Source organism: Flavobacterium sp., from assembly GCF_034111225.1.
Classification (GTDB): Bacteria; Bacteroidota; Bacteroidia; order Flavobacteriales; family Flavobacteriaceae; genus Flavobacterium.
Genome location: NZ_JAWUXR010000008.1, coordinates 1 through 57671, shown reverse-complemented (window position 1 = coordinate 57671; position 57671 = coordinate 1). Strand labels below are relative to the sequence as shown.

Annotated in this window: 46 protein-coding genes and 3 tRNA genes (1 of these 49 running past the window's edge); 24 read left to right on the top strand and 25 right to left on the bottom strand. The window is 29.8% G+C overall.

All coding sequences use genetic code 11. The features are described from left to right. From UXY25_RS04100 to UXY25_RS04060, 9 genes are all read right to left on the bottom strand, one after another. A protein-coding gene (locus tag UXY25_RS04100; RefSeq protein ID WP_320814730.1) for a glycoside hydrolase family 3 N-terminal domain-containing protein crosses the window boundary here: on the bottom strand, nucleotides 1-2777 show its 5' portion. It extends 106 nt beyond the left edge of the window; the window shows 2777 of its 2883 coding nt (coding positions 1-2777); it begins with the start codon at nucleotides 2775-2777; its stop codon lies off the left edge, out of view. A 116-nt stretch (nucleotides 2778-2893) separates the two neighbouring features. Beyond that, complete coding sequence (locus UXY25_RS04095; protein WP_320814729.1) at nucleotides 2894-3496, bottom strand: hypothetical protein; 603 nt, start codon at nucleotides 3494-3496, stop codon at nucleotides 2894-2896. Nucleotides 3497-3641: 145 nt separating this feature from the next. Continuing rightward, complete coding sequence (locus UXY25_RS04090) at nucleotides 3642-4124, bottom strand: ABC transporter ATPase (protein WP_320814728.1); 483 nt, start codon at nucleotides 4122-4124, stop codon at nucleotides 3642-3644. A 2-nt stretch (nucleotides 4125-4126) separates the two neighbouring features. Continuing rightward, nucleotides 4127-4732, bottom strand: a complete 606-nt coding sequence (locus UXY25_RS04085) for a hypothetical protein (protein WP_320814727.1) — start codon at nucleotides 4730-4732, stop codon at nucleotides 4127-4129. Nucleotides 4733-4821: 89 nt separating this feature from the next. Further along, nucleotides 4822-5613, bottom strand: coding sequence for a (Fe-S)-binding protein (locus UXY25_RS04080; protein WP_320814726.1), 792 nt, complete (start codon nucleotides 5611-5613; stop codon nucleotides 4822-4824). Nucleotides 5614-5639: 26 nt separating this feature from the next. Next, nucleotides 5640-6086 carry a phosphoheptose isomerase gene (locus tag UXY25_RS04075; protein ID WP_320814725.1) on the bottom strand — a complete coding sequence of 149 codons (447 nt, stop codon included), beginning with the start codon at nucleotides 6084-6086 and terminating at the stop codon, nucleotides 5640-5642. 33 nt (nucleotides 6087-6119) lie between these two features. Then, nucleotides 6120-7451 carry a (Fe-S)-binding protein gene (locus UXY25_RS04070; protein ID WP_320814724.1) on the bottom strand — a complete coding sequence of 444 codons (1332 nt, stop codon included), beginning with the start codon at nucleotides 7449-7451 and terminating at the stop codon, nucleotides 6120-6122. Nucleotides 7452-7461: 10 nt separating this feature from the next. Beyond that, nucleotides 7462-8412, bottom strand: coding sequence for an MlaD family protein (locus UXY25_RS04065; RefSeq protein ID WP_320814723.1), 951 nt, complete (start codon nucleotides 8410-8412; stop codon nucleotides 7462-7464). 34 nt (nucleotides 8413-8446) lie between these two features. Beyond that, on the bottom strand, nucleotides 8447-9562 hold the full coding sequence (locus UXY25_RS04060; RefSeq protein ID WP_320814722.1) for an N-acetylmuramoyl-L-alanine amidase: 1116 nt from the start codon (nucleotides 9560-9562) through the stop codon (nucleotides 8447-8449). Between the two features lie 79 nt (nucleotides 9563-9641). On the opposite strand from UXY25_RS04060, the gene UXY25_RS04055 reads away from it, so the two are divergent. The 3 genes from UXY25_RS04055 (at nucleotide 9642) to UXY25_RS04045 (ending at nucleotide 13165) form a co-directional block, all read left to right on the top strand. After that, nucleotides 9642-12332, top strand: a complete 2691-nt coding sequence (locus UXY25_RS04055) for a putative LPS assembly protein LptD (protein ID WP_320814721.1) — start codon at nucleotides 9642-9644, stop codon at nucleotides 12330-12332. Between the two features lie 29 nt (nucleotides 12333-12361). Further along, nucleotides 12362-12742 (top strand): RidA family protein, encoded by a 381-nt coding sequence (locus UXY25_RS04050; protein WP_320814720.1) that lies wholly within the window; start codon nucleotides 12362-12364, stop codon nucleotides 12740-12742. Between the two features lie 69 nt (nucleotides 12743-12811). Continuing rightward, a complete protein-coding gene (locus tag UXY25_RS04045; protein ID WP_320814719.1) occupies nucleotides 12812-13165 on the top strand; it encodes a lipocalin family protein in 354 nt (117 codons plus the stop codon). A gap of 143 nt (nucleotides 13166-13308) precedes the next feature. Here the strand turns inward: UXY25_RS04045 and UXY25_RS04040 are convergent, their stop codons facing one another. The 5 genes from UXY25_RS04040 to UXY25_RS04020 all read right to left on the bottom strand — a co-directional run bounded on the left by UXY25_RS04040 (nucleotide 13309) and on the right by UXY25_RS04020 (nucleotide 21067). Next, nucleotides 13309-13692, bottom strand: coding sequence for a methylglyoxal synthase (locus UXY25_RS04040; RefSeq protein ID WP_320814718.1), 384 nt, complete (start codon nucleotides 13690-13692; stop codon nucleotides 13309-13311). 3 nt (nucleotides 13693-13695) lie between these two features. Beyond that, a complete protein-coding gene (locus tag UXY25_RS04035; RefSeq protein ID WP_320814717.1) occupies nucleotides 13696-14547 on the bottom strand; it encodes a BadF/BadG/BcrA/BcrD ATPase family protein in 852 nt (283 codons plus the stop codon). Continuing rightward, the gene (gap, locus tag UXY25_RS04030) at nucleotides 14548-15552 is read right to left on the bottom strand and encodes a type I glyceraldehyde-3-phosphate dehydrogenase (protein ID WP_320814716.1); all 1005 of its coding nucleotides are present in this window, start codon (nucleotides 15550-15552) and stop codon (nucleotides 14548-14550) included. It abuts the gene before it with no gap. A 67-nt stretch (nucleotides 15553-15619) separates the two neighbouring features. Then, nucleotides 15620-16606 carry a 6-phosphofructokinase gene (gene pfkA, locus UXY25_RS04025; RefSeq protein WP_320814715.1) on the bottom strand — a complete coding sequence of 329 codons (987 nt, stop codon included), beginning with the start codon at nucleotides 16604-16606 and terminating at the stop codon, nucleotides 15620-15622. 45 nt (nucleotides 16607-16651) lie between these two features. Then, nucleotides 16652-21067 (bottom strand): translocation/assembly module TamB domain-containing protein, encoded by a 4416-nt coding sequence (locus UXY25_RS04020; RefSeq protein ID WP_320814714.1) that lies wholly within the window; start codon nucleotides 21065-21067, stop codon nucleotides 16652-16654. A gap of 176 nt (nucleotides 21068-21243) precedes the next feature. Between UXY25_RS04020 and tsaD the strand changes: the two genes are divergently transcribed. The 8 genes from tsaD (at nucleotide 21244) to UXY25_RS03980 (ending at nucleotide 28217) form a co-directional block, all read left to right on the top strand. Then, a complete protein-coding gene (tsaD, locus tag UXY25_RS04015) occupies nucleotides 21244-22266 on the top strand; it encodes a tRNA (adenosine(37)-N6)-threonylcarbamoyltransferase complex transferase subunit TsaD (RefSeq protein ID WP_320814713.1) in 1023 nt (340 codons plus the stop codon). Nucleotides 22267-22271: 5 nt separating this feature from the next. Beyond that, complete coding sequence (locus UXY25_RS04010) at nucleotides 22272-22979, top strand: 16S rRNA (uracil(1498)-N(3))-methyltransferase (protein ID WP_320814712.1); 708 nt, start codon at nucleotides 22272-22274, stop codon at nucleotides 22977-22979. Continuing rightward, a complete protein-coding gene (locus UXY25_RS04005) occupies nucleotides 22969-23616 on the top strand; it encodes a DUF4159 domain-containing protein (RefSeq protein ID WP_320814711.1) in 648 nt (215 codons plus the stop codon). Before UXY25_RS04010 ends, UXY25_RS04005 begins: the two co-directional genes overlap by 11 nt. A gap of 147 nt (nucleotides 23617-23763) precedes the next feature. Next, nucleotides 23764-24717 carry a zinc metalloprotease gene (locus UXY25_RS04000; protein WP_320814710.1) on the top strand — a complete coding sequence of 318 codons (954 nt, stop codon included), beginning with the start codon at nucleotides 23764-23766 and terminating at the stop codon, nucleotides 24715-24717. Nucleotides 24718-24818: 101 nt separating this feature from the next. Then, nucleotides 24819-25325: a TrmH family RNA methyltransferase gene (locus UXY25_RS03995; protein WP_320814709.1), complete on the top strand. Its 507-nt coding sequence runs from the start codon at nucleotides 24819-24821 to the stop codon at nucleotides 25323-25325. A 20-nt stretch (nucleotides 25326-25345) separates the two neighbouring features. Further along, nucleotides 25346-26434: an AI-2E family transporter gene (locus UXY25_RS03990; protein ID WP_320814708.1), complete on the top strand. Its 1089-nt coding sequence runs from the start codon at nucleotides 25346-25348 to the stop codon at nucleotides 26432-26434. Nucleotide 26435: 1 nt separating this feature from the next. Beyond that, on the top strand, nucleotides 26436-27614 hold the full coding sequence (locus tag UXY25_RS03985; RefSeq protein WP_320814707.1) for a THUMP-like domain-containing protein: 1179 nt from the start codon (nucleotides 26436-26438) through the stop codon (nucleotides 27612-27614). Nucleotides 27615-27650: 36 nt separating this feature from the next. Next, the gene (locus UXY25_RS03980) at nucleotides 27651-28217 is read left to right on the top strand and encodes a hypothetical protein (RefSeq protein ID WP_320814706.1); all 567 of its coding nucleotides are present in this window, start codon (nucleotides 27651-27653) and stop codon (nucleotides 28215-28217) included. Nucleotides 28218-28269: 52 nt separating this feature from the next. Here the strand turns inward: UXY25_RS03980 and UXY25_RS03975 are convergent. From UXY25_RS03975 to UXY25_RS03965, 3 genes are all read right to left on the bottom strand, one after another. Then, a tRNA-Arg gene (locus UXY25_RS03975) sits at nucleotides 28270-28343 on the bottom strand. Between the two features lie 14 nt (nucleotides 28344-28357). Then, nucleotides 28358-28432 (bottom strand) — tRNA-Pro (locus UXY25_RS03970). A 12-nt stretch (nucleotides 28433-28444) separates the two neighbouring features. Further along, nucleotides 28445-28528, bottom strand: a tRNA-Ser gene (locus UXY25_RS03965). A gap of 256 nt (nucleotides 28529-28784) precedes the next feature. Here UXY25_RS03965 and UXY25_RS03960 point away from each other — a divergent pair. After that, complete coding sequence (locus UXY25_RS03960; RefSeq protein ID WP_320814705.1) at nucleotides 28785-29963, top strand: acetyl-CoA C-acyltransferase; 1179 nt, start codon at nucleotides 28785-28787, stop codon at nucleotides 29961-29963. A gap of 66 nt (nucleotides 29964-30029) precedes the next feature. Then, complete coding sequence (locus UXY25_RS03955; RefSeq protein WP_320814704.1) at nucleotides 30030-30791, top strand: C40 family peptidase; 762 nt, start codon at nucleotides 30030-30032, stop codon at nucleotides 30789-30791. Between the two features lie 42 nt (nucleotides 30792-30833). Here the strand turns inward: UXY25_RS03955 and UXY25_RS03950 are convergent, their stop codons facing one another. Both UXY25_RS03950 and gyrA read right to left on the bottom strand, forming a co-directional pair. Continuing rightward, nucleotides 30834-31940, bottom strand: a complete 1107-nt coding sequence (locus UXY25_RS03950; RefSeq protein ID WP_320814703.1) for a hypothetical protein — start codon at nucleotides 31938-31940, stop codon at nucleotides 30834-30836. Nucleotides 31941-32001: 61 nt separating this feature from the next. Beyond that, nucleotides 32002-34575: a DNA gyrase subunit A gene (gyrA, locus tag UXY25_RS03945; protein ID WP_320814702.1), complete on the bottom strand. Its 2574-nt coding sequence runs from the start codon at nucleotides 34573-34575 to the stop codon at nucleotides 32002-32004. A 259-nt stretch (nucleotides 34576-34834) separates the two neighbouring features. On the opposite strand from gyrA, the gene UXY25_RS03940 reads away from it, so the two are divergent. Genes UXY25_RS03940 through UXY25_RS03930 form a run of 3 tightly spaced genes read left to right on the top strand, consistent with a single transcriptional unit; the run spans nucleotide 34835 to nucleotide 38440 of the window. Continuing rightward, nucleotides 34835-37384 (top strand): ATP-dependent Clp protease ATP-binding subunit, encoded by a 2550-nt coding sequence (locus UXY25_RS03940; protein WP_320814701.1) that lies wholly within the window; start codon nucleotides 34835-34837, stop codon nucleotides 37382-37384. 25 nt (nucleotides 37385-37409) lie between these two features. Continuing rightward, complete coding sequence (locus UXY25_RS03935; RefSeq protein ID WP_320814700.1) at nucleotides 37410-37844, top strand: ATP-dependent zinc protease; 435 nt, start codon at nucleotides 37410-37412, stop codon at nucleotides 37842-37844. Nucleotides 37845-37867: 23 nt separating this feature from the next. After that, nucleotides 37868-38440 carry a HutD family protein gene (locus UXY25_RS03930; protein WP_320814699.1) on the top strand — a complete coding sequence of 191 codons (573 nt, stop codon included), beginning with the start codon at nucleotides 37868-37870 and terminating at the stop codon, nucleotides 38438-38440. 38 nt (nucleotides 38441-38478) lie between these two features. Here UXY25_RS03930 and rho read toward each other — a convergent pair whose 3' ends face one another. Beyond that, nucleotides 38479-40167 carry a transcription termination factor Rho gene (gene rho, locus UXY25_RS03925; RefSeq protein ID WP_320814698.1) on the bottom strand — a complete coding sequence of 563 codons (1689 nt, stop codon included), beginning with the start codon at nucleotides 40165-40167 and terminating at the stop codon, nucleotides 38479-38481. Nucleotides 40168-40349: 182 nt separating this feature from the next. Between rho and UXY25_RS03920 the strand changes: the two genes are divergently transcribed. Continuing rightward, nucleotides 40350-40760: a DUF4293 domain-containing protein gene (locus UXY25_RS03920; RefSeq protein ID WP_320814697.1), complete on the top strand. Its 411-nt coding sequence runs from the start codon at nucleotides 40350-40352 to the stop codon at nucleotides 40758-40760. A gap of 85 nt (nucleotides 40761-40845) precedes the next feature. On the opposite strand, the gene UXY25_RS03915 is transcribed toward UXY25_RS03920, so the two are convergent. Next, nucleotides 40846-41310 carry a hypothetical protein gene (locus UXY25_RS03915; protein WP_320814696.1) on the bottom strand — a complete coding sequence of 155 codons (465 nt, stop codon included), beginning with the start codon at nucleotides 41308-41310 and terminating at the stop codon, nucleotides 40846-40848. Between the two features lie 102 nt (nucleotides 41311-41412). Continuing rightward, nucleotides 41413-41907, bottom strand: coding sequence for a metallophosphoesterase family protein (locus UXY25_RS03910; protein ID WP_320814695.1), 495 nt, complete (start codon nucleotides 41905-41907; stop codon nucleotides 41413-41415). Nucleotides 41908-42001: 94 nt separating this feature from the next. On the opposite strand from UXY25_RS03910, the gene truA reads away from it, so the two are divergent. The 4 genes from truA (at nucleotide 42002) to UXY25_RS03890 (ending at nucleotide 47170) form a co-directional block, all read left to right on the top strand. Then, entirely contained in the window at nucleotides 42002-42739 is a 738-nt protein-coding gene (gene truA, locus UXY25_RS03905) for a tRNA pseudouridine(38-40) synthase TruA (protein ID WP_320814694.1), read from the top strand. A gap of 26 nt (nucleotides 42740-42765) precedes the next feature. Continuing rightward, nucleotides 42766-44514 (top strand): ABC transporter ATP-binding protein, encoded by a 1749-nt coding sequence (locus UXY25_RS03900; protein ID WP_320814693.1) that lies wholly within the window; start codon nucleotides 42766-42768, stop codon nucleotides 44512-44514. 77 nt (nucleotides 44515-44591) lie between these two features. Then, nucleotides 44592-45980: a dihydrolipoyl dehydrogenase gene (gene lpdA / locus UXY25_RS03895; RefSeq protein WP_320814692.1), complete on the top strand. Its 1389-nt coding sequence runs from the start codon at nucleotides 44592-44594 to the stop codon at nucleotides 45978-45980. Nucleotides 45981-46054: 74 nt separating this feature from the next. Further along, a complete protein-coding gene (locus tag UXY25_RS03890) occupies nucleotides 46055-47170 on the top strand; it encodes a hypothetical protein (RefSeq protein ID WP_320814691.1) in 1116 nt (371 codons plus the stop codon). Nucleotides 47171-47294: 124 nt separating this feature from the next. On the opposite strand, the gene UXY25_RS03885 is transcribed toward UXY25_RS03890, so the two are convergent. Genes UXY25_RS03885 through UXY25_RS03875 form a run of 3 tightly spaced genes read right to left on the bottom strand, consistent with a single transcriptional unit; the run spans nucleotide 47295 to nucleotide 50786 of the window. Continuing rightward, complete coding sequence (locus UXY25_RS03885) at nucleotides 47295-48185, bottom strand: exopolyphosphatase (RefSeq protein ID WP_320814690.1); 891 nt, start codon at nucleotides 48183-48185, stop codon at nucleotides 47295-47297. 29 nt (nucleotides 48186-48214) lie between these two features. Then, nucleotides 48215-50302, bottom strand: coding sequence for a polyphosphate kinase 1 (gene ppk1, locus UXY25_RS03880; RefSeq protein WP_320814689.1), 2088 nt, complete (start codon nucleotides 50300-50302; stop codon nucleotides 48215-48217). Next, on the bottom strand, nucleotides 50271-50786 hold the full coding sequence (locus UXY25_RS03875) for a phosphoglycerate mutase family protein (RefSeq protein ID WP_320814688.1): 516 nt from the start codon (nucleotides 50784-50786) through the stop codon (nucleotides 50271-50273). The genes ppk1 and UXY25_RS03875 overlap by 32 nt, the downstream gene beginning before the upstream one ends. 368 nt (nucleotides 50787-51154) lie before the next feature. Here UXY25_RS03875 and UXY25_RS03870 point away from each other — a divergent pair, with 368 nt between their 5' ends. Genes UXY25_RS03870 through UXY25_RS03860 form a run of 3 tightly spaced genes read left to right on the top strand, consistent with a single transcriptional unit; the run spans nucleotide 51155 to nucleotide 57661 of the window. Continuing rightward, nucleotides 51155-54793, top strand: coding sequence for a gliding motility-associated C-terminal domain-containing protein (locus UXY25_RS03870; RefSeq protein WP_320814687.1), 3639 nt, complete (start codon nucleotides 51155-51157; stop codon nucleotides 54791-54793). 40 nt (nucleotides 54794-54833) lie between these two features. Next, complete coding sequence (locus UXY25_RS03865; protein WP_320814686.1) at nucleotides 54834-55742, top strand: type IX secretion system membrane protein PorP/SprF; 909 nt, start codon at nucleotides 54834-54836, stop codon at nucleotides 55740-55742. Between the two features lie 11 nt (nucleotides 55743-55753). Further along, entirely contained in the window at nucleotides 55754-57661 is a 1908-nt protein-coding gene (locus tag UXY25_RS03860) for an OmpA family protein (RefSeq protein WP_320814685.1), read from the top strand. Nucleotides 57662-57671: the final 10 nt, after the last annotated feature.

Here is a 57671-nt window from a genome sequence, read left to right as displayed (position 1 = left end):
ATATAAACAATTTCTTTTTCTGGATCTGTCCAGGCCATAGTACCTGTAAAACCGGTATGACCAAAACTTGTTAATGAAACACAACCACATGTAGGACCAGCTTCTCCTAACTGAGGTTTGTCAAAGCCAAGCCCTCTTCTATTTCCTTCTTTACAGAAATAACATCTATTAAATACATCCATAGTCTCTTCAGAGAAAAACTCATGTCCGCCATAAGTTCCTTTTTGTAAAAACATTTGCATCATTTTAGCAACGTCTAACGCATTTGAAAACAAACCAGCATGACCAGAAACACCACCTTGCATAGCTGCACCCATATCGTGAACATATCCTTGAACTTTTGTATATCTATAGTAATTATCAATTTCTGTTGGAGCAATATAACGCATATCAAATTTTCTCAACGGATTATATGTCATTGATCTTGTTCCTAAAAAAGAATAAAAATTATCATCAGCAAGTTCGTCAAGTGTTTTTGAAGTAATACGTTCTAGATATTCTTTCATTAATATAAATGAAAAGTCACTGTATTTGTATTCTTTTTTAGGCAATAACTCACTATCTGCAATTACTTTCATGATAGTGTCGTTATAATCTTTTCTTAAAAATAAATTTTCAGAAACTTGTATTGAAAACTCATCAGTATACGTTTTTCTATAATATTTTTCAGCCGGAAATCCAGCACTATTTAATGTAGCTTTATAAAAAGGCTCCCAAGGTTTAAGTCTTGCTTGATGCGTAAGTAAATCTAAAAATGTAATATTTGCTTTATTAGTTTTCTTAAAAATGGGCAACATTGTACTTAGTTTAGTGTCTAACTTAATTTTTCCTTTTTCATATTGAACCATTAAATTAGGTAATGTTGACAAAATTTTAGTTAATGATGCCACATCGTATAAATTAGTGTTTTCAACTTTATCTTTATTCTCATATGTCATGTACCCAAAAGACTTTTGATAAACTACTACTCCTTTTCTAGCTACAATAATTTGTGCACCTGGAGTCATTTTATTTAAAATTGCATAATTTGCAATACTATCAATTTTAGCAAGAGTTTTAGAGCTCATCCCTACGTTTTCTGGCACACCAAAAGCCAATCTATTTAAATTTTGAGTAACTATTCCATCGTTTACTTCAAAATTATCATTTATAGAAACCGGTAATTTCCCTTTTGCACTTTTAGAGCCAAAAATAATGTCAGCAGCTGTTATTTGAGCAATGTCATTATTCTGGTAAGCCAAAACAACACTTTCAATTGCTGAAAAATTCTTGATATTTAATAACGAGTAAGGTTTTGTGAAAAATGTTACAATAGTCTTTTTTTGCTTAGCGATACGATCTATCCAAAGCAATTCTTTAAAGCTTAAATCATGATTTTTCCATGCTCCATCAGCTTTATGATAACCTACAATAACTTTAGTGTAATTTTCTAAAAGAACTAATAGTTCATCTAAATCATCTGATTTAATTTCGGTTACTTCTGTGTATTTATTAAGAGATTTTACAAAAGTATCTGAATAATCGTTTCCAATACTTACATAAGCAATCTTCTCCTTTTCAATTTTCTTTATAGGAACTATTTTATCTTTATTCGTAAGAATTGTTATTGCATTTTCATATAAATCAAAATTTAAAGCGTCAAATTCAGGTTTATTTAAATCTTCAACAAGATTATTAATATCTATAGACTTATAATTGTTTAATCCTGTTTTATATTTATAATTTAATATCTTTTTTACTGAAAACGCTATTCTCTCTTCAGACAACTTACCCTCTTTAAAAGCTAATTTAAATTTTTCAACCGCTAACGGAACATTTTCTGCAAAAAGTAAAATATCATTACCTGCTAAGAAAGCCTCTAAATCAATATCTCCAGGTTGTTTAAAATTACTAGCTCCTTTCATATTTAAGGCATCTGTAAATATTAAACCTTTAAACCCTAAATCATTTTGTAAAATATCAGTTACAACATTATACGAAATTGAAGTTGGATACCCTTTTCGAGGTTCTAAACTTGGAATATCTAAATGGGCTACCATTATACTTGATAAACCATTCTTTATAAGTTCTTTATAAGGATACAGTTCTACATCATTTATTCTTTTCTTATCAAATTTTACGACAGGTAAAGTATGATGGGAATCTGAAGAAGTATCACCATGACCAGGAAAGTGCTTTGCAGTTGCAAATAAACCTTCGCTTTGAAACCCTTTCATTAATGCTACTGCTCTTTCTGCAACATTGAATTTATCTTCACCAAATGATCGATTACCAATAATAGGGTTATTTGGATTAGTATTAATATCAACAACAGGTGCAAAATTAAAATGTATTCCCATACGTTTTGATTGTTGTCCCATTTGTTGTCCCATTTTCTCAATAAGACTTAAATCTTGAACTGCTCCAAGAGTCATATTCCAAGGGTAACGATAAGTAGAATCTAATCGCATACTTAAACCCCATTCTGCATCAATTCCTACAAATAAAGGCACTTTTGATTGTGATTGATATCTATTGGTTAATTTCGCCTGACGAACTGGTCCACCTTGAAAAAAGATTAATCCACCAATTTTATATTTAGAGATTAATTCATCAATAGATTTGTTATGTGCTTCGTTTTTATTTGAATAAGCGGCAACCATAAATAATTGACCTACTTTTTCTTCAAAGGAAAACTGATTGTAAACACTGTCTACCCATTTTTCTTGAATTAAAGTTGATTTATTTTGAGCTGAAATGAACTGTGATAATAATAGAAACGTGAGTATATGTCGCATAGAATATTTCATTAAAAAAAATCATCATTAGTAATCCTAATGATGATTTCAAAGATATAAATTTTTAAAGAATATTGTTGCTAAATATGGTTTTGAGCGCATATCTTATAATAAATTTAACTTCTTACATTTATAATTAACCATTTTTTTGTTACTCCATCGTAAACCAATTCTACTGTACCAATACCATTGGTTTGTGTTCCAGAACCTAAATCATCTATAGAATTGATTGGGTTTGAAGACATTAAATGGTCTACTTTCATATTTGCAGTACTCGTATTGTAAATAATAATATGTCTGCCATCTGTCCCTCCTTTTATTCCTCTTATGGTAAAATTCATAGCCGAACCAGTATTTAACCTAAAAATAACTTTATCTAGATTGACACCACCTACGTTTAACTCTAAATTATCAAAAACTTGATTAACAACAATTACTGGTAATGGAATATCAACAATTCCATAGTTTCCAGAATTAGCACTTAAAACGTTACTCTTTAATGTTAAGTTTTCACCAACTAAAATATCTGAAACCGTGCCTTGAGCACAAGTTCCAGCTAGTTTAGTTGTAATAGTTGTATTATTTGTATTTGTAACTCTTAATGTTCCTTCTATATGAAGTGTTTCTTGAGGAGATGTAGTATTTATACCAACCTGAGAAACTACGAATTGTGTATTACTTATAAATAATATTACACATAAATAGTAGATTTTTTTCATAATGTTAGTTTTAAAATTATTTTTAAATTTAACACTATAAAACACGAGCATCCTAATTAAAGCTTAATTTTTCGACAAATACAGCAAAAAAATCGATTAAATGATGAAAATTAATCAATATTTTAACATTTAACCTGCTGAATTACTAAAAGAATCTACTATGCCAACTTTCACTGGCAGGTACTTCCCAAAAATCTTCCCACTCTTCAATAGTGTTAACTAAATTATTAAAAACTATGGTTGATGGAGATACTGATTTAGCTTTAGCCATCTTTTTAAAATCAATTAACGACTTATAGGCAATATATTCGCCCGTTTTAAAAGTCACATTCATTCTATCCATTAAGTCTACACTGAATCTTTGTTCCAATGATTGAATAAACTGAACTGAAGCATCTATTGAACAGCCTGTAACAGCTTGAACATCTTGATTAACAGCTATGATTATGAATCTTTCATATTTTAATAAATAAGAAGCCTCTAAACCTTGTCCATGAGCTGACCAAGATTCAATAAAAGTATTTAAACTTTCTTCAATTTCGGTTATTTCTGATTCAGAAAATTTTCTGTCAGATTGATAAACCCAAATTCGAGATTCTATAGGTAATGTTGAAAACTCTACAAACATTATTATTTTTTTATGATATCTGAAACTATTTTATAAGTCACAAATTTTTTGATTTTAGCATCGAACATTTCTAACTCGTAATAATATACATCTACTACATCATTGGATTTTAGAATGTTTTCTGTAAGTAAAAATGAATTGTCAAAATTGTTTAATAAAATAAATTCTACCGTTTTACCAGAAGTTTCCTTAATTGAAAAAGTAATAAACTGTTCTGACTTTACTTGAAAAAAATTTCCTGTGATTAATGGTTCTTCTTCAATAATTTCTTCGTCTGCTTCTTCATCATCAATATTGTCCATTACTAATTTCAAAAAAGCTGGACATTCAGTAGCCATTTTCATACCAACATCTCTTCCTAGTGCTTCCATTTTTGTGTTATCACCAATAACGTTTTTACCATAATACTTTTCAATATCCTTTTCATATTTATTAAAATCCTCTAGCATACATAGTCCTAAAGTTAATTCTAGATTTTCTTTAGTGATTTCTTTTTTTGTTATGCACTCACAGGTCCCATTTGAAATTTTAGAAATCAACTGTTCTTTAGTAAGTTTTTGAGCAAATAATGATTGAGTAATAAATAATAAAACAATAATTTTTTTCATCTGTAATAGTTTTTTTTTTAAAGGTCGTATGGTATGCAATTATATTAGTGTTTACTTACGAAAACTCATTAATAATAGCGATTTTATAATTATAAATCCTGTGCGTTAGCAATTAATTCGGCTATGTCTAATACTTTGACATTAGCTTCTTTTTCTTTAAATTTAACACCGTCTGTCATCATTGTATTACAGAATGGGCAACCTGTAGCAATAATCTCAGAAGTTGTCTCCATTGCATCTTCTGTGCGTTCAATATTTATTTCTTTGTCTCCAGGTTCTGCATCTTTAAACATTTGAGCACCCCCAGCTCCACAACATAATCCATTTGCGCGAGAACGTTTCATTTCAACCAACTCAGCATCTAATTTTTGAATTAAATCCCTTGGAGCTTCATATACATTATTAGCTCTACCTAAATAACAAGGATCATGAAAAGTGATTCTTTTACCTTTAAACTGCCCTCCTTCAATAGTCAATCTACCGTCATCTAAAAGAGATTTTAGAAATTGTGTGTGATGTACAACTTCATATTGACCGCCTAACTCAGGGTATTCGTTTTTTAAAGTATTAAAACAATGAGGACAAGCTGTAACAATTTTTGTAACTTCATAAGCGTTCATGACTTCAATATTGGTCATTGCTTGCATTTGAAATAAAAATTCATTTCCTGCTCTTTTTGCTGGATCACCAGTACAAGACTCTTCAGTTCCTAAAACTGCGAAAGGAACATTTGCACGGTTTAAAATTCTAACAAATGCTTTTGTAATTCTCTTTGCTCTATCATCAAAACTTCCAGCACAACCAACCCAAAACAAAACTTCCGGTTTCTTGCCTTCCGCCATCATTTCCGCCATTGTTGGCACAATTAAATTTTCAGCCATTTTATTCTTTTTTATATTATAAAAAACTAAATTTTATTCTCGTCATCAAAAACTTGAATTGTAACTTCTTTTTCTATTAAATCTGTAAATTTTCCATTAAAACGAGTTGCCTTAACTAAATGATTATCAATCCAATGATAATTTCCTCCTCGTGGTTTTCCCATAACCATTCCATGAAATTTAAATCCATGTTTATTTAACCAATTTTCTGTAACAACTCTATGTTCTTCTGTTCTTGAAGTAAAAAAACATATAACATGTCCTTCATTGTACCATTTATTTAATGTAGCTAAAGCATCTGGGTAAACATTTGCAGTAGCCATTCTTTCTGGTTCTTCATTTGGAATATCGTCACAAATTGTTCCGTCAATATCAATTAGATAATTTTTAATTCCTTCTGGTAAAACAGGACTTAAATGCTCTCCATTTTCAGATATTGCTTGCAATTTACTGTCAATTTCTTCTTTTTTCATTCTGTATTGTTGTAGTTGTTTTGTAGTTATTTTTTAATCTTCTGATTTCCAATTTAAACGATCCATTTGGTTGTATTGCCATGGAGCTCCGTTATTTTCTATATTAGTCATCATACCATTCAATTCCATTGGAGCTGCACTTTGTTCCATTACTAAATAACGACGCATATCCATAATAATAGATAATGGGCTAATATTTACCGGACATTCTTCTACACAAGCATTACATGATGTACAAGCCCATAGTTCTTCTGGAGTTATAAAATCATTTAGTAATGATCTACCGTCTTCTATAAAAGTTCCTTTATTTGCATCAATATTTTTACCTACTTCTTCTAATCTATCACGAGTATCCATCATGATTTTTCGAGGAGATAATTTTTTCCCTGTTTGACTTGCTGGACAAGATGAAGTACAACGACCACACTCTGTACAAGTATAAGCATTCAATAACTGAACCCAGTTTAAATCTTGAACATCTGAAGCTCCAAATTTTGCAGGAACAGCGTCTGGGTTTGCCGGTGCTGCAAATGGATCAGCAGTAGGATCCATCATCATCTTTACTTCATTTGTAACACTTTCTAAATTATCCAATTTCCCTTTTGCATTTAAATCCGCAAAGTAAGTATTTGGGAAAGCTAATAATATGTGTAAATGTTTAGAGAAATATAAATAATTTAAGAATACTAAGATACCTGATATATGCAACCACCATGCTCCTCTTTCAATTAAAAAAACAAGATTATTACTCATTCCATTAAACATTGGAGCAATAAATTGAGAAATTGGAAAACTCCCTGCTTGATGATAATGTCCAAAACCACCATCTACAAATTGTAAATGTAAATCGGCCGCGTTCATTATTAAGAATAATGACATTAATACCACCTCAAAATAAAGAATAATATTACCATCTTTTTTGGGAAACCCTTCCATTTCTGGGTTCATGAAACGTTTTAATTTTATTATATTTCTTCTTATCCAGAAAACAATAACTGCAACTAAAACTAAAAAGGCAAGAACTTCAAATGAACCAATTAAAACATCATAAGCAATCCCTAAGAATGAAAATACTCTATGAGTTCCAAATAAACCATCTATAATGATTTCAAGAACTTCAATATTTATAACAACAAATCCAACGTATACAATAATATGTAAAATACCAGCAACGGGTCTTTTTATCATTTTAGATTGCCCAAGTGCAATCATAGCCATATTCTTCCAACGTTCAGAAGAATTATCTTTTCTGTTTACATCTTGACCAAGTTTGATATTTCTAATTAGTTTTTTTACATTACTTGCAAAATAACCAGCTCCAATTATTAAAATTACAGCAAATAAAATATTATCTAAATAACTCATAAAGTATAAATTAATTTTTAGCTTTTTCTTTTGGTTCTACATAAGGCTTATTCTTTTTGCCAAATACAGAAACATTGATATATCGTGTAGGGTTTAATCTTAAATCTTGTAAAAGCAGCTCTAATTCACTTGAAGCTTTGGTGAAATTGGTATACATGGCTTCATCTTTCATTAATTTACCCATAGTTCCATTTCCTTTCTCCATATCAGCTAAAAGTTTATCGACATTAGCTAATGTTTTTTCTAGATTTCTAACGGTTTGCCCAAAATTAGCTGAAGACAATGAATCTGAAATTTTAGCAAAATTTGCAACTGTTTTATCTAAATTAGTAAAAGTACCATCTAGCTTAGATTTATTTTTTGACAATAATTCATTAAGGCTTTTTGATGCACCACTAAACTCGGTAATTGTTTTATTCAATTCAGAAATCGAATTTTTTAGATTTAATTTTGCTTTTTCATCAAGAACATCATTTACGCCTGCAAATAAAGTATTAGCATTATCTAATAATTTTTCAATCTTATCTTTTAAAGGCACTATTTGTTCTGCCAATGCATCTGTTAGTCCTAATTTAGTTGAAGATTTTAAATAATCGCCAGATTGAAGGAGTTGAGCATCTGAATCATTAGGTATAATAATAATTTCTTTCCCTCCAAGTGGAGATGAACCTGATAATTCTGCTATGCTTGATTTTGAAATTGGGTAATTTGAAGTAATAGATATCTCTACTAATACTTTTTTATTTTCAAGAAAATCATATGAATTGACTCTTCCAACAGTAACACCTTTAAGCTTTACAGAAGACGAAGGTTCTAGACCTTCAACTGAATCATATACAACGTATATTTTTTTACTTGTATCAAATAAATTTTTACCCTTTAAAAAATTATATCCCCAATAGAACAATAAAATGGAACATATAACTAATACTGCGGTTTTAATTTCTCTTGTTAATTTCAAAACTTTCTATTTTTAACAAAAATAAAACTTTATTTTATTTAATTGCCTCAGAAATGCTTATTTTTAATCCATCTTTATAAGCAACTAAAAAAGCGGAGTTATATCCTTTTTCTTTTGCATCAGCTAATCTTAGTTTAGCTTGATCATAACTATTCTCATTTCCATAAAAATACTTGTATAATTTACCAGATTGCTCAATAGAAACATCGTTCAAGCCTTTAAAATTAGATGCTGAAGTATCTAATTTTGTTCCACTTGCAGAAATTTGAACTTTAAAAACAATACCTTTTGTCGAAACTGTCTTTACAACTGGTTTGTTTTCGTTTATCGGTTTTACTTCATCATTCTTTACTTCGATATTTACGTTTGGAGTTGAACTTGGATTAAAATATTCCTTCTTATAAGCTAAAATAGCATCTGCAATTGCTTTTGCAACTTTATCTTGTCCCTCATCTGAATTTAAAAAATTTCCTTCATCTACATTTGAGATAAATCCTATTTCAATAAGTACACTTGGCATATAAGAAGCATCTAAAACCCATAATGGCGCTTGTTTAACACCTCTATCTTTTCTATTTAAAGTATTTGTGAAATTTTCTTGCACTTTAGCAGCTAAATCTATACTTTGATTTAAATATTCTTCTTGTAAAATTTTAAGGCCAATAAGAGTTTCTGGCTTGTTAGGATCAAAACCATTGTATTTTTCCTTATAATCTTTTTCTAATAGGATTACCGAGTTTTCATTTTTTGCCACATCTAAATTGGTTGTACTACGAGTTAAACCCATAACAAAAGTTTCTGTTCCGTAAGGACCAAAACTTTTTACACCATTACAATGTATAGAAACAAATAAATCAGCATCGGCTTTATTCGCATTATTTGCTCTATCTTTTAATTCTACAAAAACATCAGTCTTTCTAGAATAAACAATTTCTATTTCAGTGTCTTTATCTAGCAAATCCCCTACTTTTAAAGTTGTAGACAAAGCAATTTTCTTTTCAATATTGCCATGATAAACCGTTCCATAATCCTTACCACCATGGCCTGCATCTAAAACAATTTTAAACTTAGATTTAGATTGCGCATTAATTTGGTTCGAAAAAACGAATGAAATACTTAGAAGAAATACTTTAAAAAAGCAGTTTTTCAAAAATTTCGTATTATTAGTTTTTAGTAGCATAGTTATAATTTTATTAAAATCTTATTTTTGCAAAAAAATATATGTAAGTTTGACACTTCAAAAAGTGAGCCAAATTTTTACAAAAATACTATTATTAGCATTGCATACAAAGTTATTTCATATCGTTTTATTAGCAATTTTTCTAACAATTAGAATTTCACCTATTTATTCTCAAGAAATTCCTAAAAATGAATCAGTTAGCATTACTGAATTAGGTGTTGAAGAAACAAAAGTTTCAATTGATAAAGACTCAATAAAAAAGAAAAAGAATATTTTAGAAGATATTGTTAAAAGAAAAGCTGTTGATTATGAAAAAATGGATCAAGTTAAAAAACAGCTTACTTTATACAACCAAGCAGAACTTTACTACACAGATATCGAACTAAAAGCGGGTATTATTGTTTTAGATTATGAAAAAAGTGAAGTTTATGCAGGAAGAATTAAAGATAGTGCAGGAAATTATACTCAATATCCTATTTTTAAACAAGGAAGTAATATAATTGAACCCGATTCTATTCGTTTTAATTTTAAAACCAAAAAAGCTTTAGTTTGGAATTCTAGAACCAAACAAGGTGAAATGAATATTAAAGCTGAAATTTCTAAAAGAGAAAATGATTCTGTTTATTTTATGAAAAATGCACGAATCACTACTTCTAAAAATATTGAAGACCCTGAATATTATTTTTTAGTTAGAAAAGTAAAATTTGTACCTAAGAAAAAAGTAGTTGCTGGTTTAACGAATTTAGTAATTGCGGATGTCCCTACTCCTATAGGATTACCATTTGCTTATTTTCCAATGACAGAAGAAAATACTTCAGGTTTTATTTTACCTACACCAGGTCAATCAAATAGACAAGGTTATTTTTTACAAAATGGAGGATATTATTTTGCGCTAAGCGATTATTATGATTTAGCTGTTTTAGGAGATTATTACACTAACGGAAGTTATGGACTACGTTTTGAAAGTAGTTACGCAAAACGTTATAAGTTTAATGGTAGAGCAAATTTTAGATTTGAAAATAATATACAAGGTGAAAAAGGATTCCCAGACTATGTTAAATCTAAACAATACAATCTTCAATGGTCACATAGTCAAGACACTAAAGCATCTGCAAATTCAAGATTTTCTGCTTCAGTTAACTTAGGAAGTAGTCAGTATTTTAGACAATCAGTTAATTTAGCCAACATTGGGTCAGGACTAAACAATAACTTAAGTTCTTCGGTTGCTTATCAAAAAACATTTCAAACAGTACCTCAGGTAAACTTATCATTATCAGCGACACATAATCAAAATACAAATACTGGAATTATTAATATGACGCTTCCAACACTTCAGGCGAGTGTTGACAGGATATTCCCTTTTGCTCCAAAAGATGGGATTAAAAAAGGTTTTATTAAAAATATTAACTTTCAGTATAATTTAAGAGGAGAAAACAGAATATCGACGCAAGATTCTTTATTCTTTAAACCACAAATGTTTAGAGACGCTAAGTCTGGCTTTCAACATTCAATTCCATTAAGTACCAATTTTAAAATATTTAAATATTTTAGTGTTACTACTGGTGCTAGTTATAATGAAGTTTGGGCTTTTAACACAATAGATAAATATTTTAGTTCTACTGAAAACAAAGTTATAACTGAAGATTTAAAAGGTTTTGATAGTTTTAGAACCTATAATTTTAATGCAAGCGTAGGTACAACAGTTTACGGAACTTTTAAATTTGGAGAAGATAAAAAAATTCAAGCCATTAGACATGTAATGCGTCCAGGTGTTTCTTATGGTTATACTCCTAGTTTTGAAAGATATTATGACACTTATGCAATTGATGCTACTGGAAACACTTATCAAGATTTTACAAGGTTTGAAGGTGGTATATTTGGCTCACCTGGTTTAACAAACTCTAATAATTTAGGTTTTTCATTAAGTAATACATTTGAAGCAAAAGTAACTGATAAGGAAAGTAAAGACGGAACTCCTAAAAAAGTAATGTTATTGAACAACTTAAATTTTTCTGCTAGTTATAATATTGCAGCTGATTCTTTACCATGGTCTCCAATGCGAGTAAGCGGTGGAACTCAGTTTTTTAAAAATAAAATGAATGTTAATTTTGCAACTACACTAGACCCTTATGCAATTGATAATTCAGGAAAAAGAATAGAAACTTTCAATATAGATAATGGAGGTAGTTTATTTAGAATGACAAGCACAAACATGACCTTGAATTATAATTTTTCTAGTAACGATACTAAAAAAACAAAAAAATCTGAACAAACATTGCAAAACGGAGGAAGAGAAGATGATTTATTTGGTACTGGTGTAGATTTAAGTAATAGCAATCAAAGTCTTTTTAACAAAGATGAAGATGAAAAAAGTGATTCTAAAGGAGATGAATGGTACAATACTAAGCTACCTTGGGATTTACGTTTAGCTTATTCTGTAACTTATAATAATAGTAATCGACAAGATGAAATTGTTTCAAATTCATTAATGATGTCGGGAAATATTGAATTGGCACCAAGATGGAAAGTTGGTTTTTCATCTGGTTATGATTTACAACAACAAGGTGTTACTTTTACCCAATTGCGATTTGAAAGAGATTTAGAAAGCTGGAGAATGAGCTTTAATTGGGTTCCTTATGGTACAAATACGTATTGGGGATTCTTTATTGGAATTAGTTCTTCTGTCTTGAGCGATATTAAGTGGGAAAAACGTCAATTACCAGATAGAGTTTTCCAATAAAATTCAGCAACTACTTATTTATACATATCATGAAAAAAATAATCTTTACAGAAAATGCTCCTGCTCCTATTGGACCATATAACCAAGCTGTATTAGTAAACAATACTTTATATACTTCAGGACAAATTGCAATTCATCCTCAAACAAACGAATTGGTTTTAGACACTATCGAAAATGAAACCAAACAAGTTATGGAAAACATGAAAGCAGTTTTAGAAGCTGCTGAAATGAATTTTAGTGATGTTTTTAAGGCTACAATATTTATAAGTGATATGAATAATTTTGCAAGAATAAATGCTGTTTATGGTGCTTATTTTGATGAAAAAACAGCTCCAGCGAGAGAAACGGTTGAAGTGGCTTGTTTACCTAAAAATGTGAATGTTGAAATTTCTATGATTGCTTGTAAGTAATTTTATAATTCATATATATAAGTTAGCAGAAATTGTAAAAACAGCATATAATATCAAAATTTGTAATAAATGAAAACAATCATTTTAGTATCGCTTTTTTTTCTCCAATTTCAAACTTCCGATTTAGTTGGAAAATGGAGTTTTTCTAAATTTGAACCTAGTAAAAATTTGGATAATGAATCGAAAGCTATAGCTAGTAATGCATTTTCAAAATTCTCTTTTGAATTTAGAAACGATGCCACATACGATATGAATAAAAGCCGTAAAAAAGAAAGTGGAACATGGAAAACAGAAGCAGGTTTTATAGTAACAACAAATTCTGATGGATTTACTGATAAAATTAAATTTATCCAAAAACATAAAGATACATTAAGACTTGAAATTGAAGCAGGTGATTTTATAGTGTTCAATAGAGCTCAGTAAAATACTTCTGCTAACAGTAGTTAAAAGTAAAAGCTAAGATAAACCGCATACTTCCGAATTTTTTCCAAAAATTTAAAAGTTGACGCTAAATTTTTTTAATGAGATTCTTCCATCTTCAGAATGACAAAACAAGCTCAAAAAAACTAATCTAATTGTAAAGCATTTAAAAGCATTTGAGCACTCGCTTCATTTGTAGCCAAAGGAACATTGTGTACATCACAAATACGAATTAACATCGAAATATCGGGTTCGTGTGCATGACTCGAATTTGGGTCTTTAAAGAATAAAACCATTTTCGTTTTACCTTCTGCTACTCTAGCTGCAATTTGTGCATCGCCTCCTTGTGGTCCTGAAAGCATTTTTTTTACTTTAATTCCAACAGACTCAACTTTGCTTCCAGTTGTTCCTGTAGCAATTAGCTTAATGTTTTCTTCAATAAGAATATGCTTGTTTTTATTCAAAAACTGAACCATATCTGCTTTTTTTCCATCGTGCGCAATTACTGCAATCTCAAATTTTTTAATCATTACTTATGCGGTTAAAACATGATAATTTATTAAACCTTCTGTAGGTTTTTTGTACACATTGCCTATTTGTAATCCTTGTGACTGTAATGCTCTAGTCAATTCATCTTTTAAATAAAAAGCAATAGAACCAATAAAATGTACTGGAACTTCTTTAGCATTCTCAAATTGTAAAATATAGTGTTGGATGAATAATTGAATTTCTTCATCGATGTATTTTTTACAAAAAGGATTGTTTTTATGTGTTATTAAAAACTTTGCAAAAGAAGCTAAATACGCATTTGGATTCGCTTCTTTATACAGTTTGTTTTTTATAAAATCGGGATCTAAGTTATACTCTTCCTCTAGTTTTTTTCTTAAATCTAATGGCATTTCATTAAAATAGTATCCACGAATAATGTGTCTACCAAAACGATTTCCGCTGCAATCGTCCATAGCAATATAACCTAATGATTGTACTTTTTGATGTAATTTTTCTCCATCAAAATAACTGCAATTAGAACCTGTCCCAAGAATACAAACTATAGCTTTTTCGCCTTTAGGTGTTGTTCCATAAACTGCTGCATAAGTATCTTCATATACTTGTATTTCAGCATTTTGAAAATAATTTTGCAACAATTCTTTTAAGAATAATTTCATTCTATCGGTTCCGCAACCTGCACCATAAAAGAACACACTTGAAACTTTGTTTTTATTAGTTGAAATTGATTCAGCAGCATTTAAACGCTCAATAATTTCATTTTCCGTTAAAACTTCTGGATTTAAACCTAATGTTGCAGCTGTAAAAAGCACTGAACCATTATTATCTACTGCAATCCAATCGGCTTTTGTAGAGCCGCTATCAACTAATAATTTCATTTATTTTAAATTAGAAATATGAATAGATAAATCTACTAATTTACTTGAATAACCGTATTCATTATCGTACCAAGCAACAATTTTGAAAAAAGTACTGTTTAAACCAATTCCTGCTTTTGCATCTACAATTGAAGTTCTTGGGTCAGAATTAAAGTCAGTTGAAACAACATCTTCTTCAGTATAACCAAGAATTCCTTTCATTGAAGTTTCAGACGTTTTCTTTAAAACCGCCATAATTTCTTCGTAAGTCGTTTCTTTAGCAACTTTTACTGTTAAATCTACTACCGAAACATCAGCTGTTGGAACACGCATTGCCATTCCTGTTAACTTTCCATTTAATTCTGGAATAACTTTTCCTACTGCTTTTGCAGCACCAGTTGAAGCTGGAATAATATTTAATAACGCTGAACGACCGCCTCTGAAATCTTTTTTAGAAGGTCCGTCAACTGTTAACTGTGTAGCTGTTGTTGCATGAATAGTTGTCATTAAAGCTTCAACAATTCCGAAATTATCATTGATAACTTTTGCTAAAGGCGCTAAACAATTTGTTGTACAAGAAGCGTTTGAAACAATCATATCAGTTGCTTTTACACTTTCATGATTTACACCCATTACAAACATTGGAGCATCTGCAGAAGGAGCTGAAATGACTACTTTTTTAGCACCACCATTAATATGGTATTGTGCTTTTTCTAAAGTGGTGAAAATTCCAGTACATTCGGCAACGATATCAGTCTCTACTTCATCCCATTTTAAGTTGTTTGGGTCTTTTTCAGCAGTTACTCTTATGTGTTTGTTATTTACATATAATTGGCCGTCTTTAACTTCTACATCGCCTGCGAATCTACCATGAACAGAATCAAACTTTAATAAATAAGCTAAATGATCTACATCTAATAAATCGTTGATAGCAACTACTTCAATATTATCTCTGTTTAAAGTTTCTCTAAAAACAATTCTTCCTATTCTTCCGAATCCGTTTATTCCTAATTTAATTTTTGACATTTTATTTTTTTTAATTGTTAATTTGCTTGATTAGTTGTGTGTTTATCGTAGCAATTTTACAATGAAATTATGTAGACATTATGTCTGACACTCTAATTAATTCGTTATCTATTTCGTAATGGCCTTTAATTGCTTGTTCTAAAGGGGTTAAAACAATTTTATCATTTAATATTCCTGCCATGAAGTTTGATTTACCTTCTAACAAAGCTTCTACTGCTTTAACTCCAAGTCTTGAAGCCAAAACTCTGTCAAAACATGAAGGTGCGCCACCACGTTGCATATGTCCTAGTACAGAAACCCTTACATCATATTCTGGCATATGCTCTTCTACATAATCTTTTAGTTCGAAAACATTTTTACCTGTTTTGTCTCCTTCAGAAACTACAACAATGCTTGAGGACTTACCTGATTCTTTACTTCGTTTCAATGATTCTAAAAGTCGTTCTAAACCTAGATCTTCTTCAGGAATTAAAATTTCCTCTGCTCCTGCACCAATTCCTGTATTTAAAGCAATATGTCCAGCATCTCTTCCCATAACTTCTACAAAGAAAAGTCGATTATGTGAACTGGCTGTATCTCTAATTTTATCAATTACTTCAACTACTGTGTTTAAAGCAGTATCATAACCAAGAGTATGACTTGTTCCAAAAATATCATTATCAATAGTTCCAGGAATTCCCATAACAGGAAAGTTGAATTCCTTGTTGAAAATTTCTGCGCCTGTAAAAGAACCATCTCCACCAATAACTACCAATGCATCAACATTTGCAGCTTTTAAATGATTGTAGGCTTTTTTTCGACCTTCAACAGTCATAAATTCTTTTGAACGTGCTGATTTTAAAATAGTACCTCCTTTATTAATTATGTTATTAACAGAACGAGGGCCCATTTCTTTAAAATCGCCTTCAATCATTCCTTCATAACCTCTATAAATTCCTAAACAATTGATATTATGATAAGCGCAAGTTCTTACGACTGCACGAATTGCAGCATTCATTCCTGGAGAGTCTCCGCCAGAAGTTAACACTGCTATTTTATTAATATTTGCTGACATAGTCTTTTTATATATTGTAAATTTAAAAAAGGAAATGAAAAGTAACTAGTCTATTTCAGGAACTTTTTCTGATTCTTTTTCAGCTTCTGGAGTAGGTTTCTTTTTATTTTCTTGAGTCCAATTCATATAATCTGGAGATAATTCAGAATCTTGTGATTGATTAGAAGAGTTAGAATCAGAATTTGTTTGCTTTTTCTTCCTCTTAAATATTTTTTTCAACATTTCACCAAATGTGTCAAAATCTATATTATATGTTAAGCCAATTCCTTGAGTGTAACCAATATTACCCCCAATATTATAATTTAAATCGTTTTCTCTGTTAAAAACATGTGCTTGTAAAGTTCCGTCTTCGTTTAATTCCATTCGAATTTCAAGATTTCCAACCAATACAGATTGTGAAACACCTCCTACAGGAACTCCTACTTTTCCATTTATTGAAATTTTATCATTCAATTGCGTATTTAAAGTAACTCCTAATCTATCTGAAATTTGATTAACTCTATCGCCTTGACTATAATCTAATCCGAATTTAAGCATACTGTCTTCATCTGCAAAAATATCACTTAAAATAGCACTAACACGTTCAAATAATGGACCATAAGCAACATTACCTGCGTTTTCAGCTGTCATAAATGAACCTGTTGAAAGTAATGCCATTGCTTGGGTTTGTCTTGTATCTTTATTTTGCAAACGATAATCAATTTCACTCTTTAAAACCGAACTTACATTTGGGAAATCAATATTAAAATCGGGTTGTGGATTACTTATCGTTCCGTTTAATAAGATAGAAACATTTGTAGCTACTTTTTTATTAAATGTTGCGCTTTCTAACAATAAAGCAGGATTTGCCTCAGTATTATAAATTGCTTCTAGATTAAGATTTGCTCCTAAAGGTTCCCCTTCCCAACGGATTGTACCTCCTTTTTTTACATTAAATTTTTTATCAATTAAACCTCCATATTTAAAATTGTATTCCCCTTCTTCAATGATAAAGTCTCCAAACATTAGAAATTTACCTAAAGTATTAATTTCAATATGCATAGAACCATAACCACTACCATTCATTGAATGACCAGAATCTCTATCTAAAATAATTTCAATATTAGCATTGGTATCAACATCAAAATCTAATTCTAACTCTAATCCTTGATATTTATTTTTCTCTATTGCTTTTTCTCCTTTTACACTGTACTTATCTTTTGCAGTAACAAAGTTTAAAAAGGAATTATCTCCCATAGATTCTGAATCACTGACAGGTATTTTAATTTCTGTACCCTTTTCTGAAGCACCATTTACTTTAATTACTAGTGCATTAGTTGGTCCTTTTACAGTAGCAAAACCATTCATAAATGCTGTGCCAAAATAATAAGCTCCCTCACTATCTTTGGTATCTAAGGCTAATAAATTATTTGATTTTACTTCTAAGTCTATTTCCCAATCTGCAAAAACATCATGCCTTACATTTCCATGTAAAACTCCTTTTGTTTTATATTTCCTATCGGTAATTTCAATATTTCTAAAAATAAATTGATGCTCTGTAACATCAACGATTGCATTTTTTTCAAAATCATAATTAACGTTTAAATAAGGAACTTTTACTCCTGATTCATTTAAATACAAACGCCCATCTATTTCTGGATCAGTTAATGAACCGCCAATAGTAGCTTTTCCTGATGCATTTCCTCTTACATCAGACAAAATATTACTCAACAAAGGTCCAAACGAACTTATATCAAATTTATTAAATCCTGCTTCTAAATCTAATTCGGTTTCGTTTTCATTGTAATTTAAATCCCCTAATAATGTAAAACTCTCATTATCATCTTGTTTTAACTTTGAGTCAATAAAAAATTTATTGAAATTTTTATTTCCTTTGATATTAAAATCTAAATTACCAAGAAGTATATTATTGATTTTTAAATTATCAATTGTAAGTTGAGATTCTGGCTTATAAATAGAATTTTTTTGTTCATATTTAATCATCCCATTTAAATTTCCATCAAACTTCAAACTATCAATCGAAGGTGTAATTTTATTTACGTCAATATCTTTAAATGTAAAATTAAAATCTTTATAAGTAGAGTCTTTTAACTTACCATAAAAATTCATTTTTTGATTATTATGAGATAAGGTAAAGTCTTGAAAATCAAAATTTGATAATTTCTTATCAAAAACAATTTTGTTGTCTTTTTCTTCATTTTCATTTATAAACCAAATATAATCTTTGAAATTAAGTTCCGATTTTTTAAATCCTACTACTGAATTTTTGTTTTCGTCAATTGTGTGATAAATATTTAAATCAAACTTATCTTCACTTTTCTTCCCGCCTTTAAACTCTGTTCTTATGAACAATGTATCATTCATTGTTACATTAATCAAACTGAAATCGGCAATTTTATAGTTTTTATTTTTAATAGAATCCATTTCTATATAAGCATTATATAACGGATTTTTATTATCAATATCTATTTTTATATTATTAAAATAATTTTCAAATGCTATAACTTCTGGAGCAGTAAAATCAAATTCGAATTTTCCTTCATCTGCATTAATCTTTCCTTTAAATTTTGTGTTTTCTGAAATTGTAACATCTGGTATAAATATGTCAATAATTTTATTGTAAACTGAGAATTCAAAATCTAAATATTGACCAGGCTGCAACTTGTTAGGAGAATAGTTTGCATATAAACTTCCTACTGCATTTTCAACTATCTTTTTAACTTCATCAATTCTATATTTACCTACTACTTTACCTGTAATTATATCTGGTGAATTAACAGTAATTGTTCTAACTCTATTGTCATCAAAGTTAGAGGTTAATTGAAATTCATCGAAAACATAATGGCCTTTAGTATTTAAATAAGAGGCTCCATTTACATTTAAAACACCTTCTAAATCGTCTAAAGTATTTCCTTTAGCTTCTATAGTTACACTTCCTTTAAAAATAGAAATTGAATCAATTGTAGAAAAATTCAGCGCAACTAAATCTATATAATCAATTTGAGTTTTAAAGTTGTAATTTTTTACTTTAGAACTTAAGTCGACTAATCCATTAAAATCTAAACGTAAATTTGGATCATTACTATTTAAATACCCTTCAAAATAAGGCATTTTCATAGTTCCATCAATATCAATATTAGAATAGTTGTACTTATTATAAAATAACTTATCTATTTTCCCTTTAATCTTAGTATTCAAATATTTTGTATTGAATCCTTTCCCATCAACTTCTACTTGCAACGTTACTGCACCAAGATCATTTTGATTTAAAAAATTCCCAATATTGAAATTTTCTAATGCAATATATCCTTGATAAGAAGCATTGTCAATATTATCTATGTTTTGCAAAGACAAATCACCATCAATAGCACCTAGGAATGAAGTTAAATATATTTTTGAATTAATAAACGTATTTGTAAGTTCAACATCTCCATTCAAATTAATGTCACCTAGTTTTTTTAAATTAGAAGGTAAATTACCCCCTAAAAGTCTAGGTAAAATATGATTAAGCTTATCATAACTTGAAGATAAATTATCTAAACTCCCTTTAATATAAAATGACCTTGTTTTATCAAAAAGATATTTAAAATTAACATTGCCCGTAATTTCTGAATGGTATTTATCTGTTAGTTTTAAATTGTGAGTCGTAAAATTATTCAATGTTCCTAAAAGATGTGTATCTACAAAGAATTTATTATCCTTACCAAATTCATTATAAAAGTAATTTAAATCGTTTGAGGCAATAATAGCTTTATCAAATTCTGCATCAAAAATAACTTTATTATTAAAATCTGAAAAATCTTCTCTTTTATATCTCAATTCAACCCTACCAACCATTTCAGATTCTTGTGTAGTTGCAATTAAATTTTCTAATAAAATATTAGACCTTGTGTAAGTAAATTTAGATTTTAAATTTTTTACAAAAAGACCTCTAGAGTCTTTAAATGAAAGTTTATTTATGTTGGTATAAACATTAGGTCCTTTAATAACAAAATCTTCTATTAAACCATTTAATTGGCTAAAGTCAATAATTTTAGAAGTTTTTAAATTGTAATCTGTATATCTAAATCTACTTCTAAATATTGTCATTGAACTAGCCTTCATTCTAAATTTACCTGAAGAAGGTGAGCCATCATCAAAAGCATCAACAAAACGGTCTAGATTAGTTCCTACTTCGCCTTTATACTGAGTTAATTTACAATCTAAACCATCTAAAACTACATCTCCTAAATATGGATGTCCACTATCATAAAGGTTTTTGAAATCTAAAATAGAAGTATTCAACCTGTCTATATAGAAAAGTGTATCCTTGTGATGATCTCTCACTAGAATATTTCCTAGTTTAACAGATAAAAATGGAGTAATGGTTAATTTTCCAATCGTAATATCAGTACCAAACTCTTTATTCAACTCATTTGTAGCATATTTACCAAAATAAGTCTGTACAAATGGCAATGACAAAAGAATACTTAAAAGAAGTAATAAAATTAAAATTCCGACAATAATTCGGATGAATATTTTTTTAAATTTTTTGATACTCTATTTTGTTTTAAATTTGCATATTGGTTATTGAACAAAAATAAGGTTTTTTGTAAGACAACTATATAACTTTTAAGTCAAATTTCGTGCCTTTTTATATGAATAACGATAAAATTTACACTTTAGCCATAGAAAGTTCGTGCGATGATACATCTGCGGCGGTATTATTAAACGACAAAGTGCTCTCAAATGTTGTTGCAGGACAACCAATTCATCAAGAATATGGTGGTGTAGTTCCAGAACTTGCTTCAAGAGCTCACCAGCAAAACATTGTTCCTGTTGTTGAAGTTGCTTTAAAAAAGGCTGGAATAACAAAAGAACAATTAAGTTGTATCGCTTTTACACAAGGTCCGGGATTAATGGGTTCGTTATTAGTTGGAGGTTCGTTTGCAAAATCGATGAGTATGGCGTTAGATATTCCGCTTATTGCAGTCAATCACATGAAAGCACATATTTTAGCACATTTTATAGACGAAGATGGTTACGATAAACCCGAATTTCCTTTTCTTGCATTAACAATTAGTGGTGGGCATACTCAAATTGTTCAGGTGAATAGTTTTTTTGACATGAAAATTATTGGAGAAACTACTGATGATGCAGTAGGAGAAGCTTTTGACAAAAGCGCAAAAATACTTGGACTACCCTATCCTGGTGGTCCTTTAATCGATAAACTTGCAAACGAAGGGAACCCTAAATCTTTTCCTTTTACTAAACCAAAAGTTGACGGATTGAATTTTAGTTTTAGCGGATTGAAAACTCAAATTTTATACTTTATCCAAAAACAAGTTAAAGAAAACCCCAATTTCATTGAAGAAAACAGGACTGATATTTGTGCTTCAATTCAATACACAATCATTAACATTTTAATGGATAAATTAAAAAAAGCTGTTGAAGAAACTGGAATTAAAAGGATTGCAATTGGAGGTGGAGTTTCTGCTAATTCAGGCATACGAAAAACATTAAAAGAGGCTGAAAACAAATACGGTTGGGTCAGCCATATTCCAAAATTTGAATACACAACAGATAATGCAGCAATGATTGGAATTGTAGGATATTATAACTACATTGAACAAAATTTTAGTGAAGCTGATGTGGTTTCAAAAGCACGAATTGAATTTTAATATTTATGCAACTATTTTATAATCTCAAAATACAACAACACGATGTAACTTTCATTTTTGATAAAGAAGAAAGCAAACATATAGTTAAGGTCTTAAGAAAAAAAGAAGGAGATTTCATTCACATAACTAATGGTTTAGGGTATTTATTTATTTCTGAAGTTTCTATTGCTTCAGAACGAAAATGTGAAGTGCAAATAAAAGAAGTAAGATTTTTTGAAGCAGATAAATACAATCTACATATTGCAGTTGCTCCTACAAAAAATAACGATAGAATTGAATGGTTTTTAGAAAAAGCAACTGAAATTGGCATCAACGAAATCACTCCAATTATTTGCGATCATTCAGAGCGTAAAGTATATAAAAAAGAGCGTGCAGAAAAAATAATTCAAGCTGCAATGAAACAATCTTTGCACTTTTATCTTCCAATTATTAACGACCCTATTCCCTATTCAGAATTCATTAAAAAAGAGTTCGCTGCTCATAAATTCATTGCTCATTGCGAAGAAACAGAAAGAAAATCGTTCAAAAATGAAATTGAACCAAAACAAGATATTGTCATTTTAATTGGACCCGAAGGGGATTTTTCAACAAAGGAGATTAATTTAGCTATCCAAAACAATTACAAACCTGTAACTTTAGGAAACACAAGATTGCGAACAGAAACCGCTGCATTAGTTGCATGTCATACAACGGCCTTAATAAATGAAGAATAACTTTTATATCATAATCATGATGTTTTTTGCAAACACTTTTTTGTTTGCACAGGATATTGCTGTTGTAAAATATTCTGGCGGCGGCGATTGGTACGCTAATCCTACTTCCTTACCTAACTTGGTTCAATTTTGTAATCAAAATATTAATACTAAAATTAATACTAAAGTAGGAACTGTAGAAGTGGGAAGCGCTGATATTTTCTCGTATCCATTTGTTCACATGACCGGGCATGGAAATGTTGTTTTTAGCCCAAATGATGTTCAAAACTTAAAAAATTACTTAAATTCTGGTGGTTTTTTACATATTGATGATAATTATGGAATGGATGAATACATTCGAAAAGAGATAAAAAAAGTATTTCCTAATGAAGAATTAAAAGAAATTCCAATATCACATCAAATTTTTCAGAAACCGTATAATTTTCCAAATGGATTGCCAAAAATTCATGAACACGATAATCAACGTCCCCAAGCTTTTGGAATATTTATTAACAATCGATTAGTACTTCTTTATACTTATCAATGTGATTTAGGTGATGGCTGGGAAGATTCAGAAATTCACAATGACCCAATTGAAATTAGAGAAAAAGCTTTAAAAATGGGCGCAAATATAATAAATTACGTTTTTAATAACTAAATCGTTTATTTTTAAATAAATTATAATTATTTAACAAAAATTATAATTAAAATGTAAAATTAACATTGTTAACTTATTTATTTTTGAATTGCATTATTACCTAAATAATAACGTAACTAAACAAATAACTAACTAATTTTACATTTTATGAAAAAAACTCTTTTATCAGTTTTTACATTATTACTTTGCATTTCATGTAGTAATGAGGAGTCTTCAACTGAAAACTCATCAGTTGTAAAACATGACCATAGAGGTTGTGCGTCTCATAGTGTTCTTGAGGAACAACTAAAAAATGATCCAAATTTAGCAAACAGGATGCAGCAAATTGAAGAATTAACCGCGAATGCTATTTCTCATGGCCGATTAGTTAATGGGAGAATTGAAATTCCAGTAGTCGTTAATGTTTTATACAAAACTACAGCTGAAAATATTTCAACAACTCAAATTCAATCACAAATTGATGTTTTAAACAAAGATTTTAATGCAACAAATTCTGATTTCAATCAAGTTCCATCAACTTTTTCAGGAGTAAAAGCAAATGTTGGAATTACATTTGTTTTAGATGCAGTTTACAGAAAATCTACTTCTAAAACATCATGGGGAACTAGAGATACAATGAAAAACACTAAAAGAGGTGGTTTAGATCCTACTTCGCCAAGCACAAAACTTAACCTTTGGGTTTGTACTATAGGTGGTGGAATTTTAGGTTACGCACAGTTTCCAGGAGGCTCATCTGCAACTGACGGAGTGGTTATTGATTCGCGTTATCTTGGAACAACTGGAACAGCAACAGCTCCATTTGATAAAGGAAGAACTGCTACCCATGAAGTAGGACACTGGATGAATTTAAGACACATTTGGGGAGATACTACTTGCGGAACAGACTATGTTAACGACACACCAAATCACAATACTGCAAATTATGGTATTCCATCATTTCCTCATTATTCAACATGTCCAGGAACCCCAATTGAAATGACAATGAACTATATGGACTACACTGATGATGCAGGTATGTACATGTTTTCAAATGACCAGAAAAGTAGAATGCTTGCCGTTTTTACTGCAGGTGGGCCTAGAAACACATTTTCGCAACCATAATAATTACAAAATATAAATAAAAAAAACTCGCTAGTACTAGCGAGTTTTTTTTATATTTTAGCCTAATCTTTTAAAAAACTTTAAAAAAAACATAGAACAACTTGGAACAACTAAACCATTACAACATAGAATTTCAAGAACATAACTTCCCTATTACGGTAATTTGTGACGAAGTCTATTTTCAACAAAACATAGGAAGTATTTTTAGAATTTGTGATGCTTTTGGTGTTGAAAAAATAATTTTTACTGGCGAAAATTTCATTATTTCTGAAAGAAAAGTTAACAAAACTTCACGAAATACTCATAAAACAGTTCCTTTTGAAGTCATAAAAGACAAAAACGAAGTTATCCGCAAACTACAAGAAATAAACTATCAAATTATTGCTCTTGAAATAACCGATTTAAGCACGTCAATAGATAAAATTAAATTAACAAATCAACCTATTCTTTTAATAGTTGGAAGTGAAGTTTACGGTGTTTCAAAGGAACTATTAGATTCTGCAAACATTATAGCTCATATCCCTATGTTTGGAAAAAACAGCAGTATGAATGTTGCTAATTCATTGTCTATTTCTCTTTATGAGATTACAAAACAACTTTCTTTATAATATTTTTTCTATTTTTGAATATGAATTCAAACGAACTTTCTAAAGGAATTTTAAAAGCTGTTGCTATTTTATTTGGTATAGCATTAACTTTCTTTTTAATTTATAAAATTTCAACTGTTTTAATTTACATTATTGTATCAATTGTTTTTACTCTTATTGCAAATCCAATTGTTATATTTTTAAAAAATAAATTAAAGTTCAAAAATACGATTGCAGTAATTACTACATTGTTTTTATTTTTAGCTCTAACAGTAGGTTTTTTCTTAATGTTTGTTCCGTTAATTATTGATCAAGGAGAAAATCTATCGCTATTAAGCATTAATTCATTAGAAAAAAACTATGAAGATGTTATAAACAACTTGTCTATTTATTTAGCCAATTATAATATTGATGTACTTCAAATTATTAATTCTGCTAATATTAAATCATCTATTAATTTTAAAATAATTCCTGAATTTTTCAATAGCTTAATTAATACTCTTGGAAATTTTGGAATGGGAGTTGCTTCAGTATTTTTTATTTCTTTTTTCTTATTAAAAGATAGAGCTAATTTTTTTGTAACTTTTAAATCTATACTTCCTAAAAGTCAAAAGAATAAAGTACTTATTTCAATAGATAAGATTACAAATTTATTATCAAGATATTTCATTGGATTATTACTTCAACTTTTGATTATTTTTATTTTAAACGGACTTGTATTTTTAATATTTGGAGTTTCAAACGCATTTACTATCGCACTTTTATGTGCGATTTTAAATATTATCCCATACGTTGGACCAATAATAGGAATGTTTGCTACGGCTGTTTTAATACTTATTAGTGGTATAAGCGGTGATTTTATTAATGATGCAATACCTACAACTATATATGTTCTTATAGGCATGTTTACTGTTCAATTAATTGATAATAATATCAATCAGCCAATTATTTTTTCTAAAAGCACAAAATCACACCCTTTAGAAATATTTTTAGTAATCCTTATTTCAGGAGTTTTATTTGGAATTATTGGAATGATTGTAGCAATACCTTCTTATACAGTTTTAAAAGTAATTGGGAAGAGTTTCTTTCCTGAAATTTTAATAATCAAAGCATTAACAAAAAATATCTAAATTGGATTTTAAACAATTAATTACTGTAGAGGTTCAAGAATTTATTAATTCCAACTTAAATGCTGATGTTGCTCAGCTAGCATTGTCTAAAAACCCCTTTTCAGAAATTGAATTTACTTCAATTATCAATCAAATTAAAGCTAAACAGAAATCAAAAGAAAAGTTACCGTTGTGGTACAACACTTCAAAAATTATATTTCCTACAAAAATTTCAATAGAACAAACATCTTCAGAAAAAACAGCACAGTATAAATCAGAAATTGTTTCAGGCGAATCATTAATTGACCTTAGTGGAGGTTTTGGAATTGATGATTATTATTTCTCTAAGAAAATTAATTACGTTACACATTGCGAAATTAATACTAAACTATCCAATATAGTAGCTTATAATTACAAATTATTAAATGCAAACAACATTACATGTATCAATAAAAATAGTACAGATTATTTAAAAGAAAGTAATGAAAAATTTGATTGGATTTATATCGATCCGTCAAGAAGAAATGAAACAAAAAGGAAGGTTTTTATGTTTAAAGATTGTGAACCAAATGTTCCCGATTTACTTTCGTTATACTTTTCTAAGTCAAATAATATTCTAATAAAGACTGCCCCTCTACTCGATTTACAAGCGGGTATTGTAGAACTTAAATATGTAAAAAAGATCCATATCGTTGCAATTCAAAATGAAGTTAAAGAATTGCTTTGGGAAATTGAACAAGGTTATCAAGGTTCAATTTCTATTATTTCCGTAAATATTGATAAAGACAAGCGAACTTTAGTAGAAACTGTTCATCAAAAAGAATACGAAGTTGAGTTCTCTTTACCTCAAAAGTTTTTGTACGAACCTAACGCAGCTTTATTAAAATCCGGAAATTTTGATGCCATTTCGCAAATTTACAATTGCAAAAAACTACATAGGCACTCTCATTTATATACTTCAGATTTTATAATTGAATTTCCTGGAAGGAGCTTTCGAGTTGAAAACATTATTACTTTACAAAAAAGTGAAGTAAAAGAGCATCTTTTAGGTAAAAAAATGAATGCCTCAACAAGAAACTTTCCTTTTAAAGTGGAAGATTTAAAAAAGAAATACAAAATAAAAGATGGTGGTACGACTTTTGTATTTTTCACTACAAATATTGAAAACAAAAAAATAGCTTTAATTTGCACAAAAATTTAAATCTAAAATTGCCATTAAAAAAACAAATACCTACTTATGAAGTACTTATTATTTATTCTATTATCTATTACCCTTTCTTTTGCTCAAGATAAAAATTGCATATATGATTACGAAGAAGAAACGGATTCAATATTTGTAAAGGTTTTACCTGAAAAATTAATCTATGAAAGAGTTTATGGTAACATTAAAGAGATGATTCATTTTGTGTTAATCAACAATAATGGAGTTCCAACTCTAAATTTACAGTACATTCAAACCAGCAAAGACTTTATAACTGCAAGTTGTTTAGATAAGACATCAAGAATTGTTTTTCAATTAGCAAATGGAAAAATTGTAACTCTAATTAGTAATAATGAAGAAGTATGTAATAATTTAATTTATAATAAAGAAGACAAAAATAATATTAGAATTCTAGATGGTTATTTTTTATTTACCAAAAACAATTATGAAGAATTAAAAAAATCACCAGTACATTTAATGAGAATTCAATTTACAAATGGAGCAAAAGATTTTGTCATAAAAAAAGAAATACAATCAGAACTACTTAATACAACCTACTACCCAGAAAAAATATTTATTGACTTTTTAAATTGTTTAGAATAAAACAAGAAACTATATAAAATAAAAAAAGCCTTGCAAATGCAAGGCTTTTTTGTGATCGCGCCAGGATTCGAACCTGGGACCTACTCATTAGAAGTGAGTTGCTCTATCCAACTGAGCTACGCAACCATTATTTATTTTCGTCGGGGTGGCAGGATTCGAACCTGCGGCCTCCTGCTCCCAAAGCAGGCGCGATAACCGGGCTACGCTACACCCCGAAAATAAAAAAGCGGAGAGTAAGGGATTCGAACCCATGCGACAGTTACCCGTCGACAGTTTAGCAAACTGCTCCATTACCACTCTGGCAACTCTCCAATAATAATAGAAAGAACTTATCTTTTTTGCGATTGCAAATGTACACTTTCACTTCTTATATCACAACATTTTCTTAGCTTTTTTTATTATTTATTTTAAAATTTTATTGAAACACTTATGATTCAATTACATACATTCAAAAAAAAAAATCAACTTAAACTATAGTTTTTAGCAAAAACTCTTAATCAATGAAAAAATTATAGGATTAGAAATAAAAATAGTAAATTCGCAGAACATTTAAAATTAACAGAAAACATGAGTAAGAAAGTTGTAATTGTATCTGCTGTTAGAACTCCTATAGGAAGTTTTATGGGAGCTTTATCTACTGTACCTGCTACTAAACTAGGTGCAGCAGCAATTAAAGGTGCTTTAAATAGAATTAATTTAGATCCAAATAAAGTTGACGAAGTTATAATGGGTAATGTTGTTCAAGCTGGAAATGGTCAAGCTCCAGCAAGGCAAGCAGCTATTTACGCAGGATTACCTAATACTGTTCCTTGTACAACAATTAATAAAGTTTGTGCAAGCGGAATGAAAGCTGTTATGCAAGGAGCACAAGCAATTATGTGTGGAGACGCAGAAATTGTTATTGCAGGTGGTATGGAAAACATGAGTCTTATCCCACACTATGTACACATGAGAAATGGCGTAAAATTTGGACCAACTTCTCTTGTTGATGGGATGCAAAGAGATGGCTTAGTTGATGCTTATGATAATAATGCAATGGGAGTTGCTGCTGATTTATGCGCAACAGAACATAAAATTTCAAGAGAAGAGCAAGACAATTATGCTATTCAATCATATAAAAGATCAGCTAACGCATGGGACGCTGGTAAGTTTGATTCAGAAATTGTACCTGTAGAAGTACCTCAGAGACGCGGTGAAGCAATTATTGTATCTAAAGATGAGGAATATACTAATGTTAAATTAGATAAAATACCAGCTCTTTCTGCTGTTTTTACAAAAGACGGTACTGTTACTGCTGCAAATGCTTCAACTATTAATGACGGTGCTGCTGCATTAGTCTTGATGAGTGAAGAAAAAGCAAACGAATTAGGATTAAAACCATTAGCCTATATTAAATCTTATGCTGACGCTGCTCATGAACCAGTTTGGTTTACTACAGCTCCTTCAAAAGCATTGCCTATTGCCTTAAAGAAAGCCAATTTATCAATTTCAGATGTTGACTTTTTTGAATTTAACGAAGCTTTTTCTGTTGTAGGATTAGCTAACGCTAAAATCTTAGGGTTAGATAATGATAAAGTTAACGTAAACGGTGGTGCAGTTTCATTAGGACATCCACTTGGATGTTCAGGAGCAAGAATTATTGTAACTTTAATTAATGTTTTAGAACAAAATAATGCAAAAATTGGTGCTGCTGCTATATGCAACGGTGGTGGTGGTGCATCTGCAATTGTTATAGAAAAAGCTTAATTTTATAGATTATGAGTTGTAGCTTTTTTTCTACAACTCATAATTATTAACTCATAATTATTTTTAATGTTCGGAATTTGCAATCTTTCCATAGTTCCTATACGATTTGAACCTTCAGATAGAAGCGAGCAAGTATCTCAACTTTTATTTGGTGAGCATTTTACTATTTTAGAACAAGATAAAAAATGGACTAAAATAGAAGTTGCATTTGATAATTATATTGGCTGGATTGACAACAAACAATATTTAATTATAAATGAAGAGCAATTTAATTTTTTGAATAACTCACCTATAATTTTAAATAGTGATTTAATTGAATACATTTCTACACCAAATAATATATTAACACCTATTCCACTAGGTGCTTCTTTATCATTTTTAGAAAACGAGCAAATAAATACATTAAACTATACATTTGATGGAATTAAAGTTTGTGGACAAAAAGATAAAGCGAATCTAATTAAAACTGCTTTTATGTATTTAAACACTCCTTATTTATGGGGAGGAAAAACACCTTTTGGAATTGACTGTTCAGGATTTACCCAAATGGTATATAAAATAAATGGATACAATCTTTTAAGAGATGCTTCAGAACAAGCTATGCAAGGGGAAGCATTGAGCTTTATTGAAGAAAGTGAACCAGGAGATTTAGCTTTCTTTGATAATGAAGAAGGAAATATTACTCATGTAGGAATTATGATGAATGATAATTATATAATTCATGCTTCTGGAAAAGTACGAATTGACAGATTAGATCATCTAGGAATTTACAATGTAGATACTGGAAGGCACACACACAAGTTAAGAGTTATTAAAAAAATAATATAAAAAAATCCCGCTAAAAGCAGGATTTTTTATTTATTTATTTATTTATTTAATTGTTGCTGCTTTATCTTTCATTCCTAAAGAATCATAACACGTTTTAAGTAATATTTTAGTGTTTTCATCATTAGAATTAATTTCATAGGCTTTTTCAAAACTTGGCAATGCTCTTCTAAACATAGCAGCTCTTTTAGCCATTAATTCATCATATTTAGTTTTATTATCAACACTTGCATTTATTTCAGTAACTAATTTGTCGTCTTCTTTTAAATACTCATATCCTTCATTAAAATAAAGGTTAAATTCTCTAGTTAACAATTCTTTATCAGCAGGATTTAGCTTAATTGCTTCAGCAAGAAGCGGCTTAGCTTTTTCAATGTTACCATTTTGAAGAGTCAAGATAGCTAACATTTTAACAATTTCATTTTTACTATCAGAAACTTTCTCGTCTCTAGGCTTTTCATGCGTTTTTAATGAAATAAAACTCATTCTATCTTCTCTAGTATTAAAAAATTCTTCTGCATCAGCAGCTTTATTAAATGCAAAATATTTCACACCATTTTTAAAGTAATCACTTGTCAAATATTCTGCATATAATTTTTCAGCAGTTTTATAATCTTCAGCCTGAACAGATAAAATAGCAGCATTTTCTAAAGCTTTTCCTTCGTTCATTTTGTCAAATAAGTATAGATTATAAAACATTAACGAAGCTTCCTTAAATTTAGATTCTTGATTTAAAGCATTAGAAAATTGTCTTAATGTAGCTGAAAATTGTTTTTTTTCTTCAACTAAATCATTTGTATATATTTTTTTTCCTGACTTTTTTTCATATGCTAATGTATTATTAATAACAACTCCATATTCTTCAATAAATTTAGGATTATATAAATTCATTTGATCCTGCATTGTAGCTTTATCTCCTTTTGAAGCTAAAACTACTGTTGGATACATCGTTTTATAAAAGGTATAATACACACTATCATCTTCATTTAGTTGCATATTTCCTAAAGTTTCATAAGCTGATTTATATTCTTGTAAATCGCTTTCTGAAATTGAACTTCTTGAATATATTTTTTTCAAGGTTTTTAACTCATCTTTTTGAGCAAATGTAGCTACTGATAACAATAGTACTAAACTTAATAATATTTTTTTCATTGTATTAAAAATTAGATTATAACATAAAGCCCAAATTAATTTGGGCTTTTGTTTTCATTAATTATTCTTGAGAATCTTCTTCAGATGAACTTTCTGCTTCAGATTGATTGTCTTCTATAACTTCTCCTTCGATAACTTCACCGTCAATATCTTCAATATCTTCGTCAACTTCTTCTTCACGAAGAACTTTAGTAACAGCAGCAATTGAATCGTTTCCTTTAATATTAATTAAACGAACTCCTTGTGTTGCTCTTCCCATTACACGTAAATCAGAAATTGCCATTCTAATAGTTAATCCAGATTTATTGATAATCATTAAGTCATCTTCATCAGTTACACCATTAATAGAAATTAACGAACCTGTTTTTTCAGTTAAATTAAGGGTTTTAACACCTTTACCTCCACGGTTTGTTACTCTATAAACTGGCTCACCATCTTCTTCTAATTTTGTACGTTTTCCATAACCGTTTTCAGTAACAACTAAAATCTGAGAATCGTTAATGTCTTTTTCGTCTATAGCAACCATTCCAATAACTTCGTCTTTATCATTTGCTAAAGTAATTCCTCTAACTCCAGATGCAGTTCTTCCCATTGGTCTTGTTTTACTTTCTTCAAATCGAACTAATTTACCCGACTTAACTGCTAATAAAACATGACTATTTCCAGTAGTTAATTTAGCTTCTAATAACTCATCATTGTCTTTAATAGTAATAGCGTTAATACCATTTTGACGTGGACGAGAATATTGCTCAAGTGGAGTTTTCTTCACCTGACCATTTTTAGTAGCCATAATCACATAATGACTATTAATATATTCTTCGTCTTTTAAATCTTGAGTACAGATGTAAGCTTTCACTTTATCATCATTTTCAATATTTATAAGGTTTTGGATTGCTCTACCTTTACTTGCTTTTGTTCCTTCAGGAATTTCAAAAACACGCATCCAATAACATTTACCTTTTTGGGTAAAGTACATTAAATATTGGTGGTTTGTTGCTACAAATAAGTGTTCTAAGAAATCTTGATCTCTTGTTGCAGCACTTTTTTGTCCAACTCCTCCTCTATTTTGCGTTTTGTATTCTGTTAATGAAGTTCTTTTGATATAACCTGCATGAGAAATTGTAATAACAACTTGTTCATCGGCAATTAAATCTTCAATACTTACATCTCCACCAGCATATTCAATTACAGAACGACGCTCATCTCCATATTTATCTCTAATTTCAACTAATTCAGTTTTAATAAGTTCCATACGCAATTCTTTGCTTGCAAGTAACTCTTTTAAACCAGTGATTAATTTCATTATTTCATCGTACTCACCACGCAATTTATCTTGCTCAAGACCTGTTAATTGTCTTAAACGCATTTCAACAATTGCACGAGCTTGAATTTCAGATAGTTTGAATCTTTCAATTAATTTCCCTCTTGCTTCTTCACCATCTTTAGATGAACGAATCAAAGCAATTACTTCATCAATATTATCAGAAGCAATAATTAAACCTTCTAATATATGAGCTCTTTCTTCAGCTTTTCTTAATTCATATTGCGCTCTTCTAACAACAACTTCATGACGGTGTTCTACAAAATAATGAATCAATTCTTTCAGATTCAACATTTGTGGCCTTCCTTTAACCAATGCAATGTTATTTACACTGAAAGAAGATTGTAGTTGCGTATATTTATAAAGCGTATTTAATACAATATTTGGAACCGCATCTCTTTTTAATTCATAAACTATACGCATTCCGTTTCTATCTGATTCATCACGAATAGTAGAAATACCCTCTATTTTTTTATCGTTAACTAGGTCAGCCGTTTTCTTAATCATATCGGCTTTATTCACTTGATAAGGAATTTCCGTTACAATAATTGCTTCTCTATTATTACTTTCTTCAAAACGAGCTTTTGCACGCATTACAATACGCCCTCTACCCGTTTTAAAAGCTTCACGAACACCTTCGTAACCATAAATAGTTCCTCCTGTTGGAAAATCGGGAGCTTTAATATGAGTCATTAACTCATCAATCTCAATATCATTATTATCAATATATGCTAAAGTACCATCAATAACTTCAGTTAAGTTATGAGGAGGCATATTAGTAGCCATACCTACCGCAATACCAGAAGCTCCATTAATTAATAAATTAGGAACTCTTGTTGGCATAACTTTTGGCTCCTCTAAAGTATCATCAAAGTTTAATTGGAAATCAACTGTCTCTTTGTCAATATCTGCCAAAATTTCTTCTGAAAGTTTTTGCATTCTAGCTTCAGTATAACGCATTGCAGCAGGGCTATCACCATCAACTGAACCAAAGTTACCTTGACCATCAACAAGTAAGTATCGTAAACTCCAGTCTTGCGCCATACGCACCATTGCATCATATACTGAAGTATCTCCATGTGGGTGATACTTACCTAATACTTCTCCAACAATTCTTGCAGATTTTTTATGTGCTCTGTTTGATAAAACACCTAATTCATACATTCCAAATAAAACTCTACGGTGAACCGGCTTTAAACCATCTCTCACATCTGGAAGTGCTCTCGACACAATAACTGACATTGAATAATCAATGTAAGCTGACTTCATTTCGTCTTCAATGTTAATCGAAATTAACTTTTCTCCGTCAGACATATATATTTATTTATATTAAAATTATCATTCATTCTTAAACGCGACAATATACAGCTTTTTCTAATTTTCAAAGCGAATTTAAGCTATAAATTTAAACGATTTATTAACAATTTTTTCTTCAAAAAATATAACAATTAGTAAACTTTTGATTTTTATTTATCATTTTTTTTTTGTCAATTAGCATATAAATACAGTTTAGGTATGTTTTTTGCTTTATTTAAAGCAATTCTTTTTACTTTTACAATAAACACAATAGAAGATGGACGATAATTTTTCACCAAGAGTTAAAGAGGTGATTTCTTATAGTAAGGAAGAGGCTTTAAGATTAGGACACGATTTTATAGGAACAGAACACCTTATGTTAGGATTACTACGTGAAGGTCAAGGGAAAGCTATGGCTATTTTAAATAATATGGCTGTTGATTTTATGCACCTTAGAAATAAGGTTGAAATTTTAAGTCCAGCTAATACAACTGATATAAAAAATAACGATAAAAAAAACCTTCATTTAACAAGGCAAGCTGAAAGAGCATTAAAAACAACTTTTTTAGAAGCAAAACTTTATAACAGTACACTTATAAGTACGGCTCATTTATTACTTTGTATTTTAAGAAATGAAAATGATCCTACAACAAAGTTACTAAACAAACTTAAAATTGACTACGAAGGTGTAAAAGACCAATATTCTACAATGATGACAAACGAAAACGACTATATAGAAAACCTTCCAAAAGCAGAATCATTTAATGAAGATTCTGGACAAGAGGAAAACCCAAAAGATGCTGGATTCAACAATCCAACAGGTGGAAATAAAAGTACGAAAAAATCTAAAACTCCGGTTTTAGATAATTTTGGTAGAGATTTAACTGAAATGGCAGAACAAGGAAAACTTGATCCTGTTGTAGGTCGTGAAAAAGAAATTGAAAGAGTTTCACAAATTTTAAGTAGAAGAAAGAAAAATAACCCGTTACTAATAGGAGAACCAGGTGTTGGTAAATCTGCTATTGCAGAAGGTTTAGCGTTACGAATTATTCAGAAAAAAGTGTCTCGTGTATTATTCAATAAACGAGTTGTAACGTTGGATTTAGCAAGTTTAGTTGCTGGAACCAAATATCGTGGACAATTTGAAGAACGTATGAAAGCGGTAATGAATGAATTGGAAAAAAATGACGATATAATTTTATTTATAGACGAAATTCATACTATTGTAGGTGCTGGTGGGGCAACTGGCTCATTAGATGCATCAAACATGTTTAAACCTGCTTTAGCTAGAGGTGAAATTCAATGTGTTGGAGCAACAACTTTAGATGAATACCGTCAGTATATTGAAAAAGACGGAGCATTAGAAAGACGTTTTCAAAAAGTAATTATCGAACCAACTTCAATTGAAGAAACAATTACTATTCTTAATAACATTAAAGGAAAATACGAAGAACACCACAGTGTTACCTATACTCCAGAAGCCATTGAAGCTTGTGTAAAATTAACAAGTAGATATATGTCAGATCGTTTTCTTCCAGACAAAGCTATTGATGCATTGGACGAATCTGGCTCACGAGTTCACATTACTAATATTGATGTTCCTAAACAAATCATTGAATTAGAAAGACAACTTGATGATGTGAGAGAATTGAAAACTACTGTAGTAAAAAAGCAGAAGTATGAAGAAGCTGCAAAGCTAAGAGATGATGAGAAAAAAATTGAAAAAGAACTAGCTATTGCTCAAGAAAAATGGGAAGAAGACGCTAAAAACAATAGAATCACAGTAACTGAAGATAATGTTGCAGATGTTGTATCAATGATGACAGGTATTCCTGTTAATAGAATTGCGCAAACGGAAAGCAACAAACTTGCTCATTTACCTGAATTAATAAAAGGAAAGGTAATTGGACAAGATGAAGCCGTTGATAAAGTTGCAAAAGCTATTCAACGTAATAGAGCTGGGTTAAAAGACCCAAATAAGCCAATTGGTTCATTCATCTTTTTAGGCCAAACGGGTGTTGGAAAAACACAGCTAGCTAAAGTAATTGCTAAGGAATTATTTGATTCTGAAGACACTTTGGTACGTATTGACATGAGTGAATACATGGAAAAATTTGCTATTTCTAGATTAGTTGGAGCACCTCCAGGTTATGTAGGTTATGAAGAAGGTGGTCAATTAACTGAAAAAGTGAGAAGAAAACCATATTGTGTAGTTCTATTAGATGAGATTGAAAAAGCTCATCCGGATGTATTTAACATGATGCTTCAAGTTTTAGATGACGGATATTTAACTGATAGTTTAGGTCGTAAAATTGATTTTAGAAATACTATTATCATTATGACATCAAATATAGGCGCACGACAATTGAAAGACTTTGGTCAAGGTGTTGGATTTGGAACTGCTGCAAAAACTGCACAAGCTGATGATCATTCTAAAGGAATAATTGAAAACGCACTTAAAAAAGCATTTGCTCCTGAATTTTTAAATAGAATTGATGATGTAGTTGTTTTTAATGCTTTAGAAAAAGAAGATATCGATAAAATTATTGATATTGAGATGTCTAAACTTTATTTAAGAGTTAAAGATTTAGGATATAATTTAGCTTTATCAGAAAAAGCAAAAGATTATATCGCAGAAAAAGGATTTGACAGGCAATTTGGAGCTAGACCTTTAAAAAGAGCTATTCAAAAATATGTCGAAGATGCTCTTGCTGAAGAAATAATTACTTCTAAAATTCACGAAGGAGATGAAATTTTCATGGATTTAGATGAAAAAACAAATGAGTTAACTGTTTCAATTAAGAAAGCTAAAAAACCTACTAAATAGTAGGTTTTTTATTGATATTATAAACATGGATAAAACAATTATAGGCTCTAGAGAATGGTGTTCATTACCTGATTTAGGAATACAACTAATCAAAGCTAAAATAGATTCTGGAGCAAAAACAACAGCTTTGCATGCTGATAATCTAACAAAATTTAGTAAAGATGGTGAAAGCTGGGTGAAATTTTCATTACACCCATTAAAGTCTAGACCAGATTTGATTGTTGAATGTGAGGCAAAACTAATTGAAAAAAGAATTATTAAAAGTTCTAATGGAACTAAGGAAGAACGATTTGTGATTGAAACTAAACTTGTTTTAGGAAATTCGTCTTACCCCATTGAAATTACCTTAACCAATAGAAAACTTATGGGGTTTCAAATGTTATTAGGCAGACAAGCAATGAGTAATAGAGTTTTAATAGATTGTGAGTTTAGATATTTATTAGGAAAACCAACTATATAATTCTTCATGACAGTTAATATAAAATGAATTATAAAATAATTTCTAAAAACAACCTTAAAACAACTACTTGGCAAGGAGGAACAACTACTGAGTTATATATTTTTCCAGAAGATACCAATTACCAAGAAAGAAACTTTGATTTTAGAATAAGTACAGCAGAAATAAGCCTTGAACAATCTAGCTTTACACCTTTACCTAATACCAATAGAGAATTAATGCTTTTAGAAGGTTCAATTGAAATTATTCATGAGAGTCACTATTCTAAAAAAATGAATAAATTTGATATTGATTCTTTTAAAGGAGATTGGAAAACTTCTGCAAAAGGCACATGTATTGACTTTAACATAATGTCAAAAGAAAAATACAATGGGAAAATCGAAGCTTTAAATTCAGAATCAAAACATAAAAGACATCTAAATAATACAAGTGATTTTTTAATACTTTATATTTATAAAGGAGAAATTTTGGTAGAAATTGAAAATGATATAATTCAATTAGTAAAAGGAAACGTTTTAGTTTTAAATAAAAAAGTTAATATTGAAATAAACTTCACTAAAACAAGTGAAATAATCGTTTCAAAAATTGATATTAAATAAAAAATCCCAATCTTTAGATTGGGATTTTTTTTATGTTTTTATTGATTCATGGAAATTAAAAATTCCTCATTATTTGCTGTTTTTCTAAATCGATCATGAATAAAATCCATAGCTTCTATAGGATTCATATCAGCTAAATATTTTCTCATAATCCACATTCTTTGAATAGTATTGTCGTCTAACAATAAATCATCTCTACGAGTGCTAGAAGAAACTAAATCAATTGCAGGAAAAATACGTTTGTTTGCAATTCTTCTGTCTAATTGTAATTCCATATTACCAGTACCTTTAAATTCATCAAAGATAACCTCGTCCATTTTTGAACCTGTATCAGTTAAAGCAGTAGCAATAATACTTAGTGAACCTCCATTTTCTACATTACGAGCAGCTCCAAAGAAACGTTTTGGTTTTTGTAAAGCATTAGCATCAACACCTCCACTTAATATTTTTCCAGACGCTGGTTGAACAGTGTTATATGCTCTTGCTAAACGAGTAATAGAGTCTAATAAAATGACAACATCATGCCCGCATTCTGTCAAACGTTTTGCTTTTTCCAAAACAATATTAGCAATTTTAACGTGTTCTTGAGGCTCACGATCAAAAGTAGAAGCAATAACCTCTCCTTTAACATTTCTTTGCATATCAGTAACCTCCTCAGGTCTTTCATCGATAAGTAGAACTATTAAATATACTTCAGGATGATTTGCAGCAATTGCATTTGCAATTTCTTTTAGTAACATTGTTTTACCCGTTTTTGGTTGGGCAACAATCATACCTCTTTGTCCTTTACCTAAAGGTGAAAACAAGTCTATAATTCTTGTAGAAACTGTACTTTCTTTTCCAGCTATATTGAATTTTTCTTTTGGAAATATTGGAGTTAAATGCTCAAAAGAAATTCTATCTCTTACTTCTTGCGGATCGTGTCCGTTAATTTTTGACACTCTAACTAAAGGAAAATATTTTTCCCCTTCTTTTGGAGGACGTACCACACCTTTTACTGTGTCACCTGTTTTTAATCCAAATAATCTAATTTGAGATTGAGACAAATAAATATCATCTGGTGATGATAAATAATTATAGTCTGAAGAACGAAGGAATCCATAACCATCAGGCATCATTTCTAAAACTCCTTCACTTTCAATAATACCGTCAAACTCAAATTCTGGTTCTCTAAAATTTGGTTTAGAGGTTTGTTTTTTAATAGGATTGGTTGGTGTAGAAACGGCAGTAGGGTTACTTTTCTTAAAGCTTGGATGATTTGGGTTATTTTGATTAGCCTTATGGTTTACATTTTGTTGCGGCTTATTAACCTCTGTATTTTTTTCTTCAACACCTTCGTTTTTAACTTCTTCCACTTTTTCAGGCGAAGCTACTGTTGTTTTTTCCTTTATAATTTTAACTGGCGTAGGTTTAGGCGTTGATTTAATCTTATCTTCAATTGGAGCTTCGACTATACTTTTCTCTCTAGATGTTTCAGTTTTAGCTTTAACCACTTTTTGAGGCGCAACACGTGCTCTCTTTGGTTTAGGCTCTGCTTTTTCAGAAGGTATAGCAATACCTTTAATTACATCTGCTTTTACTGTTTCAGGATTAGCAGCTTGTACATCTAGAATTTGGTAAACTAATTCATCTTTTTTAAGTGTTCTGAATTTTTTTACTTTAGCAGCTTTAGCAATTTCTTGCAAATCAGAGAGTTTCATCTCTTTTAAGACTTCAATATCAAACATGGATAAATTTTGAATTATTTATAAGAATAATAAATTTTTGTGATAGGATTTTTTTGGGCTTGTAACCTATCGCAGTATGAAGTACTTACGATAGTACTATGCAATAATACGAATAAAATTGAATTAAACAATAGTTTTTTTACAAAAGAAAACATATTTTTGCTTTGCAATTTTATTAAAAAATGATCCAACGCATTCAAAGCTTATTTTTAATTTGTAGCATTATTATAACTGCTGTACTTCCGTTTTTCTTTTCTTTATGGACAGAAAGCAAAGACAAAGTTGTTTATTTTAATGAATCAATATTATATATTGTATTTTTTGCTGGAATTTCAGCATTAGCAGTATTGAGTTTATTTTTATTCAAAAAGAGACAAACGCAATTTGTTTTAAACAGATTGGCAATCATATTTAACTTTATTTTACTAGGATTTTTTGTTTTTCGAACACTAAACATACCCGGAGGAATGCAAATTTCAGAGAAGGGTATTGGGATGTTTCTTCCTACTCTTTCTATCATTTTACTTGTTTTGGCTAACAGAGCAATTAAAAAGGACGAAGATCTCGTAAAATCTGTGGATCGACTACGTTAAACCTATCATCTTAGTTTTATTAGTGCGTAGAAAAACCCGAATCTTTCGATTCGGGTTTTTTGTTTTAATATTAGTATTAAAAAACTTAATATCTTTCACCAAGGGACGTCAAGTATAAAAAATAGCCTGAGGTATTAAAAACTAGAATAAAAAAATCATCCGAACCTGAAATACCAACATTATAAAATTCATCTCCGTTCTCTTTAGTAATTTTTGAGGCTTCATTAATTTCAAAAGTGGGGTAATTGTTCTTTAAATATTCTAAAATGCTAGTATTTAAAGAACTTATTGCTATGCTCTTTTGAATTGCTTTTATAACACCTACATTATCATAACTAACTAAATATTTTGAATTTCCTCTCAAAAACTCAACTTCAAATCGCAATTGTTCCCTGTATTTTCCCCTATAAAACTTTGACCAGCTAGTATCTGTTGCTCCTTTAAAATCTTTTTCAAAATTTAGTTTTAAAAATGGTGGTGCATCTATTTTTTCTTGTGAATAATTCACGATAGTAAATGATAAGAATAAAATAAAAATTAATTTTTTCATGATTACTTTTTTATTAAGTTACTCCTAAAAATTTACAATTCATAATTAAAAATCAAGTTTAAATAATATAACAATAAAAACAGTCTAATAAATTTATAGCTTCTACTTCTTCCCTATTTCAATTACTTCAAGGTTTTGAATTTTATCTTTATCAATTTCAAATCGCAACATAGTTCGCATTTGGTGAAAACCATATTTCCCAGCTGCACCAGGATTCATGTGTAATAAATTCAATTTTTTATCAAATTGAACTTTTAAAATATGTGAATGTCCGCAAATGAAAAGTTTTGGAGGGTTTATACGAATTTCATCTCTTACATTTACATTATATTTATCCGGATAACCGCCAATATGCGTTATCCAAACATCAACATCTTCACACATAAACCTATTATTCAACGGAAATTCTTTCCTTGCCTCCGCATCATCAATATTACCAAAAACAGCACGTAAAGGTTTTATTTTTTTAATTTTATCAGTTACGTCTAAATTGCCAATGTCTCCAGCATGCCAAACTTCATCAGCTAAATTGACGTATTTTAAAATAACGTCATCAATATGGCTATGTGTATCAGAAAGTAATAATATCTTAATCATATCACAAAAATAGATTAATTATTGAAATTGAAATTGTCATTGCTCTTGAATTTCGTAATTTTGCTTTCATATTATAAAACATACAATTTTCAACTTGAGATATTTTATTGAATTTGCATATAACGGAAAAGATTTTTTTGGATTTCAGGTTCAACCTGATGTAATTTCGGTACAAGAAACTTTAGACAAAGCATTAAGCTTATTATTCAAGCAACCTATTCAAATTGTTGGGGCTGGAAGAACTGATAGCGGTGTTCATGCAAAACAAATGTATGCTCATTTTGATTGCGAAATTGAAATTGATTCTGATTATTGGGTAAGTAAATTCAATTCTTATTTAGGTAAAAACATTGTTATTTATCGTTTCATTCCTATTCACGAAGATGCTCACACGCGTTTTGATGCAACTAGTAGAACTTATGAATATTACATTCATACTTTTAAAGATGTTTTTCAAAATGAAGGAAGCTGGTATTACTTCAATAAATTAGATGTTGACTTAATGAATGAAGCGTGTGAAATTTTATTTGAATTTGAAGATTTTGAATGCTTTTCTAAAACAAATACCGACGTAAATACTTTTTTATGTGATATTACCGAAGCAAATTGGAAAGTAAATGGAAACCAGTTGGTCTTTACTGTTACTGCAAATCGTTTTCTTCGCAATATGGTACGTGCCATTGTAGGAACTTTGATTAATGTAGGAATTGGAAAAATTACATTAGACGATTTTAGAACAATCATAGAAAGTAAAAACAGACAAAAAGCTGGTTTCTCAGTACCGGCACATGGGTTATATTTAGTAAAAGTAAAATACCCTTATATAGATTAAATTAAAAAAAAAGTAATAAAATATAAATGAAACCCATACAATCAAAAGCTTTAAAAAAAGTACTTTTTTATGCCAAACCTTATCAAAAAAGGTTTAATTGGATAATAGTATGGGCTATTTTACTATCAATATTTGCTGCTACAAGACCTTATTTATTAAAACAAACAGTTGATAATTATCTACAAAATAATGATAAAGGAGGCTTGCTTTTTTACATCATAATTATGGCTATAGTTTTACTTTTTGAAGTAATGTCCCAATTTTTGTTTACCTACTGGGCAAACTGGCTAGGACAAGATATAATAAAAGACATTAGATTAAAATTATACCAACACATTGCTTCATTTAAAATGAAATATTTTGACAATGAACCTGTTGGAAAACTTGTAACAAGAACAGTTTCTGACATAGAATCAATTGCCAGTATTTTTAGTCAAGGTTTGTTTATGATTGTTAGTGATTTACTAAAAATGGTAGTTATTCTAGGAATCATGCTTTATATGAACTGGAAACTAACATTAATTGTTTTACTTGCTATGCCTGTTTTAATTTATGCAACTAATATTTTTCAAAAGAAAATGAAAGTTGCATTTAACGAAGTACGTAATGAAGTTTCTAATTTAAATACATTTATTCAAGAACGATTAACTGGAATGAAAATTGTTCAGCTTTTTAATAGAGAAACTATTGAACTAGAAAAGTTTAAAGAGATTAACCAAAAACACAATAAAGCTTGGCTTAAAAACATTTTATACAATTCTATCTTCTTCCCTATTGCTGATATTGTTTCTTCTATTACTTTAGGAGCAATTGTTTGGTATGGAGGAATTAATATTTTAAATGGAGATACAGTTACAACTTTTGGAGATTTATTTGCATACACAATGCTTATTACAATGTTATTTAATCCATTACGTCAAATTGCAGATAAATTTAACGTAATGCAAATGGGAATTATTGCTGCTGAACGTGTTTTTGAAGTTTTGGATACAGACAGTCAAATTCAAAACACAGGAACTTTAACAGCACATTCGTTTAAAGGAAATATAAAATTTGATAATGTACGATTTAGTTATATTGAAAATGAAGAAGTTTTAAAAGGAATTTCTTTCAAAGTATTAGAAGGAGAAACTGTTGCTATTGTAGGTAGTACTGGAGCAGGAAAATCGACAATTATTAATTTATTGAATCGTTTTTACGAAATTAACTCTGGAACTATTACTATTGAAAATCATAACATTAAGGAATACACTTTAGAAAGTCTGCGCAAGCAAATTGCTGTTGTTTTACAAGATGTATTTTTATTTGCAGATACAATTTACAATAACATTACTCTTTATAATGAATCGATTACCAAGGACGATGTTATAAATGCTGCTAAAACAATTGGTGTACACAATTTTATAATGAGTTTACCAAATGGATACGATTATAACGTAAAAGAACGCGGTGTCATGTTATCATCAGGTCAAAGACAATTAATTGCGTTTTTAAGAGCCTACGTTAGCAATCCAAGTATACTTATTTTAGACGAAGCAACTTCTTCTATCGATTCTTATTCAGAGGATTTGATACAAAATGCTACTGAAATCCTTACCAAAGGAAGAACATCAATAGTAATTGCACATCGACTTGCAACAATTGTAAATGCAGATACTATCATTGTAATGGATAAAGGGCAAATTGTAGAAAAAGGTTCACATAATGAATTGTTACAAATTGAAAATGGGTTTTATAGAAAACTTTATGATTCTCAATTTTCGGTTTCCGCATAAAGTTGAAATTGTTATTGAAACTTTTAAATTAATTGTTTAATTTCGCAAGCATTATAAATTACAGAAAATCATAGATTATGAAATACGATATTATAGTTTTAGGTAGTGGTCCTGGTGGTTATGTTACTGCAATTAGAGCCTCTCAATTAGGTTTTAAAGTAGCCGTTATTGAAAAAGAAAACTTAGGTGGGATTTGTTTAAATTGGGGATGTATCCCAACGAAAGCCTTATTAAAATCTGCTCAAGTATTCGATTACTTAAAACATGCATCAGATTACGGATTAAAAGTGGATAACGTAGATAAAGATTTTTCTGCAGTTGTAAAACGCTCTAGAGATGTTGCTGACGGAATGAGTAAAGGTGTTCAATTTTTGATGAAAAAGAACAAAATTGATGTTATTGATGGTTTTGGTAAACTAAAACCAGGAAAAAAAGTAGACGTAACTGCAGCCGATGGCAAAGTAACTGAATATTCTGCTGATAATATTATTATTGCAACAGGAGCACGTTCTCGCGAATTACCTAACTTACCACAAGATGGTAAAAAAGTAATTGGTTACCGCCAAGCAATGACATTACCAGAACAACCAAAATCGATGATTGTTGTTGGTTCTGGAGCAATTGGAGTTGAATTTGCACATTTTTACAACTCAATGGGTACTGATGTAACTATTGTAGAATTTATGCCAAATGTAGTTCCTGTTGAAGATGAAGATATTTCAAAACAAATGGAGCGTTCTTTAAAGAAAGCTGGAATTAAAATAATGACAAATTCTTCTGTAGAGCGAATTGACACTTCTGGAAACGGAGTAAAAGCATTCGTGAAAACAGCTAAAGGAGAAGAAGTTTTAGAAGCAGACATTTTACTTTCTGCTGTTGGTATCAAAACAAATATTGAAAATATCGGTTTAGAGGAAGTTGGAATCGCTACAGATAGAGATAAAATTTTAGTAAACGATTTTTACCAAACTAATATTCCTGGTTACTTTGCAATTGGAGATGTTACTCCAGGACAAGCTTTAGCCCACGTAGCTTCTGCTGAAGGAATTTTATTAGTTGAAAAATTAGCAGGTTTACATGTTGATCCATTAGATTACGGAAATATTCCTGGTTGTACATATGCAACTCCAGAAATTGCATCTGTAGGTATGACTGAAAAACAAGCAAAAGAAAAAGGATACGAATTAAAAGTTGGTAAATTCCCTTTCTCAGCATCAGGAAAAGCAAAAGCAGCTGGAACACCAGACGGATTTGTAAAAGTTATTTTTGATGCAAAATACGGAGAATGGTTAGGATGCCACATGATTGGTGCTGGTGTAACAGATATGATTGCTGAATCAGTTGTAGCGCGTAAACTAGAAACAACAGGACATGAAATATTAAAAGCAGTTCACCCACACCCTACTATGAGTGAGGCAGTTATGGAAGCTGTTGCTGATGCTTATGGTGAAGTTATTCACTTGTAAGATAATTTAGAAATATAGAAATCCCTGACAGTTTGTTGGGGATTTTTTTTATATTGATATTCTAAAAAATTGATATGAAATTTTATTTTTTGATAGTTATATTTTTAATAACAGTACCCTCAGTAAAATCCCAAGTAACAAAAATTGATTCTATTTATGGAAGCATAAAACGAATTAGAGAAAAGGTAATCAATCTAGATAATCTAGATGAAGGAACAACGGAATATAGTAACTCAATAATCTTACTACCAAATTCGTTAAACCTTAATATTTATGATTCTTCATTTTCAGGAAGTGCCAGTGAATATGTTAATTTCGAACGTTTCTATAATGAAAATGGTAGCATCTTAAAACATATTTGGCTTGTTAAAAACGATGAGTTTTATAAATCTATAACATATAAATATGATGATAAAAACAGAGTGATTAGTGAAATTGATTCTTCCCGTAATAATCTTACAACAGTTAAACATTATTATGAAGATTTTGATGAATATACAAATGAAAATATTATTTCTATAAATTTAAATTCAAATTATTTTCAACATACAATTAAATACTATAAAGACAATCAAGTAATAAGAACAAAACTAATTGATGATTATGGAAATATTACAGAATTTATAAACAACTACAATGAAAACGGAAAATTAATATATACTACATTAAAAACTCCAGAAACTTGGCGAAAAAATGAATATGGAGGTTGGTCACATGGTGTTCATGATTCTACATCTATTGTATTTAAGAATTCTGCTTATGAATATGATGATAAATATAGACTATTAAAAAGGTTAGTATATAATTATTCCAATAAAAATAATTATGAAGAACCTATATTATTGCATCAAATTTTATACACATATAATGACAATAAAACATCCGTAAAAAAAATTTATGAATCAGGTATGATTTCATCCTTTATTTACGTTTATGATAAAAAAAATAGAATAATTGAATATCATTGCTGTAGTGATAATATTTCAGATTCAGAGAGAGTTAAAAAGTATTCATATAAAAACAATAGAATTGTTTCACTTCAATATATAACTAAAGACAACAATAAATCTAAAATTCAAAATATTGATTTCAAATACAAATTTGATGATAAAAAAAATTGGATAGAAATTATTAAAATTGTTGATGGTAAAGAAAAGTCTATAAGAACGAGAGAAATAGAATATTATTAGACTTAAATGAACTCTAAACTACATTTTATAATAATTATTCACTTATAAGAATTAAAATATAATTATAAAAAAAATCCGACTTCAAAAGAGTCGGATTTTTTTTATATTTTAATTGGTATAGTTTCTAAATTTTTCCAAAATACATTGCTTTCACAATACCATCTGAAAGTCCTATTTTAGGGACATAAATTTGTCTTGCCCCACTCCATTTCATTGCATTTAAATAGATTCGCGTTGCAGGAATAATTACATCTGCTCTATCTGGATTTAAACCAAGATCCGTTATTCTTTGCTCATAAGTCATTGTACTTAATTTTTGAAACTGAGCACTTAAATATACATATGACAAAGGTTTAGACTGATGTTTTTCTGATAATTTGAATAATTTATTAATATTTCCTCCAGAACCTATAAGTGTAATCTCATCATAAGGTTCTACAGCATTTTTAATCCATTTTTCTATTTCAACCCAAACAATTTCGGAAACCATATTGTTTAACAATCGTACGGTTCCGTTTTTGAAAGATTTTGAAGTGATTATTTTCCCTTCGTTAAAAATTGAAAATTCGGTACTTCCACCACCTACATCTACATATAAATAGGTTTTATCAGAATTTAAGAATTGTTTTAAATCGGAACTTGAAATAATTACAGCTTCTTTTCTTCCATCAATTATATCAATTTTAATATCTGTTTTCTTTTTTATTAATGCTACAATGTCGTTTCCATTATAAGCTTCACGCATTGCAGATGTAGCACAAGCTTTATATTTTTCAACTTTATGCACTTTCATTAATAAACTAAAAGCTTTCATAGCATCGATCATCCGTTGGATATTTTCTTCTGAAATTTCTCCAACAGTAAATGCGTCTTGGCCTAAACGAATTGGAACTCGAACTAATGAACTTTTATTAAATTGTGTAGGCTGACCTTTTTGCTCCACAATATTGGTTACCAATAAACGCATTGCATTGGAACCTATATCTATAGCAGCATATTTTTTTATAGTAATCATTTAAAATAAGTAAATTGTTTAACTATTAATTATACTTTTTCCGGAATAACTTCAAGTTTATTTCTATAATAATTATACATTTCTAATTGTGCTCTGTATGGTTTTTCGTCACCATTTCTTCGGTAATCGTTTTTTAAGTTTTCAGTATGAACTCTTGCTTTAACATTTGCTTTCCAACCAATATTAAAAATTTCAATCAATTCTTCCTTAATATCTTCATCATAAATTGGACAAGTTACTTCAACACGACCATCTAAATTACGCGTCATAAAATCTGCAGATGAAATAAAAACTTCAGGACTACCATCATTACCAAATATATAAATACGAGAATGTTCTAGATAATTATCTACAATACTTATTGCCTCAATGTTTTCACTCATTCCTTTAACTCCAGGAATAATACAACATATTCCTCTAATTACTAATTGAATCTTAACTCCGGCATTACTTGCTTCATATAATTTATCAATTAATTTAAAATCAGATAGACTATTCATTTTCAATTTTATAAATGCCTCTTTGCCAGATTTAGCATTTGTAATTTCTCTTTCTATTAATTTATTAAACTTAACTCTTGTGTAATGAGGAGAAACAAACAAATGTTTATATCGGTACACTTTATAATTTATTTCAAAAAATTCAAAAACTTTAGCTGTATCTTTTAATATCTCTTGATTAGCAGTAAAAAGAGTAACGTCTGTATATATTTTAGCCGAATTTTCATTAAAATTTCCTGTAGAAATGAATCCGTAACGTTTTACTTTACTTTCTTCCACTCTTTCTATTACACATATTTTACTATGAACTTTTAACCCTTTTACACCAAATATTAATTCAATTCCTTCGGTTTGCATTTGTTCAGAATAAGAAATATTACTTGCTTCATCAAAACGTGCTTGCAATTCAATTTGTACAGTTACTTTTTTTCCATTTTTAGCAGCATTAATAAGTGAACTGACAATTTGTGAATTTTTCGCTAAACGATATAATGTAATTTTTATAGTAACAACATTTGGGTCAATTGCAGCTTCTCTTAAAAATTTAATTAGATAAGAAAAAGACTGATAAGGAGTTGATAATAAATAATCTTTCTTTTTTATTTTCTCTAATAAACTTCCATCTAAATCAAATCCTGGTACTGGTAATGGAACATTTTTCTTGTATAACAAGTCATATCTTCCAAGATTAGGGAAACTCATATAATCTCTTCGGTTATGATATCTTCCACCCGGAATAATACTGTCTGAACTATTAATATGCATTCTGTGCAAGAAAAAACCTAATGTGTCTTTGTCAATTGCTTGATCATAAACAAAACGAACAGGCTCACCTACTCTACGCTCTTTGACACTGTCAGATATTTTATTGATAAAACTTTTACTTAAATCACTATCAAACTCTAGTTGAGCATCTCTAGTAATTTTTATCATATGCGCAGAAATACTCGAGTAATTGAAAACATTAAAAATAGAATGTAAGTTTAAACGAATTACATCATCTAATAAAATAATATGTTGCTGCTCATTATTTGAAGGCAATACTACAAACCTATTAATAGAATTAGGGATTTCTACAACAGCGTACCTTACTTCATTCTTTTTACCAAATGAGTCAACTTTTAGTTTTATTGCTAAATAACCCGATGTATCCTTTAACAAAGGAAAAGTATCTAAATCATTTAACATGATTGTAACTAATGCTGGACTGACTATTTGAGTAAAATAATCCTTAATAAAAGCTTCTTGATCTTTAGTTATTTCGTTTTCATTAATTATAAAAATATTTTCCTTTTCTAACTTTTGTTCAATTTCACCTAGAATTCGTAAACTTTCTGATTGGTGCTCAATAACAACTTCGGTAATTTCTTTTAATAATTTTTCAGCTGTAATTCCCCCTAAAACTTTTTCAGTATCAACATTTTCAAAATTCATTCTACGAATAGCCGCATAACGAACTCTAAAAAATTCATCAAGATTATTAGAAAAAATTCCTAAAAAACGAAGTCTATCTAAAAGAGGCACTGAAGAGTCTCCAGCTTCTTGTAAAACTCTTGCATTAAACGTTAACCAGCTTTTTTCTCTATCAATGTATTTGTTTGGACTTGTATTGTTCATGTTTGTAATGACTTGGAAAAATAGATTCAATAATTTTTCCTTTCTTTAATTTAGTCCAATCATCTATATCAAATTGCATAGACACTACTCCAGATGTTGGGACATTATCAATAAAAAGGTCTCCAAATTTATTAACAAATTTTGTAATAGCTTCATTATGTCCGAAAAGAATTAGATTATCATACATATTTTCACACTTTTTTATGATTTCTTCCAACTTTTTATCATCAAAAGTGTATAGTTCATCTTTAATTAAGACATTATCATAAGAAAATAATAAGTTTTGTGAAAAAATCATAGCGGTTTCTTTTGTTCTTTTTGCTTTGCTACTCCAAATTATAAATGATTTTGGTAATAAATCACTAATCTTCAAAGAAATTAAATGAGCATTATGAATACCTCTTTTTGATAATGGTCTATCAATATCATTTAAAGGTAACTCCCAGCTTGATTTAGAATGACGTACTATAATTAATTTTTTCATAGTAAAATATTTTAATCACTATAAAGAAAGGTCTTTTTTTTTAAATATTACACAAAACTTTAACACAATTATTGCTGTTTCATAGATTTTAAATCACGTTTCATCGAAAATACTCATTCACAAACACATAACTTAAGATATTTCAGTAAATTAGTATAAGAAAAAAAACATCTTAACGCCAAAATAAAAAACCTCTTACTTTAAACGAATTGCAACATAGTAACTATTATTTTTTTTAATAGTTACATTTTTGACCCCCAAAATCAAAAAAAAAAAACTTACCTCCTTTTTTCTTACTCAAATTTTCACATTTCAACCTACATTTTAGATAAAATAACTCAAGGAATGTTAACCAAAATATGTGTTACATGAAAAATTTTACTCATTTATTGTTTCAGAGAAAAAAAATAATGCAAATAATTATTTTATTTGTCCTTTCTCTGTTTGCAAATTTAACATTTGCACAGTCTACATACGAATGTAATAATTGTTCTTCAAACGATATTAGTATCAAAAAAGTTGAACTAGTATCTTCTACTCCAGATGGTTCAGACGGGTATTTACCTTTGCCTACTTCCTGTTTAAGTGGTAATACTGTATCTGGCTACTTAAAAGTAACTTTAGACCAAAATGCTACTACTCGTTATGGAACACAAATTGAAGCCGATGTTTTTGTAGATGGTATTTTTCAACAGCATATAAGATACGAAAGCTGTGCCACTACTAGTTCAGGTACATTTTTTATCTATGTGCCAAACGCACCAACATCAATTCAATGGACTTGTGGGGAATTGCTTTCGCTTAGAAATATTATAATTGGGTGGGGACATTCTGTTAGTTCTAATGTCTGTAATGTAGGGGATTGTGATCTTGGTCCAAAATGTTTTAAATATGATCTTAGCACAAATTTAGTTGTAATAACCCCTATTATGCCAAACTTTACTTCTGTAGGAAGTTGTCCTCCTAGTAACACAGCTCAAACTTATACATTTACTTCAACAACTACAGGAGGCGTACTTCCTTATACAGCATACCAATGGGATATTACTAAAAATGGCACTCCTATTTCAGGATCTCCTTTTTCAGGTAATCCATTAACTATTAATTTTTCAAATTATGGAGGAGCTGGTGACTATATGGTAAAACTAACTGTTATTGATAGTAATACTCCTCCAACTTCTGTGAGTAGTTTACTAAAAACAATTACTGTAGCTTCTTGTTGTGTGCCTTCTGCTACATGTTTATTAAATTCTTTAAATTTAGAAGCTTGTACAATACCAAGTCCAATTACAAATCCATCTACTGTATTTAATTATAATTCATGTGGAAAAACAGTTACAATGACTAGTAGTGATTCTGGAGATACTGTAATATGTTCTGATGGTAATGGAGCTAATTTTATAAGAACTTACTCATTACTTTTTGATGGAGTTGTTTTTACAACTTGTGATCAAACTATTAATGTTCAAGATATATCAGCTCCAGTTATTGCAGCTTTACCAGCTACTTCAACTATTAATTGTCCGGATACTCCAGTATTTGCAGTAGCAACAGCAACTGATAATTGTGGTTCTGCTTTTACTTTAACTTCTGCCGATGTAACTACTAATGGATCATGTGCTGGTTCATATTCTATAACTAGAACTTGGACGGCTACTGATGCTTGTGGAAACTCTTCGCAAGCTTCACAAACTATTAATGTACAAGATATATCTGCTCCAGTTATTGCAACTCTTCCAAGACCAACAACTATTAACTGTCCTGCAACTCCTGTATTTGCAACTGCAAACGCAACCGATAATTGTGGGTCAAATTTCACGCTTACTTATGTAGATGTTACTACTGATGGTGATTGTGCGGGTTCATACTCTATTACAAGAACTTGGACGGCTACTGATGCTTGTGGAAACTCTTCGCAAGCTACTCAAACTATTAACGTACAAGATATTTCGGCTCCAGTTATTGCTGCTCTTCCGAGTCCAACAACTATTAACTGTCCGGCTACTCCTGTATTTGCAACTGCAAGCGCAACTGATAATTGTGGATCAAATTTCACGCTTACGTATCTAGATTTTACTACTGATGGTGATTGTGCGGGTTCATATTCTATAACTAGAACTTGGACAGCTACTGATGCTTGTGGAAACTCTTCGCAAGCTTCACAAACTATTAATGTTCAAGATATATCTGCTCCAGTTATTGCTGCTTTACCAGCCACTTCAACTATCAATTGTCCGGCTACTCCTGCATTTGCAGTAGCAACAGCAACTGATAATTGTGGTTCTGCTTTCACTTTAACTTCTGTCGATATAAATTCCCCAGGTGCTTGTGATGGTTCATATTCTATAACTAGAACTTGGACAGCTACTGATGCTTGTGGAAACTCTTCGCAAGCTTCACAAACTATCAATGTTCAAGATATTACCGCACCAAGTATAGATATTCAAGCGGCTAACTTAACCGTTCAATGTGATGGTTCAGGTAATACTACTGATCTAAACAACTGGTTAAGTTCTAACGGGGGTGCTTCAGCTTCTGATATATGTTCTTCAGTAACTTGGACTAACGACTTCTCTAGTGTATCTGATGGTTGTGGTGCTTCAGGATTTGTAACTGTTATATTTACAGCTACAGATGATTGTGGTAATGCAAGTTCAACTTCTGCAAATTTCACTATTCAAGATATTACTGCACCAAGTATAGATATTCAAGCGGCTAACTTAAGCGTTCAATGTGATGGTTCAGGTAATACTACTGATCTAAACAACTGGTTAAGTTCTAACGGGGGTGCTTCAGCTTCTGATATATGTTCTTCAGTAACTTGGTCTAACGACTTCTCTAGTCTTTCAGACGATTGTGGTGCTTCAGGATTTGTAACTGTTATATTCACAGCTACAGATAATTGTAACAACGCAAGCTCAACTTCTGCGACTTTCACTATTCAAGATACTACTGATCCAATATTTACTTCAGAGTTACCAAATGATATTTCAGCATCTTGTGATGACATTCCAAGTCCTGCGGAAATTCAAGCAAGTGATAATTGTGATGCAGATGTGGATATTGTTGTTAATGATGTTATAAATCATAACGAAGAAGAATGTGCTGGTAATTATTCAATTTCTAGAACTTGGACAATAACTGATGATTGTGGAAATAGCAACAGTTATACACAGACAATTACTGTTTATGACACTGCTCCTCCTGTATTGGAAACTCCTCTTGATGAAGAGTTAAGCGTGAACTGTTCAAATGTTCCTGATGTTCCTAATTTAGAATTTACAGATAATTGTTCAGGAATTGCAAATGTAAATTACACAGAAGTAACTACAACAATTTCTATATATGAATATATAATCATTAGAGAATGGTTTGTAAGTGATAACTGTGGTAATTCTGACACTTTTGTTCAAACAATTAATGTAACTGTGGATGATCCATTTGATGCAATTCCATACGGAATTTGTACTCAGGAAAATTCTATTGATTTATTTACTATATTGGGTAGCTCAATTCCTACAAATGGAGAGTGGGTAGACTTGAGCGAAACAGGAGGACTTAGCGGTAGTATTTTCAACCCTTTAAATATTCCTGTTGGATATTATACTCTACAATATATAGTGACAACTGAAGATAATAATTGTCCTATGATATTTGAAGTGTATTTAAATATTCATGAAGATTGTATAGTTTTACCAGCTTGTGACATAGTTGTTTATAATGCCGTTTCACCAAACAATGATGGATTAAATGATTTCTTCTTAATAGATGGTATTGATTGTTATCCTAATAACACTGTAGAAATTTATAATAAATGGGGAATATTAATATATGAAACTAGAGGTTATGATAATAATTTTAAAGCATTTAGAGGACAATCTGAAGGTAGATCAACATTAAATAAAAATGAAGGAGTACCAGATGGAACCTATTATTATATATTAAAATATGTAGATGAAGAAAACAAAACGCATGATAAAGCTGGATATTTATATGTTAGTAAATAAATGCTATTCAATTAAACTTATTAATTAAAAACTTTAGCACATGAAAACAAGAATCATATTTATAGCTTTACTTTTATCGCAAGTATTGTGCTTCTCTCAACAAGATTCTCAATACACTCAATATATGTACAATACGGTAAATGTAAATCCAGCTTATGCTGGCTCAAGAGAAACATTAAGCGTTTTCTTATTACATAGAAATCAATGGATTGGTTTAGATGGAGCTCCAGTTACAAATAATGTGTCATTAAACACACCGCTTGGAGATTCAAATTTTGGACTTGGTTTTTCTATAACCAATGACAAAATTGGACCTACTACTGAAAATCAAATTTCAGCGGATTTAGCTTATTTTATTCAAGTTTCTGAAAATTATAAGTTATCATTAGGAATGAAAGGAACTGCCAATATATTTAATTTAGATGTAAATAAATTAAACATATACGATCAAAATGATCCTCAATTCCAAAATTTAAATAGTGAGTTTACGCCCAATATAGGTGCTGGTCTTTATTTATTCTCCGAAAATACCTATTTTGGAGTATCAGTACCTAACCTATTTGAAACTAAACACTTTGACGACAACTCTGTAGCAATTACAAGAGAAAAAATGCATTATTATGTTATAGGTGGACATGTATTTGATATTAGTCCTAGTTTAAAATTTAAACCAGCATTTTTAACCAAAATTGTTGAAGGAGCTCCTCTACAAGCTGATATAACTGCAAACTTTTTAATAAACGACAAGTTAACTCTTGGAGCAGCTTACAGATGGAGTGCTGCGGTAAGTGCATTAATAGGTTTTCAAATCTCAGACTCGTGGTTCATTGGATATGGATACGACATGGAAACCACTAAACTATCAAATTACAATTCTGGTTCACATGAGATCTTCTTAAGATATGAGTTATTTAATAATAGTAGAATTTCTTCACCTAGATTCTTTTAAATCAAAAAATTATGAAAGCAATTTACTCTATATTATTGATTGGTTTTGTTTGTGTAACATTTGCACAAACAGCACAACTTAATTCAGCAGATAAAAAATATGCAAAATATTCATATATCGATGCAATTGAAATTTATGAAAAGGTTGCTGAAAAAGGACATAAATCTGCAGAATTATTTATGAAACTAGGAAATTCTTACTATTTCAATGGAGAATTAGACAAAGCAGCTAAGTGGTATAAAGAATTATTTGCTTTAAACGAAACTGTTGAACCTGAATATTATTTTAGATATGCACAGTCTTTAAAATCAATTGAAGATTATGAAAATGCAAATAAATATTTAGAGTTATTCAACAAAAACACAACCGATTCAAGAGGTAAAGAATTTGCAAATAACAAAGATTATTTATTAGATATTGAACGAAATTCTGGTAAATATACCCTTGAAAAAACAACTGTTAATTCTGAATATTCAGATTATGGTGCATCCTATTTTGGAAATCAAATAGTATTTACTTCTTCTAGAAAAGAAGGTGCTATATACAGCAAAATACATCAATGGACTGAACAAAATTTTACTGATTTATACATTACTCAATTAGATGGTTCAAATAAAATTGGAAAACCTGAGAATTTTTCAAAAACGATCAACACTAAATACAATGAATCGTCACCTGTTTTTACTAAAGATGGAAAGACTATGTATTTTACCCGAAATAATTATTTAGATAGTAAGAAAGGAAAAGCCGATGATAAAACAACATGGATAAAAATATATAAAGCTACTTATTCAAATAACGAATGGGGAAACATTAAAGAGCTGCCTTTTAATAATGATAATTATAGTGCAGGTCATCCTAGTTTAAGCGCTGATGAAAAAACTTTATACTTTTCATCTGATATGCCTGGTGGATATGGAGGTGCAGACATTTATAAAGTAACTATAAATGGAAACGATTCATACGGAAATCCTGAGAACTTAGGCCCTAAAATTAATACTGAAGGAAGAGAAACTTTTCCTTTTATTTCACATGATAATACTTTATACTTTGCATCAAATGGACATTTAGGATTGGGGGGATTAGATGTGTTTGAATCTAAGTTAGTAAATAATCAATTTACTAAACCTGAGAATTTAGCAAAACCAATTAATAGTTCTAAAGATGATTTTAGTTTTATTGTTAATGATAAAAACACAGGCTTTTTATCTTCTAATAGAGACGGAGGTGCTGGATATGATGATATTTATGCATTCAATGTCTGTAATCAAAAAGTTACTGGGCTAATAACAGATTTAGATACTAAAGAATTATTACCAAACTCTAAAGTAATTTTATTTGATGATCAAATGAATAAATTACTAGAAACTACTTCAGATGAAAATGCAAATTATTCTTTCAATATAGAGTGCAATAAAAAATATTACGTAAGAGCTTCTAAAGAAGAATACGAAACAAAAGAAAAATCATTTGCTCCTCAAAAACAAAGCGGAATAACACAATTAAATATTGAGCTAGAACGAAATGTATTCCCAATTGAAGAAGGAACAGATTTAGCTAAAATATTTAAAATTAGTATCATCTACTTCGATTTAGATAAATCGAACATACGTCCTGATGCAGCTAAAGATTTACAAAAAATTATTGAAGTAATGAAAGAATACCCTAATATGCAAGTATCTATTAGATCACATACCGATAGTAGACAAACTCATAAATATAACGAATTATTATCAGATAGAAGAGCAAAATCTACTATGGAGCATATGGTTAAAAATGGAATTGATAGAAAATTATTGACTGCTAAAGGTTTTGGTGAAACAGAATTAGTCAATAAATGTTCTGATGGAGTTCAATGCTCTGAAGCTGAACATCAAAAAAATAGAAGAAGTGAATTTATTGTCTTAAAAATGAACTAACAAAAATATA

Coding starts and splice junctions, on each gene's coding strand:
- UXY25_RS04095 (WP_320814729.1), bottom strand. CDS start 3,496: ATGAAAAAAATCTACTATTTATGTGTAATATTATTTATAAGTAATACA.
- UXY25_RS04090 (WP_320814728.1), bottom strand. CDS start 4,124: ATGTTTGTAGAGTTTTCAACATTACCTATAGAATCTCGAATTTGGGTT.
- UXY25_RS04085 (WP_320814727.1), bottom strand. CDS start 4,732: ATGAAAAAAATTATTGTTTTATTATTTATTACTCAATCATTATTTGCT.
- UXY25_RS04080 (WP_320814726.1), bottom strand. CDS start 5,613: ATGGCTGAAAATTTAATTGTGCCAACAATGGCGGAAATGATGGCGGAA.
- UXY25_RS04075 (WP_320814725.1), bottom strand. CDS start 6,086: ATGAAAAAAGAAGAAATTGACAGTAAATTGCAAGCAATATCTGAAAAT.
- UXY25_RS04070 (WP_320814724.1), bottom strand. CDS start 7,451: ATGAGTTATTTAGATAATATTTTATTTGCTGTAATTTTAATAATTGGA.
- UXY25_RS04050 (WP_320814720.1), top strand. CDS start 12,362: ATGAAAAAAATAATCTTTACAGAAAATGCTCCTGCTCCTATTGGACCA.
- UXY25_RS04045 (WP_320814719.1), top strand. CDS start 12,812: ATGAAAACAATCATTTTAGTATCGCTTTTTTTTCTCCAATTTCAAACT.
- UXY25_RS04040 (WP_320814718.1), bottom strand. CDS start 13,692: ATGATTAAAAAATTTGAGATTGCAGTAATTGCGCACGATGGAAAAAAA.
- UXY25_RS04035 (WP_320814717.1), bottom strand. CDS start 14,547: ATGAAATTATTAGTTGATAGCGGCTCTACAAAAGCCGATTGGATTGCA.
- gap (WP_320814716.1), bottom strand. CDS start 15,552: ATGTCAAAAATTAAATTAGGAATAAACGGATTCGGAAGAATAGGAAGA.
- pfkA (WP_320814715.1), bottom strand. CDS start 16,606: ATGTCAGCAAATATTAATAAAATAGCAGTGTTAACTTCTGGCGGAGAC.
- tsaD (WP_320814713.1), top strand. CDS start 21,244: ATGAATAACGATAAAATTTACACTTTAGCCATAGAAAGTTCGTGCGAT.
- UXY25_RS04010 (WP_320814712.1), top strand. CDS start 22,272: ATGCAACTATTTTATAATCTCAAAATACAACAACACGATGTAACTTTC.
- UXY25_RS04005 (WP_320814711.1), top strand. CDS start 22,969: ATGAAGAATAACTTTTATATCATAATCATGATGTTTTTTGCAAACACT.
- UXY25_RS04000 (WP_320814710.1), top strand. CDS start 23,764: ATGAAAAAAACTCTTTTATCAGTTTTTACATTATTACTTTGCATTTCA.
- UXY25_RS03990 (WP_320814708.1), top strand. CDS start 25,346: ATGAATTCAAACGAACTTTCTAAAGGAATTTTAAAAGCTGTTGCTATT.
- UXY25_RS03980 (WP_320814706.1), top strand. CDS start 27,651: ATGAAGTACTTATTATTTATTCTATTATCTATTACCCTTTCTTTTGCT.
- UXY25_RS03960 (WP_320814705.1), top strand. CDS start 28,785: ATGAGTAAGAAAGTTGTAATTGTATCTGCTGTTAGAACTCCTATAGGA.
- UXY25_RS03955 (WP_320814704.1), top strand. CDS start 30,030: ATGTTCGGAATTTGCAATCTTTCCATAGTTCCTATACGATTTGAACCT.
- UXY25_RS03950 (WP_320814703.1), bottom strand. CDS start 31,940: ATGAAAAAAATATTATTAAGTTTAGTACTATTGTTATCAGTAGCTACA.
- gyrA (WP_320814702.1), bottom strand. CDS start 34,575: ATGTCTGACGGAGAAAAGTTAATTTCGATTAACATTGAAGACGAAATG.
- UXY25_RS03940 (WP_320814701.1), top strand. CDS start 34,835: ATGGACGATAATTTTTCACCAAGAGTTAAAGAGGTGATTTCTTATAGT.
- UXY25_RS03935 (WP_320814700.1), top strand. CDS start 37,410: ATGGATAAAACAATTATAGGCTCTAGAGAATGGTGTTCATTACCTGAT.
- UXY25_RS03930 (WP_320814699.1), top strand. CDS start 37,868: ATGAATTATAAAATAATTTCTAAAAACAACCTTAAAACAACTACTTGG.
- rho (WP_320814698.1), bottom strand. CDS start 40,167: ATGTTTGATATTGAAGTCTTAAAAGAGATGAAACTCTCTGATTTGCAA.
- UXY25_RS03920 (WP_320814697.1), top strand. CDS start 40,350: ATGATCCAACGCATTCAAAGCTTATTTTTAATTTGTAGCATTATTATA.
- UXY25_RS03915 (WP_320814696.1), bottom strand. CDS start 41,310: ATGAAAAAATTAATTTTTATTTTATTCTTATCATTTACTATCGTGAAT.
- UXY25_RS03910 (WP_320814695.1), bottom strand. CDS start 41,907: ATGATTAAGATATTATTACTTTCTGATACACATAGCCATATTGATGAC.
- UXY25_RS03900 (WP_320814693.1), top strand. CDS start 42,766: ATGAAACCCATACAATCAAAAGCTTTAAAAAAAGTACTTTTTTATGCC.
- lpdA (WP_320814692.1), top strand. CDS start 44,592: ATGAAATACGATATTATAGTTTTAGGTAGTGGTCCTGGTGGTTATGTT.
- UXY25_RS03890 (WP_320814691.1), top strand. CDS start 46,055: ATGAAATTTTATTTTTTGATAGTTATATTTTTAATAACAGTACCCTCA.
- UXY25_RS03885 (WP_320814690.1), bottom strand. CDS start 48,185: ATGATTACTATAAAAAAATATGCTGCTATAGATATAGGTTCCAATGCA.
- ppk1 (WP_320814689.1), bottom strand. CDS start 50,302: ATGAACAATACAAGTCCAAACAAATACATTGATAGAGAAAAAAGCTGG.
- UXY25_RS03875 (WP_320814688.1), bottom strand. CDS start 50,786: ATGAAAAAATTAATTATAGTACGTCATTCTAAATCAAGCTGGGAGTTA.
- UXY25_RS03870 (WP_320814687.1), top strand. CDS start 51,155: ATGAAAAATTTTACTCATTTATTGTTTCAGAGAAAAAAAATAATGCAA.
- UXY25_RS03865 (WP_320814686.1), top strand. CDS start 54,834: ATGAAAACAAGAATCATATTTATAGCTTTACTTTTATCGCAAGTATTG.
- UXY25_RS03860 (WP_320814685.1), top strand. CDS start 55,754: ATGAAAGCAATTTACTCTATATTATTGATTGGTTTTGTTTGTGTAACA.